The following is a 44717-nucleotide window of genomic DNA, read 5'->3' as shown; positions in this document are numbered from 1 at the left end:
CCCCTCCAGGGGAGGGTAAGGGACCGGGAGCCAACCAGGTCAGCCCGCCTGCGCGGGGTGTGCCTCGAGTTGAACCAACCGCCCCAACCGTGCAAGGTTGCCCGCCATCCTCATCCCACCCGCCCTTCATGACCGCACCCTCCGTCACGCCCTCGCAAGTCCGCCGCGCCCTGTTGCTGCGCGATGAAATCGCGCTGCTCGATCTGCGGCACGAGGCCGCCTTCGCGACCGGCCATCCGCTGTTCGCCGCCAACATGGCGGCCGAGCGGATCGCGCTCGAAGCCGAGATGCGGCTGCCGCGCAAGGATGTGCCCGTCGTCGTCTACGATGCCGGCGAAGGGCTTGTTGCCGCGGCGATCGACCGCTTGGGGGCGCTGGGATACACCGACGTTCGCGCGCTCGACGGCGGGCTCCAGGCCTGGAACAACGCGGGCTTTGAGATTTTCAGGGATGTGAACTCCTATGCCAAGGCGTTTGGCGAGTTGGTGGAGTCGCGCCGGCATACGCCCTCATTATCCGCGGAAGAAGTCGGCTCGCTGATTTCGGGCAAGGCCAATATCGCCATCCTCGATGTCCGGCGGTTCGATGAATATGCGACCATGAACATACCGGGCTCGGTCAGCGTACCCGGCGCCGAACTGGTGCTGCGCGCGGGCCGTGTCGCGCCGGATCCGAAGACCACCATCATCGTCAATTGCGCCGGCCGCACCCGGTCGATCATCGGCACCCAGTCGCTGATCAATGCCGGTGTCGCGAACAGAGTGGTGGCGCTGCGCAACGGAACGATCGGCTGGACTCTCGCCCAACAAGACCTCGAACACGGCGCTGTCAGGCGAGGCGGGATCGGCCTGTTCGAGGGCGCGACGGTCAATGCCCGCGACGTGGCCTATCGTGCCGGCGTCAAGCATGTCGGCGTGGAGGAGACCGTCGCGCTCGCGGCGCAGATCCAGCGTACGCTCTATCGCTTCGACGTGCGCGATGTCGAAGAGTATGCGGCCGGGCATATCGCCGGGTTTCGCCACTATCCGGGTGGGCAGCTGGTGCAGGAGATCGACATGGCGGCGCCGGTACGCGGCGCGCGCATCCTTCTGACCGACAATAGGGCGGTTCGTGCCGACATGACGGCGTCGTGGCTCGCGCAAATGGGATGGGAGACCTACGTGCTCGATGGCGGCTATGATGGCGCGCTGGAAGTGGGACCACCGACGGTTTTGCCGAAGCCCGACCCCTCCCACCGCTACCGGCGTCCCTATGAGGGCACCGATGTCGATGCCGGCGCGATGCAGGCGTATCTGGATTGGGAATATGGCCTGGTCGAACAACTCCGGCGCGACGCCAGCCATGGGTTCTTCGTGATTTGATGCCGGACGAGCGGACCACACTCTGTCGACGCCGCCTAAAACACGTCGTTGAATGCTTCGGAGGTGACGAACTTCAATTCGGAACGCAGTTTCTCCGCGCGCGCGGCGCCGAACGCCTGCTCGAAACGGTCCTGCGCGTTGCGCCAGAGTTTGATGGCTTGCTTGAATTTCGCCACCCCGGCGCGCGTGAGAACCACCCGCTTGACCCGGCGGTCGTGGGCATCGACTTGAAGCAGGACCAGTCCATCGCGGATCAGCGGGCCCAGGGAATGGCGCATGGCGGACAAATCCATCAGCAGAGTCCTGGCGAGGTCAGCCATGGTCGGATGGCCGAGGTCATAAATTTGCGTGAGCAGGACACATTGGGTCGCTTTCAGGCCACTGGGCTCCAGCACGTCGTCGTACAGCTTTCCCAGCCGTCGGGCCGCTTTGCGCAGCGTGGCGTTGTTGCAGTAGCCCAGCATATCGCTTGCTGCCGGGGTCTTTGGCGTCTTGATGTCGTCTTTCACGGCGATCTCCGTTGTCACTCCCATGCATATAGAGCTCCGCGAACGGCGCGGAAGAGGTGGCATATGCCATCACCCGTGCCGGTGCCGGCGCAACCTCGCGGCGGGTCACGCCGCTTCACCTTCCGTTGATCTTGCCGCCGGCGACTTGAAAAGGTGGTATATGCCATCAGTTAATGGTGGCATATACCACTATCATCTTCCAGCAAAAGGAGACTTCAAATGTCCGATCTAAAAGGAACCGCGGTTGTGACCGGCGCCACCGGCGGCGTTGGCGCCCTGTATGCCGCCGGATTGGCCGAGCGGGGATACGATCTCCTTCTGGTCGGCCGTCAACAGTCGAGTCTTGATGCGGTCGCCAAAGCGGTGAAGCAGAAAGCAAATGTCAAAGTGGACATCCTCGTCGCCAACCTCGCCGACACGGCAGATCTGGCGCGGGTTGAGGCGCGGATCTCGAACGATCCGGCGATTACAGCCCTGATCAACAACGCCGGCGCGGCCACCTTCGGCCCGTTGGCCAGGTTGAGCGCCGAGGCGATCGATGAGACGATCGCTGTTAACATCACCGCGCTGACCGGGCTAACCCGCGCCGTGCTCCCCGGCTTTCTGGCGCGGGGCGCCGGCGCCATCGTCAATATCGCATCGGTGCTGGCGTTCCATCCGTGGCCCGAGTTCGGCGTCTATAACGCGTCCAAGGCCTACGTCGTCAGCTTCTCGCAAGCCGTGCAGGGCGAGGTCGCCGGCAAGGGCGTGCTGGTGCAGGTGGTCACCCCGCCAGCGGTCGACACCGGCTTCTGGAACAGCGCCGGACTGCCCGTCGCCAATCTGCCGGCCGGCGCGGTGATGAAGCCGCAGCATCTGGTGGACGCGGCGCTGAAGGGTCTGGATCGGGGCGAGTCGTGGGTATTCCCGTCGCTGCCGGAACAGGCCATTTGGGAGGATCATCAGAAGACCCGTCAAGCGCTGGTCGGAGGTCTGATGAATGGCGCGCTGGCGGCGCGATACGTCGCCTGACCGGAAAGCCGGAGCGCCGTCGGCGCTCCGGCCGATCGGCCTACTCGGCCTTGATCTTGGCGGCCTCGATCACCTTGGCCCATTTCTCCATCTCGAGTTTCATCTGCGTGGTGAATTCCTCCGGCGTGCTGCCGACCGGATCGAGGCCGAGCGTGGACAGGCGCTCCTTGGTATCCGGCAGTGCCAGGATGGTGACGATTTCGCGCTGGAGCAGCGTGATGATTTCCTTGGGCGTGCCGGCGGGAACGAGAGCGCCGATCCAGGCGTCGCCGTCCAGCTCCGGGTAGCCGGCTTCGCCGATGGTGGGCAGGTCAGGGAGCGCCGGCGAGCGGTTCTTGCTCATGACCGCCAGCGCGCGCAGCTTTCCGTCCTGGATCTGCGGCACGGCCGCCGACAATGCGGCGAAGGCGATCGGGGTGTCGCCCGCGACCGCCGACATCATGGCCGGACCGCTGCCGCCATAGGGGACATGGACGAGGTCGAGGCCCAGCACGACGCGGAATTGTTCGCCCAAGAGATGCGACGGCGTGCCAAATCCCGGCGAGGCGAAGCTGTATTTGCTGGGGCTCTGTTTGATGAGCGCGACAAGCTCCCTGACGGTCGTGGCAGGCACCGAAGGATTGACCAGCATGGCCGACGGGAAGCCGATAGCGAGCGTGACGGAATCGAAGTCTTGCAGCACGCGATAGGGAACCTTGGCGTACAAGGTCGGATTGATGACGTAGCTATTCACGGTGATGAGGATCGTATATCCGTCAGCCGCTGCTCTTGCGGCTTGCCCGGTGCCGATGTTGCCGCCCGCGCCCGCTACGTTCTCGATATAAAACTGCTGTCCGAGGCGTTCCGACAATCTTTGTGCGATGAGGCGGGCGCACACATCGGTGGGGCCGCCGGGTGAAAACGGAACGATCACCCGGACCGGCCGCGTCGGATAGGATTGCGCCCTTGCTGCCGTTGAGAGAAGTGGAAGTGCAGCGGCACCCGCTGCCCGATACAGAAATTGACGGCGTGGAAGTCTCATGATGTCCCTTCAAGTCGCACAAACTATCGCAATGCCTGTGCGTCTGAAAGGGTAAGCAAGCGTTATGCCGCGCTCCGCTCGGGTTCATCGTGTCGTTCCAGCGCGAAGGCGACCGCCGCGTCGGCGTGCAGCAGGGTCGAATCAAACGCCGGCAAATCGAGGTGTTGAGGGCCTATCAGCAGACCAATTTCCGTGCAGCCCAGGATTACGCTGTCAGCGCCGGCGGCCTTCGCGGTTGCGATGACATCGAGGTAACGCCGCCGCGAATTTTCGCGGACCATGCCGCAACACAATTCGTTGAAGATGATGTCGTGCACCGCGGTTCGGTCCTCGGCGTCAGGCACTAATGGTGAAAGGCCATGCTGGTCGCGCAATTGCGAGAGGTAGAAGTCCTGCTCCATCGTATAGCGCGTCGCGAGCAGCAGCGGCCGGCGTTTGCCGGCGGCTGCAACCGCCTGCCCGGTGACGTCGGTGATGTGCAGCAGCGGAATCGATACCGCGCGCTGCACGGTGTCGGCCAGCTTGTGCATGGTGTTGGTGCAGATCAGGATGCAATCGGCGCCGGCGGTTTCAAGATTGCGTGCCAGCCTTGCAAGCACGGCCCCGGCCTGGTCCCACGCATCGGCCTTCTGCAGCGCGACGATGCTTTCGAAGTCGACGGAGTGCATGATCACTTGCGCGGAATGCAGACCGCCGAGCCGGTCGCGGACGCTCTCGTTGATGCACCGGTAATAGACCGCGGTGCTTTCCCAGCTCATGCCGCCCAATAGTCCGATCGTCCGCATCTCATTGGTCCTTAGTGCTTCCGGAGAGAATCGGATGATAGCAAATTCCTACAACAAGGCTAGCAAAAATTCCTCGTTTTATCGATTTTTGAGTAATATTTTGCGCACACATAGAATTATTGAGTAAATTACGTCGGAATGATGTTTTATTGGGCAATAAGCATCTAACTTACAGGGTTGAGTAAGAAGGTCCCGCCCTCGGAACCCAACGAACTTGCGGGTCCCGTTTGCGGTGGAATAATCACCACGAGGTCCAGCCGGGCTACCGTTGCGCCGGTCGCGGATCACATGCGCGATGATCGAAGGGGGATGCTTTGTTGCGAACTACCGGCACGCTTTGACATCAATTTTGTGGTACTCAAGCCCAGCGGCATGCGATTAATTACAAGGACTGGATCCTTTCCGATGAATTCATCCCCGCGGCGATTGATCGTCGGAATAACCGGTGCTTCCGGCGCCATCTACGGTGTTCGATTGTTGCGCCTGCTGCATCCGACCGACATCGAAACCCATCTTGTCATCAGCCGGTCGGCACGGATCGCGCTGACACAGGAGCTGGATATCAGTATCGCCGACGTCTCGGGCCTGGCTGACGTCGTACACCAGATCGACAATATCGGTGCCACCATTTCCAGCGGCTCGTTCCGGACGCTCGGCATGGTGGTCGCGCCCTGTTCGATGCGAAGCCTCTCCGAGATTGTGACCGGCGTAACTTCGTCGCTGCTCACACGGGCCGCAGACGTCGTCCTCAAGGAACGGCGGCGGCTGGTCCTGATGGTCCGCGAAGCCCCGCTCCATCTCGGCCATCTGCGCTCGATGACGGCAGCCACCGAAATGGGCGCCATCGTCTATCCGCCGGTGCCGGCATTCTATGCCCGCCCGGAAAGCCTGGAGCAGATGGTTGACCATACGTTGGGGCGAGTCCTCGACCTGTTCGATATCGAGACGACCGCTGTGAGCCGCTGGGGCGGGCTGAATTCCAACAAGAATACGGATTCATGAGTTCGTCCCGGCTCGACCTTGAAGCCGATAGCTGGGCGTTCGCCCTTCGCATCTATGCGGAGCCGGGGGTCGCCGATGCCTGCCTCAGGCTGCAGGACGAGGCCGGCGTCGATGTCATGATGTTGCTCATGATCGTGTTCGCGGCGGCCAGGCATCGGACCTTGCTGACCGCTGCCGAGATCAGGGCACTGGACGATGTGTGCCGGCCATGGCGCGAACAGATCGTTCAGCCGCTCCGTGTCATCCGCGGCCGATTGAAGTCCGGGCCGTCCCCGGCTCCGAACGGTGAGACGGAACCATTCAGGTCGACGATCAAGGCTGCCGAACTGGCGGCCGAACGGTTGCAAAATAGGCTGCTGGCGGAACGCTTGCCGCTCAGGCCGCCGGAGCGGGATCTTCTGGTTCCAGAGGAGCTGCGTTCCGTTCTCCGCAGCGTGGTGACGCTCGCTCTCGAAAAGCGTCCGGGCAAGCCAATTTCAGATCTTCATCCTTCGATCGACGTGGTCGTCGACGCGGTGACGCAAGACACTTGCTAACAACACTTGCTAACAGGACCCGCGCTGAACTGCCGGCGTGCCGGTGTTGCGTTGCCCTCACGATTTGTTTTCCTTGGCGCTTCGTGCAGCCGCCTCGCTGCGCATCGCGAACTGCAGCGGCAACGCGGTGGTGAATTTGATCTGTTCCATCGCGAAGCTCGAGCTCACGTCTCCGAGTTCGATCTTTTCGATCAGTCTTTTGTACACAGCATCGTAACCGGCGATATCAGGGACCACGGCGCGAAGAAGATAATCGACGTCGCCGCTCATCCGGTAGAACTCGACGATTTCCGGAATCGACATCACGATCGCGGAAAACTTCTTAACCCATGCGGCATTGTGCTGATTGGTACGGACGGCAATAAAAACGGTCACGCCGACTTGCAGCTTCACCGGGTCAAGCAGGGCGACGCGTTTGCGAATGACGCCTTCTTCCTCAAGTTTCTGAATGCGTCGCCAGCAGGGCGTCGGAGAAAGCCCCACCTGTTCGGCTATTTCAGCCACTTTCAGCGTCGCATCCTCCTGCAGGATTTGCAGAAGCGTGAAGTCGAGATCATCCATGCGCAATCCCCGTCCCCTAAACCTGGCGCCAGAAGATTTGGTAACACAAATGCGAGGTTTGCCATATCAAGCTCGCCGCGGTCGCCAAGGCAAAACGAGCCGAGCCAGCGGGGCGGCCGTCGCACCTGCGCGGCGCGGGATGACAGAAGACGTCGTCGCTTTGAGACTCTCTTTAACGACCGCGGAAGGCTGGCGGTGATTGCGATAAATCCCTGAACGGTGGCAACGCAAATCGGCCGACGATGTCGCGGGTCGAGTAAACGCCGCGCCAGCCCTTCGGCAGCGTCATGCCGCGGAGCGCCCATATTTTGGACTATAATTGCTGCAATCATTTAAATAATGAGATTTTATACCCTCATATTGGATATTCGAAGAAATAGATCTTGATATGCGGCCCATTTCGGGGAAATATATTTCCATCTGGGAGATTCAGAAAGTCCGCCGGTTCGGAAGGCTTGTTGGTCTGCTACCGGCAATAAACCCAGTTTTGAAGTTTTCGGCAAAGGGAAGAGCACTCGCCGGCTCGACGACGCGTGGTTGCGCTGCTAATTGCCGTCCAACGTAGCGCTTGGGAATCGCCTGCACTCGCGCCTGACAACGCTTGAAGGCATGGTTGCAACTGAACGGGAACATGAAATGTCAGAAACGATGAGAGCGCTGGTTCTGCGCCAGCATGGTGGGCTCGAAAATCTCACTGTGGTGCAGGATCACCCCAAACCGAAAGCCAAGCCCGGGGCGGTCGTCATCCGCGTCCGCGCCTCGTCATTCAATTATCACGATGTGTTCACGGTGCAGGGCATGCCCGGCATCAAGGTGCCGCTGCCGGTTGTTATCGGTCTCGATATGGCCGGCGAGATCGTCGAAATCGGCGACGGGGTTTCCGGCTGGAAAATCGGCAGTCGTGTTCTCGTCAACCCGTTGAACAAGAAAAAAGGCCTGATGGGCGAAATGCTTGACGGCGGCATGGCGGAATATTGCCTGGTCGAGGCCGATCAGCTGATCGCCATGCCCGATGGCATCAGCTTCGAGGAAGCGGCGTCCCTTCCAGTGGCTTATGGGACGGCGCATCGCATGCTGATTACCCACAACACCATCCGCAAGGGTGATCGCGTCCTGATCCTGGGCGCCAGCGGCGGGGTCGGTACCGGCTGCGTGATCCTGAGCAAATTGCTCGGTGCCGAAGTCATCGCCTGCGCCAGCAGCGCCGAGAAGATGGAAAAGCTCAAGGCGATGGGCGCCGACGAGGCGATCAACTACAAGGAAGTCGACTTTTCGAAATGGGCCATTGAGAAATATGGCAAACCGCAACGGCGCAGCTATGAAGGTGGCGTCGATGTCGTGATCAACTTCACCGGCGGCGACACCTGGGTGCCGTCGCTGCGCTGCCTCAAGCGTGGCGGAAGCCTGCTGGTGTGCGGCGCCACCGCGGGACATGATCCGAAGGAGGATCTGCGCTATGTATGGAGCTTCGAGCTGAAGGTGATCGGCTCGAACAGCTTCTATGAGGAAAATCTGATCGATCTCATGAAGATGATCGTCGAGAAGAAGATCAAGCCGGTCATCGACGAGGTCCTGACGCTCGATCAGGCGGCGGAAGGTTTGCGCCTCATCAGGGATCGCGAAGTCATCGGCAAGGTGGTCGTGGTGCCCTGATTTATCCGATCTTCCCGACGCGACTTGGCGCGGGAAGGGCGGCGAAGTGAGTCTCTGATCCCCGGTCCTTGCGAACCTGTTCAACTGCTTCAGGAGACGCGGACCAAGAAAAGGTTTCGTCAGATGAGTGAAATTCCCAGTGTCGACGACGTACAGAAGCTGTTATCGCGCGGTCCGTTTCATCAATGGCTCGGCTTGAAAGTCATCGCGGTCGGCAGCGGCACGATCGAGCTGACGGCGACCTGGCGCGAGGAGTGGGTGGTGAACCCCGATCGCGGCTATACCCATGGCGGCATCCTGGCGACGCTGGTCGATCTCACAGCGGACTGGGCCATGGTTTCCAAGACCGGGCGCGGGGTCCCGACCATCGACCTGCGCGTCGACTATCATCGCGCCGCGATGCCAGGTGTGCTGACGGTCCGCGGCGAGATCGTGCATTTCGGCAAGCAGTTCTCGGTTGCGGAAGCCAAGGTGTTCGATCATGAGGGGCGCCTCTTGGCAAGCGGCCGCGGGACCTACCTGACAACGCCGCCGGCCTGATCGGGGTTTCCGCGGTGCCCAAAGCCTCTGCGTTCACAAATCTGGGATCGCTGACGTCGACGGGCGATCCCGACAAGATCGCCATCATCGATCTGGGCACCGGTCGGGAACGCCGCTTCAGCTACCGGGATTTCGAGGGACAGGCCAATGCGGTTGCCCGGGCTCTCACCACGCGCGGGCTGGCGCGTGGCGATCGGATTGCGATTCTGTCGGCCAATCGTTTCGAATACCTCACGACGGTTCACGGCATCATGCGCGCCGGGTTCGTGGCGGTTCCGGTCAACTTCAAATTTCCGGCAGCCACGATCGATTATATTATCCGGAATTCCGGCGCAAAGCTGGTGTTCTGCGATGCCATACGCTTCGACAGCGCGCCTGAGAATTTGCCGCGCATCAGGTTTGACGGCGACAACAGCGAGTTCGCCGATTTCATCGAACGGGGTCCGTTCACGCCGCTGGTGGCGGAGCGCGGTGAGCCGGCGATGTTTCTCTACACTTCAGGGTCGACGGGACGTCCCAAGGGTGTCGTGCTCTCGCACCAAAGCCATATCTGGGTTGTCGAACAACGAATGGCCGCTCAGGATATGTCGCGCCATCGTTTTCTGGTCGCCGCACCGCTCTATCATATGAACGCGCTCGCCATGAGCCAACTGGCGCATGCCGCCCACGCGACCGTGATTTTACTGCCGCAGTTCACCGCGCAACTCTATCTGCGAGCCATCGAGACCTATCATTGTACGTGGCTCACGGCCGTTCCACCGATGATCGCCATGATGCTGAACGACAAGGAAAGGTTGGCGGCGACGGACCTTTCCAGCGTCGAGTTCCTGCGCATGGGGTCGGCGCCTGTCAGCCACAGCCTGCTGGAGGCGATCCACCGCGCGCTGCCATCCGCGGCGGTGACCAATGCTTACGGGACCACGGAGGCCGGCCCTGTCGTTTTCGGGCCCCATCCCAAAGGATTGCCGCAGCCTGAAATGTCGGTCGGCTATCCGCACCCCAAAGTGCAAATGCGGCTGATCGGCGAGGATGGAACCCCCGCCGACACCGGCGTGCTCGAGATGAAATGCCCGGCGATCATGACCGGTTATCATAACCGCCCGGACCTCGCGCCTCCCATTACCGCCGACGGGTTCTACGTCACCGGCGACGTGTTCCGGCGCGACGAAAACGGCTTCTACTTTTTCGTCGGCCGCACCGATGACATGTTCGTGAGCGGCGGCGAAAATATTTTCCCGGGCGAAGTGGAAAAAATGCTGGAAACACATCCTGACGTGATCCAGGCCTGCGTCGTGCCCGTTCCCGACGACATCAAGGGCACCAAGCCCGTGGCATTCGTGGTGGCGCGAGCAGGGAGCGAGCTCTCGGAGAGCAGCCTGAAGGCCTTTGCCCTGGAAAATGCTCCCGCCTACCAGCACCCGCGCTCGATCTGGTTTGTTGAGAGCCTTCCGCTGGCCTCGACCAACAAGGTCGATCGCAACGCGTTGCGTGATCTCGCTGCCGCAAAGTTGATGCGTGGCACGGCATCGACGGCGCAGTCTTTGAATGGTAGCCAAGACAACACGGCACGGAGATAGCACCGGATGGACGAGACGTTCCGCGGATTCCTCGACCATCTGCGTCAGGCAGACGAGTTGGTCGATTTTCATCAACCGATCGATATCCGCCATATTGCGACCCTGGTCGACCAATCCGACAAGGCGTTGTTCTTTCACAACGTCATTGGCTACGACATCCCGGTGGTGTCGGGGATTATCCGTACCCGCGAACGCGCCATGATGGCGATGGGTGCGACTGAGTATCTGCAGATCGAGGAACGGCTGAAGCAGGGTCTCAACAACCCGATTGCGCCCGAGCGGGTGGCGAGTTCGCCGACGCGCGAGATCGTCATGAAGGGCGATGAGGTCGATCTCTACAAGCTTCCGATCCCGATGTCGTCGATCTATGACGGTGGCCCGATGATCACCGCCGGGGTCGTCATGGCCCGCGATCCCGAATACGGGATCAACACCGGCATCTATCGCTTCATGGTCAAGGAAAAGAACCTGACCGGCATCGACATCGTCACGCCCAACAACATGCGGCTGTTCGTTCAGCGTGCGTTGGAGGCGAACAAGCCTTTGCCGATCTCGATCAGCATCGGAACGCATCCGATCGAATTGCTCGGCGCCGGCTTCAAGGCGCCGCTCGGCACCGACGAAATGGCGATCGCGGGCGGCATTCGCGGCCGGGCGGTCCAGTTGGCGGCCTGCGAGACCGTCGATGTTCCCTATCTTGCCGATGCCGAAATCGTTCTGGAAGCCGAGGTGCTGCCGACAGGCTGGACCCAGCCGGAAGGTCGTTTCGGCGAATTCACCTGGCTGATGGGCGGCCTGCACTGGAACCCGGTCGTCCGGGTGAAAGCAGTCTCGATGCGGCGCGACGCGGTCTATTACTCGCTGCACATGCCCTGGGAAAATACCTGGCTGATGGCGCCGACCCGCTATGCGGCGATCCGGCAGGCGTTGCGCACCGCCGGCGTCGTCGTCAAGGACATCAATATGACGATGGGTGGCGTCACCTTCTGGCACGCCGTGATCTCGATCAAGAAGCAGGCCGGCGACGGCAAGAACGCGTTGCTGGCCGCTCTGTCGGTCATGGATATCAAGCACGTCGTCGTGGTCGATGACGATATCGACGTCTTTAATCCGGTCGAAGTCGAATGGGCGATCGCGACCCGGGTCCAGGGCGACCGCGACATCCTGATCGTCAGCAATGCCCGCGGCAAACCGCTGGATCCCAGTCTCGCGCCGACGCCGCATGGCATCGTGCCGACCACCGCCAAGGTGGGCATCGATGCGACGATCTCCGAGGGCATTCCCAAGGAACGTTACGAGCGCATCACCTACGCTTACGCCGACACTGCCAGGATCACCGACTATATCGGCGGCAAGGCCGACCGTGAGGCCAGGAAGGCATCCGACGAAGTCATCGGCAAGCTCGCGGAAGAGATTGCCGCGGTCCTCGAGAAGACGCCGCTGTACTTTACCGATGTCGCGGAACGCTTCTCGGATTATGAGTTCAACGCGGTGGCGCGGGCGGTCGGTCTTTTGCACGAACAGGAGAGATTATGGCAGGATCCCAAGGGCTGCCTCTGCCTTCGCAATTCGGTCTTCGCCGCCAAGCTGCCGAATTGAGATCGGCGCGCGGGATGAACGGGATCGGGATACTCAACCTGCGAATACCGACACGCTCAATCGTTCGCCTTGCTACTTTGGTGGTTTGTGCCGGGACCATGATCGCGTTGCATACGGGCACGGCACGTGCGGAGACGACACTTCGCATTGGTTCGGCCCAGCTCTCGATTGCGTCGATCCCCGTCGTGGTCGCGATTCAACAAAAGCTGTTCCAGGCTGAGGGGATTACCGCCGAAATCGTCGACTTCGATGGCGGAGGACCCGCCGTGCAGGCCCTGGCGGGGGGCGGAATAGATCTGTGCATCTGTGCCGGCGATCATGCGATGCGGTTGGCCAGCCGTGGACTCGGGGGGACAGTCCTGGTCGCCCTGCTCGACAAGCATCCCTATTCGCTGCTGGCGCCGATCGGATCACCCGCGACCGATCTGAAAAGCCTGCGCGACAAACCGGTTGGGATTACCTCGCCCGGCAGCCTCACCGACAACACGCTCCGCTTCATGATCCGAAAGCTGGGCCTCAATCCGGACAGCGATTACGAGATCATTGCTGCAGGAACCGGAGGTTCGATGCGCGCCGCGCTCGACACCGGGTCGGTCGCCGCCGGCATGTTCACGACACCGGACGTCCAGGCCGACATGGCCACGGGAAAGTACAAGTTCGTCGCTGATTTCCGCGAGCTCGATTATATGGCGCTCGATCTCATCGCCGTCGGCAGCTGGCTGAAGGCTAACGATGCCACCGCGCATGCCGTGGCGCGCGCCGTCGTCAAGGCCGAGCAGATCATCCAGACCGATCAGAAGGCGGTACAGGCCGCCGTTCATGAACGGTTTCCGGCGCTGTCGCCGGACCTCGTCGTTATGGTTGCCAAGGATGCGACTGAGCGCAGCCTGTCGCATGACGGGCACGCGCAGGAGGCCGGATTCAAGACCGCGCTGGAGATGTTGCGCGTGGCCGACCCGACCGTGAAGGAACTGAACTACCAGGACGTCGTCGCGCTTCGCTATCTGCCATGAACTAAATGACCCACCGAATGATCCCATGACCGATCCCGTCATTGCCGAAGAAATCCTCGCGCCAAGCAGGCCGGCACGTGACGGTTTGGATGTTTCTGCCTTTGTCTGGCGTCTGGTGCTGGTCGCCGGATTGCTGCTGATCTGGGAATTTTCCGCCGGGCGTCTGTTCAACGAATTCTGGAGCAGCCGGCCCAGCCTGATCGGCGAGAGACTCGTTGCGTTGGTGAAAAGCGGCGAGGTCTGGCGGCATGTCGACGCCACGGTCTCGGAGGCCCTGCTCGGGCTTTTCCTGGGGGCGGTCGTCGGCACCCCGATCGGCATTGCCCTGGCGCATTACCGGCGCGCCGCCAAGATCATCGATCCCTTCGTGATGGGTCTCTATGGTCTGCCGCGCGTTGCGCTGGCGCCGATGTTCATCCTGTGGTTCGGCATCAGCCTTTTCTCCAAGGTCATGATGTCCTTTTCCATGGTGCTGTTCGTTTTCATTCTCAACGTCACCGAAGGCATTCGCACCGTCGATCCCGATATGATCGATCTGATGCACACGATGCGCGCGCCGCGGTCCTACATCATGCGCAAGGTGACAATCCCCTCGATCGTCCCCTGGCTGATTGCGTCCTTTCGCATCGGCATCGGCCTGTCGCTGGTGGGCGCGGTGGTCGGCGAACTGATCGGCGCCAACCGCGGCCTCGGCTGGTATGTGGTGCGCGCCGGCGGCCAGCTCGATACCACCGGCGTGTTTGCGGGCCTGTTCCTGCTGATGCTGCTGGCGATGATCGCCAACCAGATCATCTTCATGATCGAACAAAGGGCGCTGCATTGGCGCCGTGAAGCAAGATGATCGCCACGGCCGAGGCTCCTCGCATCCTGCTCGATCATGTCTCGGTCTCCTACGAGACCCCGCGCGGCCGCCTGCAGGTCGTCGATCGCGTCAGCCTCGCGGTCGACAAGGCCGAATTCGTCGTCCTGGTCGGACCCAGCGGCTGCGGCAAGTCGACCATCCTGCGCGCGATCGCGGGCCTCAACGCCGCCGAGAGCGGCACCATCACCGTCGACGGCAAAACGGTAAATGGTCCGCCCGAACATATCGGCTTCATGTTTCAAAAGGATACGCTGCTGCCCTGGCAGACGGTGCGCCAGAATATCGAAGTCGGTCTTGCCCTGGCGGGTGTGCCGCCCGCGCTGTGGAAACAACGCATGGCCGATCTGCTGGCGTTGCTGCGCCTGTCCGAATTTCGCGACGCCTATCCCGCGCAGTTGTCCGGCGGCATGCGTCACCGTGTTTCGCTTGGCCGCATGCTGGCCTATGAACCCGCCGTGATGCTGATGGATGAACCATTCGGCGCGCTCGACTTCCAGACCAAGGCGGTGATGGGGCGCGAGTTGTTGCGCATCTGGGAAGCGGAGCGGCGCAGCATCCTGTTCGTCACCCACGACATTGAAGAGGCGGTTGCGCTGGCGGACCGGGTCCTGGTGTTTTCGCCGCGGCCGGCTCGCATCGTCGCAGAGCATCGGATTGATCTGCCGCGGCCCCGGAACCTGCGCGCGCTGCGTGGGAGTCCGGAATTTTCTGCCTATACCCGCGCGATATGGGAAGCGCTCGGCGACAGCGACTGAGTTACCGGTCGCCGCGAAATTCGAACAGCGTATTGAGAAACGGTGCCAGCAAAGCCAGGGAATGTTCGCCGGCCCCCGAACGTAGTTCGGGGAGAGCGGCCGCGAGATCGCGGATGCGATCGATATCAGCGGTCCTGAACACGATCGCGCCAAAGAAACTGTCGCGGCCATTGGCTTCGACACAGAGCTCGCCGTAGCGTTCGCGATAGCGCGCCGGCGAAAGTAGTGTGATGCGAAAGGTGTCAACCAGGTCGATCGTCCAGACGCCGCTTTCTCCTTGTTCCGCCGGAGCCCGGGCCGCCTTGGCATAGCGCGACACGTCGGTTTCGATCGTGCCAGTCACCACCACCAGCTCGCTCAGGCCGCTGCATCTATTGGCGTGAGACATCCATTGGCGATGCCAGACCAGTTCAGGCGTATAGTGCTGGCAGTAATAGACCCGTCCGGCCTCGAAAAGCTCCGGCGCGGTCCGTGCCGTCCGGAATCGTGCAAGTTGCTCGACACCGTCGATGGTCACCGGCCGCGAGAAACTCTGCGGCTCGAGCATGGTGAGGCCGCTTTCCCGTAACTGGCTGATGCAGGCGTCGATGTCGGGAGCCTGGAAAACCAGCCCGTTCAGGCCGAGCGGGCTCTCCAGGACCTCGCGTCGCAGGACTTCCGTCTTCAGCGGCAGGCCGATCAGCTCCAGATAGTGACCCTCGAACACCATCAAATGGTTGATCGAGCCAAGCGAATGAAAGCCTCGCGGCGTCAGCGTGAAGCCGAGTTGCGACATTAGCGCCGCGGCGCGGTCCATGTCGAACAGCGTGTTGATCACCACATGGTCGAGCGAGAATGTCATCGTGATTGGTTCCGGTCTGAGCGCGGCTTTCCAGGATAACCGACTTCGCGCGCCACTTCGATGAAGTTGCGTACCAATGCGGAAGGATTGTCGCGCCGAAACACCAGGTTCAGCGGCATCGGCGGCAGCGCGCCGCGAACCAGCCTGCGGTAGACGACGCTGTCATTATGCAATGTGCGCATGGACTCGGGCACCAGCGAGATTCCCTGTCCGGCGGCAACGAGATTAATCGCGGTGATGATGCGCGGAACCTGCTCCGCCACCTGCGGTTCGAAGCCGGCCCGGCGCAACGCGTTCATCAGCACCTCGAAGATTCCGAAGCCATCGGGACGCCGATAGAGCACCAGCCGTTCCTGCATCAGCACTGAGAGCGCGACCGGCGAGACCGACCGGGCGAGCCTGTGATCGGATGGCAGCGCCGCCACGAACGCTTCTTCATGCAGGACATGGCTCTGCAGGGCGGGCAGGTCCGAGCCGGTGGTGCGGACGAACGCGATGTCGAGGCGCTTTTCATCGACCCCGGACAATAATTCAAATGTCTCGCGCTCTTCGACGTCAAAGGTCGCCAGCGGATAGGCCTCGCGGAACGCCCGGATCAGCCGCGGTGCCAAATGATGCAACGACGCGGAACTGGTGAACCCGCAGGCGATATGGCCCTGTTCCCCGCGGTCGAAGCGCCGCACCCGCATCATCGCGGTCGCGGCGCTGTCGAGCGTGCGACGGGCGTCTTCGAGAAATTGCTTGCCGGCCGCGTTCAGGATGACGCGCTTGGCGACCCGATCAAACAGCCGCACGCCCAGTTCGGTCTCCAGGCTTCGGATTTGCTGGCTCAGCGGCGGTTGCGCCATGTTGAGCCGACGGGCCGCCCGCGTGACCGAGCCGTCCTCGGCGACCGCCACGAAATAGCGCAAATGCCTGAGTTCCAAGCGCTTCTCCCTCCGCGAGAGATATACTTATAAAATATCGATTTGGTATTAAAGATATATTTTACATACCAAAGAACAAAGCCAATGTTGGCGCTGGAGGCAGACGTAGGATGGTCTCCCAACTCTTTCTCGGATCTTTCCCGGATCAAGTCTTTCCAAGGAGCAGCGAGACCATGGCGACCCCCAAAATTGCAATCGTTGGCGCCGGGATGGGCGGCATGGCCGCGGCCGGCACGCTGCGGCAGGCCGGCATCGACGTCCAGGTCTACGAACAGGCGCATCAGTTCGGCCGCATCGGCGCCGGCATTCAGATGCTGCCGAACTCGATGAAGGTGCTGCGCGGCATCGGTGTCGAGGACATGCTGCGCGCGCATGCATTCGCGCCGTACTCCCACCTCAACCGCGTCGGCGACACCGGCGAGCTCAAGCGCGAGCTGCCGATGCCGGAAGATCTCTACGGGGCGCCGTTCCTCTGCATGCATCGCGCCGACCTGCATGAGGCGCTGACCTCGATCGTGCCGAACGAGATCATTCACCTGAACAAGAAACTGGTCGGGCTGGAGCAGAACGGTGGACCGGTGACGCTCGCCTTCGCCGACGGCACGACGGCCACGGCCGACGCCGTGATCGGCGCGGACGGCGTTCACTCGCTGGTGCGCGACATCATCATCGGCCCCGACAAGCCGATTCATCGCGGCCGTATCGCGTACCGCTCGGTATTTAATTCCAACCTGATGCCGAAGGAAATTTCCCGCTCCCGCACCAAATGGTGGGGCGAGGATCGCCACATCGTCATTTACTACACCACCAAGGACCGCAGCCAGCTTTACTTCGTCACCAGCGTGCCGGAGCCGGCGGACTGGGTGACCAAGGAATCATGGTCGGCCAAGGGTGACGTCAATGAGTTGCGCGCGGCCTATGCCGGCTTCCATCCCGAGGTGCGGATGGTGCTCGATGCCTGCCCTGATTGTCACAAATGGGCGATCCTGGAGCGCGAACCGCTGCCGACCTGGAGCCAGGGCAGGGTCGTGCTGATCGGCGACGCCTGCCACCCGATGACACCTTATATGGCGCAGGGTGCGGCGACCTCGATCGAGGACGCCGCGGTGCTGGCGCGCTGTCTGAAGGACGTATCGATCGATGGAATCGAAGCGGCCTTCAAGCGCTTCGAGGCGCATCGAAAGCCGCGCACCTCCAAAATCCAGCAGATTTCCAGCGCCAACACCTGGATGAGTGGCGGCAATGATGATCCGAGCTGGCTCTATGGCTACGACGCCTGGAACATCTCGCTGGACGAGCCCGCGCCCACGCCGGGCACCACCCAGAAATCGGCAGCAGCATGAGCGGGTCCGTGACGTCCTCCAAGGCAAGCTTCACCGCACCGGATGGTGTTTCGATCGCCTACACTTTGCACGCCAAGTCTGGGCACTCGAAATCGGAATCGCCGCTCCGGCCGCGGATCGCGCTGATCCATTCGCTGGCGCTCGACCAGAGCATCTGGGACGGCGTGGTGCCGCTGCTGAGCGAACATGCCGATGTGCTGACCTATGATTGCCGCGGCCACGGCCAATCCGGGCGCGTGAAGATGAAGTTCACGCCCGAACTGTTCGCGGCCGACCTCGCGGGTCTGCTCGACCATGTGAACTGGACGTCGATCACGCTCGCCGGCTGCTCGATGGGCGGGTGCATCGCGCAGGCCTTTGCGGGGATGAATCCCGACCGGGTGCGGGCGCTGGCGCTGATCGACACCACGGCCTGGTACGGACCGACCGCGCCGAAGGACTGGCGCGAACGCGCCGCGACGGCGGCCAGCAAGGGTTTCCAGGGCCTGTCGGCGTTTCAGGCGACACGCTGGGTCAGTGATGCGTTTCGCGAGGCGCATCCGGAGGTGATCCGTCCAAACATGGATGTGTTTCTGGCCAACGATATCGATTGCTACACGGCCACCTGCGAGATGCTGGGCGATGCCGATTTGCGGCACTATCAATCCGCCATGCGGATGCCAACCCGCGTGATCGTCGGCGAAGAAGATTATGCCACGCCGGTCGCGATGTCGGAGCAGATCCAGCAGGCGATGCCGGACGCGACGTTGTCGGTTTTGCGTAACGTTCGCCATCTGACGCCGATGGAATGCCCGGCGGTGATCGCGGATGAAATTCTGGTGCTGATGCGGCGGGCGCGCGCCGTCTGATTCAGCCGCCCGCCATGCACAAGGCCAGCTTGCATAAGACGCGTATTGACCGATAGGGTCGGACCGAAAAATAAAACAACGGGAGAAACCTTTGTCAGTCGCCAACGCGGAGCCATGGTCCGGGGCTCCCGCCGTTCCCCCGTCAGGTCAACCCATCTCGCCTGAGGATGCCGCCACTTCCCTGATCGTTCGCATGGAGCAGGTGCCGACGTCGCGCTGGTACGTCCGCGCCCGCATCGTGATGGGTAGTGCTACGTTCTTCGACGCGTTCAATGCGCTGTCGATCGCCTTCGTGCTGCCGATCCTGGTGCCGCTGTGGCACATCACGGCACCGGAAATCGGCATTATGATCGGCGCCAGCTATGTCGGCCAGGTTATCGGAGCCCTCGCTTTCAGTTCGGCGGCGGAGCGTTACGGCCGGGTTCCCTGCGCCGCGGCAGCGACCGCCATTTACGCGGTGATGAGTCTCGCCTGCGCCGGCGCCTGGAGCTTCAGCGCGCTGCTGGTTTGCCGCTTCATCCAGGGCATCGGCGTCGGAGGCGAGATGCCGGTCGCCGCCGTGTATATCAGCGAGTTGTCCAAAGCCCGCGGTCGCGGCCGGTTTTTCATGCTGTACGAGATGATCTTCCCGATCGGCCTGATGGTGACGGGCCAGGTCGGCGCGGTGCTGGTGCCGCTATGGGGATGGCAGATCATGTTCCTGATCGGCGGCATTCCCGGGCTGGTCATCGCCTTTCTGTTGTTGCGGCTGCCGGAATCCCCGCGCTGGCTGATCGGCAAGGGGCGTCTCGCTGAGGCCGAGGCCGTGGTGATGCGGTTGGAGGCAGCCGCCAGCAACACCGGCGCGGCACCATCAGCCACGCCGCCGGTTGTGACGCTGCCGGCGCAGGTCCCCGTTCCGCCGCGGGCGCGCGGCAGTTGGAGCGAGTTGCTGTCTCCCGCCTATCGTGGCCGCACCTTGATCGTCTGGGTATTGTGGGCCGCGGCATACCTGATCGCCAATAGCCTGAATAACTGGATGCCTACGCTCTACACCACTGTCTATCATCTCGGCCTGCCCCAGGCGCTGCGGGCCGCCTCGATGACCAACGTCGCTCAAGTGGCGTTGGTGCTGCTATGCGCGATGGTGATCGATCGGACCGGCCGCAAATACTGGATGATGGGCGCCTTTGGGCTGGGCGCGGTGCTGCTGAGCGTGTTGGCGTTCGGCGGGACCCAGGATGTCTCCTGGGTCATCGTCTTCAGCACCCTCAGTTATGGGCTGGTTGGGTCCATCGCCGCTGTGGTCTATCTCTACACGCCCGAGATCTATCCGACCCGGATGCGTGCGATCGGAACGGGTGTCGCGACCTCGTGGCTGCGGGTTGCCTCGGCGATCGGACCCACGCTGGTCGGATTCATGCTCGGCAAGGGCGGCGTCGACTCGGTATTCCTGATGTTCGCCGGCGTGGCGGTGTTGGGACTGGTGGCGGCCACCCGGATGATCGAGACGCGCAACCTTCGCCTCGAGGACATTTCCCGCTGATGGCAGGCGGTTCGCCTGCGCTCTACAGCGACAATATCCTTTAAGGCCACGATATCCTTTATGGCCGCGATCCCTTGGGGTCGCGGCCCGCCGTCAGGGTTGATGCCGCCGGGTGATCGCGACCTGTGCGGCCTGGGCGTAGAGACTTGAAATCAAATCGAGATGGACGCTGGTGGTCTCGGTTTTCGCGGCCCAGCCGTCCAGCGCCTCGAGCATCGGCGGCAGCGTCGCGGCGCGCAAGGCGGCGTAAGCCTCAGTGACGGAGCGCCCGGTCGCGGTGGCGCGGTAGCGGGTTTCCTTGCGCGACGAACTGCCTTCGGTCTCGATCAGGCCCGAGCGAACCAGCTTGCGCGTGGCATATTGCAGATTGGGGACGTCGACGCGGTTGAGCAATTGCGCGATCTCGGAAAGCCGCTTCGGCTCGTCGCCCATCCGCACGACATTGAGCACGGCGACGTCGTCACCGGTGAGCGGCACGTCGCAGACGGCGGCAAGACACGCCGCCTTCCAGCGATAATAGGCTTGCGCCAGTCGCTCCAGTCCGAACTCGAAATCGGATAGGCGCCGTTCCGTTTCGGTGCGCGCGAGATGCCAGGTCCCCGGCCGTTCAATCACGGCAGGTTGGACCCTCGGCTTTGCCGTGCTGCTGGTTTTCTTCAGCGCGGTATTGGAAGTCCTCTTCAGAACGGTCCTCAAAATAGTCTCCTGATGTCGCGTGCGCTCAAGGCGTAGGCAACCCTTGCTCAATCTATGCTATTTACAATTGCGAATCTTACATTAAAAATTCAATTAAGAAAGCACGATGAAGTGGCAGCCCCCATGTGAATTGGCGGTGCCAAAACAATCGGTGGTCGCGTCTGGGACGGGGGTCAGTACAATGGCAGGACAATGGATTGATATCGCGGCCGCCGATGGCGGCTCGTTCAAGGGATATCTCGCCGTTCCGGCCTCGGGGTCCGGTCCCGGCATCCTGCTGTTGCAGGAGATTTTCGGCGTCAATGCCTCGATGCGCGAAACCGCCGATTATTATGCCGAAGAAGGTTACGTGGTGCTGGCGCCGGATCTGTTCTGGCGGATGGAGCCCGGCGTCGACCTCGGCTACACCGAAGCCGATTTCAACAAGGCGTTCGGCTATTTTCAGCGCTTCGACGCCAATCAGTCGATCAAGGACTCCGCCGATGCATTGAAGGTGCTGCGCGCGCGTCCGGAATGTGTCGGCAAGGTCGGCGCGCTGGGTTTCTGCCTGGGCGGCAAGCTTGCCTATCTGGTCGCGGCGCGTACCGATGTCGATTGCGCCGTCAGCTATTATGGAGTCGGCATCGAGGCCGATATCGGCGAGGCCGGACAGGTCAAGTGCCCGATGGTGTTTCATTTCGCCGAACTCGATAAATACGCGCCGGCGGAAGCGCGCGAGCAGGTCAAGGCCGCCTTCGCCAAGCGTGCCGACATCGAATTGTATCTGTATCCCGGCTGCGACCACGCTTTCGCGGCGCCCGAGCGCGTCAGCTTCAACAAGCCGGCGACGCTGATGGCGCATTCGCGCTCGATCGCGCTGTTCCGCAAGGTGCTGGGCCCGCATTACGATCTCTCCGCGCTGTGGGACCGTCATACCGAGCTGGAATTCGCGGTGCGTTCGGCGGAAGAGACCATGACGACGATGGTCGCCGAACCCTATGTCAACCACATTCCGACCATGACCGGCGGTGTCGGCTATCGCGATCTGCTGCGCTTCTACAAGAACCATTTCATTCCGAAGACGCCGCAGGACACCAAGCTGGTCCCGATCTCGCGCACCATCGGCGCCGACCGCATCGTCGACGAGATGCTGTTCTGCTTTACCCACGATATCGAGATCGACTGGATGCTGCCCGGCGTGCCGCCGACGGGGAAGTATGTGGAGGTTCCGCTGATCGCCATCGTCCGGTTCCGCGGCGACAAGCTCTACAACGAACACATCTACTGGGATCAGGCTTCGGTGCTGGTGCAGATCGGGCTTCTCGATCCGGCGCTGCTCCCCGTGGCTGGCATCGCGACGGCGAAGAAACTCGTCGACGAGACGCTGCCCTCGAACACGCTGATGGCGCGATGGGCCGAGAGCGCATCGCAGGCCGCTGAATAGGTCACCTTCAACCAACGGCGCCCGTCCCGGGCGCCGTTTCGCTCTGTGGAGTACATGGTCATGAATTCTTCCACGCTTTCTCGTCGTACCATCCTGCAACTGGCCGGCGCGGCCGCGTTGCCGCTCTCTTCCGGACTTCTTTCGGGGTCGGCGCATGCCGCCACTCCGGGCACGCTGACCATCGCCTACAATGTCAATTTGCCTTCGTTCGATCCGACCGTCGGATTGTCCGCGGTCAATCCGACGATCCAGTCGATCTATCAGTCGGTGTTCGATACCTATATCGGTCAGGCGCCTGACCTGTCGTTCAAGCCGGGCTTGCTGACGAAATGGGGCTGGAACGCCGACCGCACCAAGATCACGCTGGAGCTGCGCAAGGGCGCGACCTGGCACGACGGTTCGCCGGTCACCCCCGAAGACGTGGTCTGGTCGCTGACGCGCGCCGCCGATCCCAAGGGCGGCAATCCGATCCAGTTCGTCTGGTCCAAGATCGGCAACTACAAGATCGACGGCAATACCATCACCGGCGATGTGCTGGAATTCGAACCGACCTTGTTCAAGTGGATGGCCTTCCTCACCGGCTATGTGCTGCCGAAGGCCTACTACGAGAAGGTCGGCGCCGAAGGTTTCGAGAAGGCGCCGATCGGCTCCGGCCCGTACAAGGTCGATGCCTTCGAACGCAATGCGTTCCTGCGGCTCAAGGCGCATCCCGGCTATTGGGGTCCCAAGCCCGCATTTGAAACCGTGGTTTTCAAATTCGTCACCGATTCCACCAGCCGCGTCGCCGAAATCGAATCTGGCGGATCGGACGTGACGTTCGAGATTCCCTATGAGGAATTCGACCGCCTGAAATCGAAACCCGGCCTCGCCGGGCAGACCAAGCCGGTGTCGGACATCGCGATGATCTTCATCACCGACATCGACCCGATGCTCGACCGCAACGTTCGCCTCGCGGCCAATCACGCGATCGACAAGAAGGCGATCGTCGACCGGCTTCTGAAGGGTTACGGCGTTCCGATCTCGACCCTGGAAGCGCCCGGCTACGCCGCCTTCGATCCCTCGATCAAGGTGTCCTACGATCCCGATCTGGCGAAAAGCCTGCTCGCCAAGAGCGGCTTCTCGCCGGACAAGCCGGTCAAGTTCACCATCCAGACCACGCGCGGCTTCAAGCCGAAGGATTACGAGATGATCCAGGCGATCGTCGGGATGTGGCGCAAGGTCGGCATCGAGGCCACTATCGAGGTCTATGAGATCGCGAAGCATTTCGAACTGCGCGCGGGCCACAAGCTGGCGCCGGCCGCGTTCTACAATTGGGGCAATGCGATCGGCGATCCCTCGACCTCGACCGGGTTTGCGATGTTTGGCCCATCGCCGCATTGCGCCTGGAAAGGCAAGGATCTGGTCGAGCGGATCGGTCCCTTGTGGGGCGAAAAGGACGAAGCCAAGCGGATCGCCGGCTGGAAGGCTGTCGACAAATACATCGCCGACGAAGGCGAGGTGATCCCGCTGTTCCAGTATGTGCAGCCGATCATCCACAAGAAGGGACTGAAGGTCGTGGCCCAGGCCAACGGCATGATCCTTCCGCAACTGATCACGCCTGCTTAAGGCACAAGGCAGGGCGAGACGCCTATGAGATGGGGCGAGATCATCAGGCGACTCGTCCTCATCCCGCCCACGCTGTTTGGCGTGTGCGTCATCGTGTTCGTCCTGCTGCGCGTGGTTCCCGGCGATCCGATCGCCATGATGATTTCGCCGGGAGCCTCCGCTGCCGACATCGAGCGGCTGCGGGCGTTCTACGGACTTGATCAATCGATCCCGCAGCAATTCATCACCTGGTTCGGCCAGGCGCTATCCGGAAATTTCGGCCGCTCGATCAGCCTGCACCAGAATGTATTCGAACTGGTGCTGGCAAGGTTGCCGGCCACGCTCGAACTGTCGGCCCTGGCGACGCTGATCGCCGTCGCGCTGGGTACGATGGTGGCGCTGACCGGAGTCTATGTGCGCGGCCGTCGCGCCGAATGGGCTATCGATGGCGGCATCGGCGTCTTTCTCGCAATTCCCGACTTCCTGTGGGCGCTGATCCTGCTGCTGCTGTTCGGCGTGCTGATCCCGCTGTTGCCGATCACGGGCCGCATCGATCCGCAACTCGATGTCACCTTCCAAACCAATTTCTACCTGATCGAAAGCCTGCTGACCGGCCGGCTCGATGTAGCCGCAGCCCTGCTGCAGCACATGATTCTTCCCGCGGTGGCGCTGGCGCTGCCGTTCGCAGCGCTGGTGGCGCGCATCCTGAAAACGTCGCTGTCGGAAGCCGAAGATCAGGACTACGCGCAGATCGCCCGGGCCCGCGGCTTTTCGCGGCCGGCCATCCTGCTGCGCGAGGTGTTTCCCAATGCCCTGATTCCGACGGTCGCGCTCGGCGGCGTTCAGATCACATTGCTGCTCGGCGGTACCGTGCTGGTGGAGCGCATCTTCTCCTATGAGGGGATCGGCAACATGGCGATCGACGCGGTGATCAACCGTGATTTTCCATTGATCCAGGGGCTGATCCTGACCTTCGCGGTGCTCTTCATCGCCCTCAATCTCGCGATCGATGTGCTGGTGACGCTGCTGGATCCGAGGTTGCGTCATGGTTGATCTCGCCGTCAGCGGTCCGATTGAACGTCGCTCGCGGTGGCTGGCAGGGTTTATGCGCGGCGGGCAGCGGCTCTGGATCGGCAGCGCGCTGGTAGGTCTGTTTTTTCTGGTCGCGCTATTGGCGCCGCTGCTGGCGCCGCACGATCCGATCGAACAGGATTTGCTGTCGGCGCAATTGCCGCCGGCCTGGATGCAGGGCGGCGAGGCGACGTTCCCGCTCGGTACCGACAGCCTCGGCCGCTGCGTGCTGTCACGCCTGATGTATGCGGCGAGGACCGCGGTGGCGGTGGCGCTGATCGCGGCCTCGCTGGCGGCGATCATCGGGATCGCGTTCGGCCTCATCGCCGGCATGTTCGGTGGCTGGATCGACCAGTTCGTCTCGCGCCTGATCGATGTCTGGATGGCGTTTCCGCCGGTGCTGCTGTCGATCGTGCTGGCGGCGGTGATCGGCGCCGGGCTGACCTCCGTGATCGCCGCCATTGTCGTCGTCGACTGGACGCGGTTCGCGCGGGTGGTGCGCGCCGAGACCATGGTGCAGTTGCAGCGTGACTACGCCTCGGCCGCGCGTGCCCTCGGATTGAGCCGCGGCCAGATCCTGCGGCTTGAAATCCTGCCCAATCTGGTGCCCCTGATCGTTACGCTGTTCGCGGTCGAGATGGGTATTGCGATCCTTGTCGAGGTGATCCTGTCCTTTGTCGGCATCTCGGTTGCCGGCGACGTCGCGACCTGGGGCGGGATGATCGTCGAGGGACGGCAGATCGTCTATCAGGCGCCATGGATCATGGCGCTTCCGATCGGCTGCGTCATTCTCAGCGTGATCGGATTCAATCTTCTCGGTGACGGCCTGCGCGCCGCGCTCGACCCGGTGCAGCGCCGATGACCGCCGTCCTCGCCGTCCACGATCTGCATGTCGCGATCGGACCGCGCGGCAGCGCCGCCAATGTGCTGCGCGGCGCCAGCCTTGAAGTGCAAGCCGGCGAGGTCAGGGGACTGGTCGGCGAATCCGGCGCCGGCAAGTCGATGCTAGGTCGCGCCGTGCTGGGCTTGCTGCCTGCGAATGCCGTCATTGGTGGCGGCACCATTCAATTCGAGGGACGCGATCTCCTGGCGATGCCGGAGCCGGAGCGGCGAAGTCTGCTCGGCCGCCGCATCGCATTGATCCCGCAGGATCCGATGACATCGCTCAATCCGGTCAGGCGCGTCGGGGCGCAGATTTCGATCGTGCTGCGGCATCACCTCGCGCTGTCGAAGCGCGACGCGATGGAGCGCGCGACCGAACTTCTGACGGAGGTCGCGATTCGCGAACCGCGGCGCGTTCTGGAATTATATCCGCACGAAATCTCCGGCGGCATGCGGCAGCGCGTCTTGATCGCGATGGCGTTTGCCTGTGATCCCAGCCTGGTGATCGCGGACGAGCCGACCACCGCCTTGGATGTCACCGTGCAACGCCAGGTGCTGCAGCTGGTCGAACGGCTTCGACAACGTCACGGCGCCGCGATCCTGTTCGTGACCCACGACCTCGGCGTGGTCGCCAAGATCTGCCGGACCATGACCGTGCTGCATGCCGGGCGTGTGCTTGAAGAAGGCGAGACCGCCGATGTGCTGGCGAAGCCGCGTCATCCCTACACGCGCGCGCTGCTGGCGGCGACGCCGCGCGCCGACCGGCCGGCCGAAGCACTGCGCCCGGTGCCGCCGGCCCTGATCGAAAGCCTGTGGTCGGAAGCGCACCGGCTGGACCGCCTCGCCGTCGCGGGGCCGGCATGAGCGAGATCCTGCTGCGAACCGGTCATTTGAGCTTCGCCTATCCGGAGCGTTCGTCGTCGTTGTTCAGGCGGCCGGTGATGCGGGAGGTGGTGAAGCGGGTCGATCTCGCGGTACCGCGCGGCTCCGTGCTCGGCCTTGTCGGCGAGTCCGGTTCGGGCAAGACCACGCTGGGCCGGTTATTGGTGCGGCTGCTGCAGCCGACTTCCGGCGGCATCCAGTTCGACGGCATCGAAATCGGCCGCCTCAGCGAGGCCGAGCTGCGGCCGTTGCGCGCGCGGATCCAGATGATTTTCCAGGATCCGCAGTCGTCGCTCAATCCGCGATTGCGGCTGGGTGTGACATTGACGCGGCCGCTGCAGGTGTATGGACGTTTGAAGGGACGGCAGGACCAGCGCGATCGCGCGGCGGCCTTGCTCGATCTTGTCGGATTACCAAAAGGCTTTGTCGACCGCTATCCGCACGAATTGTCGGGAGGCCAGCGCCAGCGCGCCGGGATCGCCCGGGCTCTGGCGCTGGAGCCGGACTTCATCGTCGCCGACGAGATCGTGTCCGGCCTCGACGTGTCGACGCAGGCGCATATCCTGCTGCTGCTCAGGGAACTGCGCGCCAGGCTCGGTCTCACCATGGTGTTCATCAGCCACGATCTGTCGGTCGTCCGGGTGCTGTGCGACGATGTCGCGATCCTGCAGCATGGCGAGGTGGTCGAATACGGACCGGTCGCCCGGATTTTCAACTCGCCGCAGCATCCCTATACGCGCCAGTTGCTCTCAGCGATTCCCCTACCTGACGTCGAGCCGGGCTGGTTGAACGATACCAGCCCGATTGTACCCTCCCACCAGCAAGGATCAGCCGCATGACCAAGACCATCAAGGGTTCTGTCGTTCTCATTACTGGGGCCAGCGGCGCGATTGCGCAGGCGCTGATCGCCGGGCTCGCGGCACGAGGCGCCGCCAAGATCTACGCCGCGGCGCGGGATATTTCCGGACTGGTCGCGTCCGACCATCTGGTTCCGATCAAGATGGATGTCAGCAGCGACGACGACGTCAAGAAGGCGGCAGCGATGGCGGCCGACGTCACGCTATTGATCAACAATGCCGGCATCAATCACAATACCAGCTTCATGACCGCTCCGGATCTGACGATTGCGAGCCGGGAAATCGAGGCCAATTATATCGGGCCGCTTCGCGTAACGCGGGCCTTCGCACCCGCGCTGATCGCCAATCACGGCGCCGTGCTCAACATCCTGACGATACTGGCGCGCGTGAACCTGCCATTCATGGGATCCTATTGCGCCTCCAAGGCGGCGGCGCTCAGCCTGACGCAGGGATTGCGTGGTGAGCTGGCGCCGCAGGGAGTTCACGTCGCCGCGGCGCTGCCCGGCGCGGTCGATACGCGGATGACGGCCGGGCTGCCGATTCCGAAAATGACGACGGCCGATGCCGCAACCGAGATCCTCGATGGCTTCGAGGCCGGCGAGGAAGACATCTATGTCGGCGAAATGGCGCGCGGCATCGCTCAGGGTCTCGCGCACGATCCGAAGGCGGTTGAACGTCAATTGGCGTCGCCGGGCTAGGCCCACAATCGAGCGCAGCATTCGTAATCCATCCAACGCAAAACAATGAGGAAAATCATGAAGACATCGAGAGTTTTGGTTGCCGCACTTGCCACCCTCGTCATCGGCGCATCGCCGCAGCTGGCGTCGGCGGATTCGATTCCGGGCCTGCGTGGTCACGACCACACCGGCATCACCGTGCCGGACATCAAGGCCGCCACCGCCTTCTTCACCGATGTGATCGGGTGTTCGCACGCGATGTCGTTCGGGCCGTTCTCGGATGACAAGGGGACGTTCATGCAGGATGTCGTCAACGTCAATCCGCGCGCCGTCATCGACGAGATCAGCATGGTCCGCTGCGGCTATGGTTCCAACATCGAGCTGTTTCAGTACCAGTCGCCTGACCAGGCCAAGACGTTGCCGAAGAACAGCGACATTGGCGGGCACCATATTGCGCTCTATGTCGACGACATCGACAAGGCGGCAGAATACCTGAAGGCCAAGAATGTCAAGACGATGCAGGGACCGATCCCGATCAAGGAAGGGCCCGCGGCCGGGCAGTCGATCCTGTATTTCTTCACCCCGTGGGGCCTGCAGATGGAGCTGATCAGCTATCCCAAGGGCATGGCTTACGAGAAGGATGCCAAATCGGTGCTGTGGTCGACGACGGAACCCGCGAAATAGGCCGCGACACCAGCCGGCGGGCGGTGCCAAACCACGTGAAACCGTCCGCCGGCCCGGCTCGTAGATCAGATAGCGGCATCCCATCGCGCGCGGCGGAATAGCCAGTGGGTCGCGAGCCCACGCACTCGACGATAAATTTCCTGTGTTTTGCGGATTCTGTTGTGCGTTGCGATGTTAAACTTCGGGCGCGACGCGTTAATATGCCAGTACAATCATAGTCCACCAAACGACAGGCCGAACCTTCATGACCGCATCCGAACGCAACACTACAGAGCCGATCGATCCCGTCAAACTCGACCGTCTCGCCGAAGTCGCGATCAAGGTCGGGCTGCGGCTCGAGCCCGGACAGGATCTGCTGGTGACGGCGCCGACCGTGGCGCTGCCCTTGGTGCGCAGGATCGCCGAGCATGCCTATAAGGCCGGTGCCGGCCTCGTGACCCCCATCCTGTCCGATGAGGCGGTCACGCTGTCGCGCTATCGGTTCGGACGCGACGATGGTTTCGACCGCGCTGCCAGCTGGCTCTATGAGGGGATGTCGAAAGCCTTCGCTGGCAATACCGCGAGGCTCGCCATTGTCGCCGACAACCCGATGCTGCTGTCCGGCGAGGATCCGTCCAGGGTCGCGCGCGCCAGCAAGGCCAATTCCATTGCCTACAAGCCGGCGCTGGAGCGAATCGTCAACTTCGATATCAACTGGAACATCATCGCCTATCCGTCGGCGTCATGGGCCAGACTGGTCTTTCCCGACGACGAAGAGGATGTCGCTGTCGCAAAGCTGGCGGACGCGATCTTCGCGGCCTCGCGGGTGGATAATGATGATCCGATCACGGCCTGGCAGAAGCACAATGCCGTGCTGCGCAACCGGACCGAATGGCTGAACGGATTGCGATTCGACGCCCTGCATTATTCCGGACCCGGGACCGACCTGACGATCGGGCTTGCCCATGGCCACGAATGGCAAGGCGGTGGCTCCACGGCCAAAAACGGGATCACCTGCAACGCCAATATCCCGACCGAGGAGGTTTTCACCACGCCGCATGCCCGGCGGGTCAGCGGCCATGTCATCAGTTCGAAGCCGCTGTCCTATCAGGGTTCGCTGATCGATAACATCGCGGTGCGTTTCGAAGAGGGGCGCATCGTCGAGGCCAAGGCCACCCGTGGCGAGGAAGTCCTAAACAAGGTGCTTGATACCGATGAGGGCGCGCGCCGGCTCGGCGAAGTGGCACTGGTGCCGCATTCCTCGCCGATCTCGAAAAGCGGGCTGTTGTTCTTCAACACGCTGTTCGACGAAAACGCCGCTTGTCATATCGCGCTCGGCCAATGCTATTCCAAGTGCTTCGTCGACGGCACCAGTCTCTCGCCCGAGCAGATCGCCGCGCAGGGCGGCAACAAGAGCCTGATCCACATCGATTGGATGATCGGTTCGGACCAGCTCGACATCGACGGCCTTTACGCCGATGGCCGGCGGGTGCCGGTCTTCCGCAAGGGCGAGTGGGCCTGACAGATTTCTCGCACGTTCGCGAGGTTGAAGATCGATCAGGCGCGGACTTCTGCGGTCTTAAGTGACGAGCTGTTCGCCGATCAGAAGTCGAGCGGAGCGTTATCGACGACCTCCTTCATGACAAAGAACGTTCGCGTCTGCCGAACGCCGGGCAGCGCGATCAACTGTTCGCCGTGAATCCGGTTGAAATCCGCCATGTCTTCGACCCGGATCTTCAGGAAATAATCGAAGTCGCCGGCGACCAGGTGGCAATCGAGTATGAATTTTAATTTGGCGACGGCTTTTTCGAACGCCGCGAAACTCTCCGGCGTCGAGCGATCGAGAACAACGCCGACCATCACCAGTGCGCCCCTGTCGACCTTCTGTGGCACGATCATCGCGCGTACGCGGCTGATGTAGCCATCCTTGAACAGCGCCTGGGTCCGGCGGTGACACGTCGCGGGACTGACGTCGACCAGTTGCGCCAGTTCGGCGTTGGTGAGCCGCCCGTTGCCCTGAAGCAGGCGCAGCATTTTTAGATCGATCCGATCGATTTGCCGGGGCATGGAAGAATCTTCCATATTTTTACAATAATACCGAATATTACTACACAATTCGTACAAAAGCTATTCATGTGGCGCAACCTTGCGACCGACTTCGAGAGCACCTTCCTCACTGACAATGCTAGGTTTCCGTGCATCTGAGCGGCCGACGGAAGGGCACTTCGCATGCTGGAAAAATTCGAACGCTATCCACTCACCTTCGGGCCCACGCATATCGAGAAACTGGAGCGCCTTGGCGCGCATCTCGGCGGCAAGGTCGAACTCTACGCGAAACGCGAGGACTGCAATTCGGGACTGGCTTTTGGCGGCAATAAGCTGCGCAAGCTCGAATATATCATTCCCGACGCCATCGCATCCAATGCCGATACGCTGGTCTCGATCGGAGGCGTGCAGTCGAACCACACCCGCATGGTCGCCGCCGTCGCGGCGAAAATCGGGATGAAATGCCGGCTGGTTCAGGAAAGCTGGGTGCCGCATGAAGATGCTGTCTACGATCGCGTCGGCAACATCCTGCTGAGCCGGATCATGGGCGCTGATGTCGAAATGGTCGACGAAGGATTCGACATCGGCATCCGCGAGAGTTGGGAAGCGGCCATCGAGGACGTGAAGGCCAAGGGCGGCAAGCCCTACGCGATCCCGGCAGGCGCCTCGGTCCACAAATATGGCGGCCTCGGCTATGTCGGCTTCGCCGAGGAGGTGCGAGCGCAGGAAAAGGAGCTCGGTTTTGCCTTCGACTACATCGTCGTTTGCACTGTCACCGGCTCGACCCACGCCGGCATGCTGGTCGGTTTCGCCAGGGATGGCCGCGAACGCAAGGTGATCGGCATCGACGCATCTTTCACGCCGGCGCAGACCAAGGCGCAGGTGCTTGCGATCGCGAGGAACACCGCTGGTCTCGTCGATCTCGGCAGGGAGATTGTCGAAGAGGACGTCGTTCTGGTGGAGGATTATGCCTACCCGGCCTATGGCGTTCCTTCGCAGGAGACCAAGGAGGCCATCCGCCTGTGCGCGCGCCTCGAAGGCATGATTACCGACCCCGTCTACGAAGGTAAGTCCATGCAAGGCATGATCGACCTCGTGAAGAAGGGCCATTTCCCGGAAGGGTCGAAGGTTCTCTACGCGCATCTTGGCGGCGCACCCGCCATCAACGGCTACGCCTATACGTTCCGCAACGGTTGAGCGGCGCGGGCGATCCCGACTGGTAAAGCCGCAACTTGATTGGCTTTTCGCCGATCCGTTGACGCATTTTGAAGCGATCGCCGTAAGGAATGCTTAAAAGATTATTATTAGCTTGGCGTCGAGCTTCGCCAAGCTACATGCTTCTGGTTCTTAAGCCTTTTTTGAATATTCGTTGAGGTCCCTGATGTCCCGCGCGCTGATTGAAACCACCAATCTCGTCGTGAACCTGACACCGAGACCGATCGATCCGTCCTGGATCATCGAAGGCAATCCGGAAGCGCAATGCTGCGTGCTGTCAAAAAGCGCGGATGGGCTGGCGTCGACCATGGTCTGGCAGTGCAGCGAAGGCAAGTTCGACTGGTATTATGATTTCGACGAGACGATCCTGATTCTTGAGGGCTCGATCGTCCTTGAAAACGATACGATGAACCCAACCCGCTACAGCGCGGGCGATGTCATCTTCTTCAAGGACGGCGCGCATGCCAGATGGCATGTCGAGGGTCACGTCCGCAAACTTGCGTTCTGTCGTACCACCCAGCCGATGTTGCTCGGCTTCGCGCTGCGGGTGTTCAAAAAGCTCAAGCGGATCATGCTGCCGTCCGAGAAGCGCCAGACCGCGAGCCTGGTGGGGTCCGGCTAGACACCAGGCTTCAGCCGGTAAAAATCCGTCGCTGTCTTCGAAAACAATGCGGCCTTCTCGGTCTCGCTGCAGGGCGCGGCGATACGTTTGAAGGCGTTGAAGATCACCTGATAGCTGCACTGGCCTTTATCCGGCGGAAAGTTGCTTTCGAACATGCCGCGCCCAGGGCCAAAGGCTTCGATGCAGGTCTCGATATAAGGGCGCCACGCCGCAGCGAGCTCCTCCGACGAGGGCGGCATCGGGCGTTCGTGAAAATCATGGCCGAGCACGCGCATGGCCAGCCCGCCGAGCTTCACGACCACATTGGGGCAATCAGCTATTTCCCGGATCGACGCCTTCCATGCCGGAAAGATCTCCTCGCGCCGGTTCGCATAACGGCCGATGCCGACCGGACCGCCGCAATGATCGAGCACGATTTGGGTGTCGGGAAAGGCATGGGCAAGATCGGTCAGCTCGCCGATCTGCGGGTGAAACAGCCAGGCATCGAAGCTGAGGCCGAGCGGTGCGAGGCAGGCAAACCCCCTGCGGAATGCGGAATCGAGCAGCAGGCCCTTCGGTCGCGTCGCATACATGCCGGCGACATCGGCATCCGCGTCCCATGCGGAAGAATGCCGGATACCACGCAGACGGCCCTGGCCGGCGACAATTTCCGCTTCGAGCACGGCGCGGGCGCCTTCACCCAGCAACAGATTGGCGTGGCCGACGATGCCGGCGCAGACCGCAGCGGGACCGTATCCGCCGCTCGCGCTCATCGCCGCCACGCCATTGGCAAATTCAATCTCTCCCACGGGGCGGAACGCTTCGGGTCCGCCGGCGCGATACATCGAGCGGGCCTCGACATAGACGGTCGCGACCACGTTATGGCCGGAGGCGATGTCCGCGGTGATTTCCTCGATCAGGTAACGTTGCCCGCCGCGATCCCACAGATGATGATGGGGATCGACGATCGGACGGCTGGGATCGATGATTTCCTCCTGGTGCAAAGCAAGCCAGTCCGGGCGCGGATCGGCGTAGAGGCCGCTCTTTGGGGTGGCGGCACTGCTGGCAACCATGGATCGTCCTTCCCTGTTCTTGCTTTGCGTGGAGACCGAGTTTGGAAGGGGCTTCAAATTCCCTGCAGAATGATCACCGTCGGCGTGCCCGGCAGCGTATCCCGCGAAATCATCAGGGTGCGCTCGGTCCGCTCGTCGATCGCGAATTGCTGGCCGATCCGGCGCATGAATTCGTCGAGCGGGGTCATGAAGCGATGCATCGGCAGCACCACGGAGGCGCGCAGCCGCCGCGTGATATCCGAGATGCCGTCGAGCGACATCGTATAGGTGCCGTCGATCGGCACCATCACGATGTCGAGCCGGCCGATGGCGGCGAAGTGGCTCTCGTCGAGCTGGTGATGCAAGTGCCCGAGATGACCGATGCACAGGCCGGCGACCTCGAAAATGAAGATCGAGTTGCCGTCCTTGATCATCTCGCCGTTGGAATCGTCGCCGAAATATCTGCGGATGTCGGTGGTCACATTGCGGATCAACACATCGCCGATGCGCTCCGAGATTTGCGCAGGCGTTCCGTCATCGTTCCAGCCGTGCAGCACATGTTGAATGCGCTGATCCGGAAACAGCGTGTAGTGCGTGCTGTGTGCGCGGTTCATGGTCACCACATCGGGCAGCCGGCCCACCTTGTAGTAGCCGTTGTAGTCCGTCGCGATCCGCACGCCGCCGGGCGTATCGATATAATAGGTCGAATGCCCGGCATAGGTGATGGCGACCTCGTCCGCCCTGGCGGCGGCCAGCCGAAGACTGACTGGCGTGGCGCGGGGCTGTGCCTGCGACATCGCCAGGCATTCGCTGGAACGGGGAACATCCTGGGCGGCCGCCGGTGCGGCCAGCGGGCCGAGCAAGGCGAAGACAACCGTCAGGAATCGCAACATGGCAGGCCTGCTTCCCAAGATGCCGAGAACGGCACTGTACTGCCGAATTGGGTGTCCGTCATGGCGGCGATGATGCATAGCCGCGTTGAGCGGGCGTGAAATGACTGACGCCCGGCGCTATAATGGCCATGGATCGCTTTCGTGATCTTCGTCTCGCTGTCCGGCGCCATGCAAGGCAGGTGATAAATCCCGGAGAATTGATGCCTGAACCGATCGACCGCCAGCGTCGCCTCATTCTCGGAACCGCCATATCGGGAGTTGCTGCCATGGAGTTCACACCGACGCGAACGGCCTTTGCCGAGGCCGGGCAATCCGTCATGCCCGCGCGTGCCCCCTCGTCGCGCCGGCTGGAACCACTTCGTCACATCGATGCCGGCGTTCTCAATATCGCCTATTACGAGGAAGGGCCGGCGGACGGCCCGGTGGTGATGCTCCTGCACGGCTTCCCGTTCGACATTCATTCCTATGTCGATGTCGTCCCCCGGCTGGCGGCCGGGGGGTGCCGTACCATCGTTCCCTATTTGCGCGGCTATGGTCCGACCCGCTTTCTCGACAAGGCGACGCCGCGCTCGGGCGAGCAGGCCGCGATGGGCGCGGACCTGATCGCGCTGATGGATGCGCTTTCGATTAAACGCGCGGTGTTCGCCGGCTATGACTGGGGCGGCCGCGCCACCTGCGTGGCAGCGGCGTTGTGGCCGGATCGCTGTATCGGTCTGGTGTCGGTCAATAGCTATCTTATTCAGAATATCGCCAAGGCGATGGTCCCGGTGAAGCCGGAGCATGAAGTCCCGCTCTGGTACCAATATTATTTTCAACTGGAGCGCGGGCGGGCCGGTCTTGCTGCCAACCGGCACGAGATCGCGAAAATATTATGGAAGCAGTGGTCGCCGAACTGGCATTTCGACGATGCGACCTTCGAGCGGACGGCGGTGGCGCACGATAATCCGGACTATGTCGATGTCGTGATCCACAGCTATCGCCATCGCTTCGGCCTGGCCGACGGCGATCCGCAATATGCCGATCTGCAACGCCGGCTGGCGGCGCTGCCTGCCATTGCCGTGCCCGCCATCACGCTGGACGGTGACGCGGACGGCGTTGTCCCCGCGACCGACGGTACCGCAAGTGCCTCGAAGTTCACCAGCCGCCGCACCCACCACGTCATCCCGCATGCGGGCCATAATCTTCCCCAGGAAGAGCCGGAGGCGTTCGCGGCGGCGGTGCTGGAGTTGATTAAGGCGTAGGGCGGAATAGCGAAGCGTAACGCGTAGAATGGAATCGCGAAGGTGTATTCAGCCAATGGAGCGTCAGGAAACCATCGATATGCTGTTCACCCCCGCCGCGGGCTGATGGTCCAGGTCGCGGCGACAATGGCTGCGGTCAGCAGGCCACTGACGAGCGCGGCGAGAGGAATTGCCAGCGCCAGTGCCGCGGTCGCGGCCCATCCGATTGACGAAAAGGCTTCCGCGAATGTCGCCAGCCGTGACGACGTCTGGCGGCGGCGAAACTGGCTGCGCCGGGCCTGCACGCGAAACCAGAGTTGAATCGCGGTCGCCGTCGCCGCCGCGGTGATGATTCCGACGGCGGTGATTGCCGCCTGCATTGGCGAGGCAAACATCAGCGCGATCACCAGCGGCGCGAACAGGACGGCGATCGCGATCAATACCACCTCGATCTTGGCGCGAATCACGCGCGAGGATGGCAGCGGCGCGGTTGCCACCAGATCGGCGGCGTCTTCGCCGGAGATGGTCAGCCACGCGAGGCCGCCGGCGAGTTGGCCCGCGGCCATCACGATAACGGGCGTGATCAGCACGATGGCGGCTGAACTGTCGGCAAAGCTTCGCCACAGCATCAGCGCCGGCGGCACCAGATAGAGCAACTGCATCAGGCTCTGCGATACCAGCCAGGGATCGCGCCGCAGCAGCACGAATTCCTTTCGTCGCAGCGCCTGCTGCCGCGAGCCGGCACGGAAGGCTTTTGTGCGCGAGCCTTGATGGGCCGGAATTGCGTTCGCCGAAGCGCTGATGGCGGTATCCGCAAACCGGGCCGAGAAGATCGCCATCACGACGCCGAGCAGCACGAGGCCGCCGGCCAGCAAAAGCAGCAACGCCTCGCTATCGCCAAGCGCGGCGCGCGCCGGCCACCAGACGATGCTACCTGCATCAGGCGCAAAAGCCGCGGCCTTGTCCGATGTCAGAATCGTGAACCGCGACAGCGTGCCATAAGACAGGATGGCGGCGATCTGCAGCGCGATCACGAAACCGGCGCCGATGATGGCGGCCAGAATTTGCGCGACCAGCCGGGTCCGGCTCGGGCCGATCGACCGAAACAGCAGGATGGTCACCGCGATCGCGACCGCCGCGGCGCTCAGGCCGATGGCGATGACGACGCCATAGATCGCGAACCATCTGATGCCACCGCCGATCACGAGAACGTCGACGAACGGTGTCGACAACAACAGCGCCATCGCGGTGACCGACAATGCGATCGCGGCGATGCGCACCGAAAACACGTTGGCCAGCGTGACCGGCGACGACATGATCAGGTCGAGATCGGCGCGGGCGTAGAACACCCGCGTCACGGATTCGATCGCCTGCGACAACATCAGGGCCCACGCCAGGAAGATGGTCGCGGTGATGACGATGAGGCTGGATTTGTCGAGCGGCGCCTGAAGACCGGCAAAGCGGCCGATCACCGCATAGGCCGGCAGATGCAGGAACGCGGCAAGGACAATCAAGCCAATGATGGCGATGCGATCTCGGCCGCGCCGGCCAGCCGTCATCATCGCGAGCCATTCGCGCCATGCCAGTCGGATTTCATGCCGGGCAAACCAGGTCAGCGCTGACGTCGTCATGCCGCGGCGGCCTCGGTGTCGACCAGCGCGATAAACATGTCTTCGAGGCTGGTGTCGTTTTTGCCGTTCTGCTGGCGCAGTTCGGCGAGCGTGCCTTCGGCGACAAGCCGTCCCGAGGCGATGACACCAATACGGTCGGCCATGCGTTCGGCCACTTCCAGAATATGCGTGGTCATGATCACGGTGCAGCCGCCGCGCACCCGTTCTCCAAGCAATCCCTTGACGTGACGTGCGGACACCGCGTCGAGGCCGGTGAGAGGTTCGTCCAGGATAATCAGCCGGGGGTCATGTACCAGAGCGCCCGCGAGCGCGACTTTCTGGCGCATGCCTTTGGAAAACCCCTCGCAGCGTTCATGCAGATGCGGTTCCAGACCGAGTGACGCCAGCAGATCGCGCGCCGATGGCTCGGAGACCGTGGGGTCGATGCCCCAGAGGCCGGCGACGAATTCGAGATATTCCAGCGGGGTCAGCTTGTCGTAGATCATCGGCTCGTCCGACACCCACGCTGTAATCTGCTTGGCGGCGACGGGATCGTTGAGCGCATCGATGCCGAGCACCGAGACCGTACCGGCGTCGGGTCGCAACAGGCCGGCCACCATGCGCAAGGTCGTGGTCTTGCCGGCGCCGTTTGGCCCGAGCAGGGCATAGAATTCACCGGTGCGGATGGTGAGATCGAGCGCGTCGACCGCAAGGCGGTCAAAACGTTTTGTTAACCCTCGCACCTGCAGGGCGGATTGATCTGAATTCATGACGTCGGGACAATCCAGGTTTACAGCCGCCGCGAACCATGGACCCAAGTTATTTCGGCGTGGTGAATCGAGGACTGCAAATCCCGCCAATGCGCACAAATTGTCAGGCAATGTCAGAGCTGGCCGCACCGATGCGCAGGGCTGCTGATCACTTCTGGAGTATCTGCTGCCACACGTCGCCAAGAATCATCGGCTCGCGGGGCGGCAGATAGGTGAGGCCGGCCGCCTGACCGAGCTGAGCGATGGTTCCGGCAGCCTGCAAGTCGGTCAGCGCCTGGTTGACCGCGACCAGGAGGCCCGGGTCGCTGGCGAGGCCGACATAACCGCGATTGGCGCCGATCGGATAAAAGTATCCGGAGCCCGCGAGCTTGGTGTCCGGATGGGTGGCGCGGTAGGCGTCGAGCCGGCGCAGGTCGAGCAGCGTTGCGTCGAGATCGCCGCGATCGAGCGTGCCGAGCAGATCGTCCCGGCCGGGAACCAGATGCGTGATGTCGTCGATCAGCCGCCCGTTGTCGAACCTCATCAGAATCGCGTCGGCCAGGGTTCCGCTTTCGATCCCGATGCGAAGTCCGGCGAGGTCGCCGACACCGGTGATGCGGCGGTCGCGCGCTTTGGGACCAAGCGCGATCGTCAAGGGCGAATAGATATAGGCCTGGCTCGGCACGAGCACGCCGAGCGGCACGCGGCGCCTGCGATCATCGCGCGTGGCGCCCTCGAAATCGGGCGGCTTCGCGGTCTTGACGCCCGGAACAACCAGCGAATCCTTCGTCAGCGCGTAACCGCCGACGAGCGAGCAGCGGCCGTCCGAGAGCAGGGCATTGGCTTCGAGGGCCGGACTCGAATCCTCGTCGAGCTTGCTTTCGAACCATTGAATCTTGAGCGGTCGACCGAGCCGTCCCGCGATAGCCTGGGCCAGCGCGACGTCGAATCCGCTGTCAGGCTTGCCCCGATGATGCACCGAGAGCGGGGGCAGCTCCTCGTCGAGGCAGATTTTCAGAACTTCGTCGGCGCGGGCTGCCGTCATCGCGGCCATCGCCACCAGCAGGGCGGCCGCGCCAGATGCCGCTTGCCAGGGCCTTATTTGCCGAGGCCTTATCTGCCAGCGCCTCCTCGTCTGCCAGATACTCATCGATCTCTCCGGCTCGATATATAGGCCCACAGACCGGCGATCTGATCGTCGCTGAGGACGTCGCCCCAGGGCGGCATCTTGCCGTTCTTGCCCAGTTTCACCGTGGTGAAGAAGCGCTCTTTGTCGTCGGGAAACTTGCGCAGGTCGGGCGTGATGGTGCCGGCATTGACCATGTTGGGTCCGTGGCAATGCGAGCAATTCTGCGCGTAGGTTTTTGGGCCCAGGGCGACGGGTGCCTGATCGTCGCCGCTGGTTGGTTGCTGTGCGGCGGCCGGTATCGTCATGTCAGCGATAGCGGCCGTCACGACGGCGGCGTAAAACGCCGCCGTCCACAAGTGTACTCTCTGCGTCACGTGCGATCCGCGATCAGTTCTTTACCGCAAACACCCACAGTGAGCCGCCGGCCGGCACTTTGGCGAGCCGCTCATCGCCGGAGAAGATCGAGTAGACGCCGCCATAGCCGCTGGTGACAGCGACATACTGGACACCGTCCTGCTGCCAGGTCACCGGCTGTCCCTCGATGCCCGAGCCGGTCTGGAAGCTCCACAGCTTCTTGCCGTCGTTGGCGTCGAAGGCTTCAAACTCGCCGGTCAACTGGCCGGAGAACACGACGCCACCGGCCGTCGACAGCACGCCCGAGAAGCGCGGGATGTCGCTCGGCACTTCCCACTTGGTCTTTCCGCTCAAGGGATCGATCGCCTTGAGGTGGCCACGCGGTCCGTCACCCCAATCCCACACGTCGGTGAGATCCATGCCGACATACCATTCGCCGGCCTTGTAGGTTGCCGGCTCGCTCTTGTAGTGGCCGCCGAAGGCAAGCGTATTGGCATAGGCAAGCCCGGTCTGCGGATTGAACGACATCGGCTCCCAGTTCTTGCCGCCGAGGATCGACGGATAGACGGTGACCTTCTTGCCGTCGCGGGCGTCCTTGACGACGTCCGTCTCGATCGGGCGGCCGGTCTTCATGTCGATGCCGGAAGCCCAGTTGACCTTCACGTAAGGATTGGCCGCGAGCAGTTTCCCGTCGGTCCGGTCGAGGACATAGAAGAAGCCGTTGCGGTTGGCATCCATCAGCACCTTGGTCGGCTTGCCGCCGACATTGAGGTCGGCGAGCACCATCTCGGCGACCGAGTCATAGTCGAACGGATTGTTCGGCGAGAACTGATAGTGCCACTTGATCTTGCCGGTTTTCGGTTCGAGCGCGAGCACGGAACAGGTGTAGAGATTGTCGCCGGGGCGCACCGCCGAGTTGAACGGCCCGGGGTTGCCAATACCCCAATAGACCGTATTCAGTTCGGCATCATACGAGCCGGTGATCCATGTCGATCCGCCACCCAGCTTCCAGGTGTCGCCCTTCCAGGTGTCGCCACCGGGCTCATCCGGACTGGGTATCGTATTGGTCCGCCACAGATGCTTGCCGGTCGCCGGATCCCATCCGTCGATGAAACCGCGGGTGCCGAACTCGGCCCCGGAGATGCCGGTCAAGACGATCCCGTCGGCGACGAGTGGCGCCACCGTCATCGAATAGCCCTCTTTGATGTCGGCCGCCTTCTGACGCCAGAGCTCCTTGCCTGTCACGGCATCGAGCGCGATCACATTGGCGTCGAGCGTGGTCCGGAACAGCTTGCCGTCATAGATCGCGGCACCGCGATTGATGATGCCGCAGCACACGATCCGGGGTGTTTCAGCGGGATACTCGACCTTGGTTTTCCAAATCTGTTTGCCGGTCTTGACGTCGACCGCCATCGTTGCGGCGTGGGTGGTGACATAAATGACGCCCTTGTAGACGAGAGGCTGCGATTCCTCGCTCCGATCATCGGCAAGGCTGTAGTTCCAAACCGGTACCAGGTTTTTGGCGGTGTCCTTGTTGATCTGGGTGAGCGGACTGAACCGCTGCAGGTTATAGCCCATGCCATAATTGAGCACGTTCGATGTGTCGGTCGCACCCTTGACTAGTTGATCGGTCGTCTGAGCATTCGCCCCGAACGGAGCGAGCATAGCAAGGCCTGCGGCAAGCGCGATGCGTATCATGCGGGTCCCTCCCAATGTATGCGCGTCCATTTTTTCTGACGCTGCGTGGCACCGACAATCTTCCCGAAAACCGAAAGCGTCAATACGTAAACAAAAGGGGGCGTGCGTGTGTCCCGACGCCATCGTCAAACGACACGAAAACAAAAGCTGTGCTGTTTTTCCGCCAAGCGAAATACAACGCCCGTCTGACGCGGTGCAACATCAGGGAAGACGATTTGGTGCTCGGATTGCGAAGCCGCGAACGGATCGCTGGTATGCCAGAGCAGTTCAAGCCCGGGAACGTGCCGCATGCCGGCGCAGTCGGGCCCCGCGCTTCCCGCCTCTACGGGCCGCTGGTCGCGACCCCGACTTCTACCGGCTGCAGCGCCGGCGAATTACAGCGCCAGCCGTCATCTGTTTTCTGGAACGCGAACGATTTTTCGATCCTGACGCGGTGCGCCACCGAGAAACTGTCCCGGCTTCCGGGCATCGGCTTCGGCTTGCCCGCTCTGATATCCCAGCAGGTGCCCGTGCAGCTCGAAGCGATCGGACTGCAGACCGCAAATGGCGAGAGCACGACCATTTCGACCGCGGCGGTCACGGTGGCGTTCTGCTCGGTCACCTCACGGCTGATCTGAAAGACGCGGCTCACGGTCAGGAAATCTTCGCAGGCATTGGCCGAATGGATTTGCGCGACACACAAGTCGACGGCGTCGGCATCCGGCGAGGGCGAAAGCGGATGTCGTCCAAAAACCCGCTTGGGGTCTCCCTTGGCGGCAACGACCTCGGCTGATTTGCGGGTGAAATAATCCGCCAGACAGCCCTCGGATGACGACAGCTCCTGCAGCGGGACGTTATCCTTGTCGGCCAGATCGCACTTCCGATCGCGTTCCCTGCTCCATCGATCGAATTCGGCGAACGCGTCTCGCGCTTCGTTCTCCCTCAACCTGGCGATCAGTCCCAAAACATGTTCATTGAGTTCGGTCTTTGCGATGGCCAAGGCGGGATCGGCGCATATCAGCGTTCCAGCGGTGGTATTGGTGGCAAGGCAATCGAAGTTCGGATCGGTCAAGATTGCGATTCTCTCCTCGGTTTCCTTCAACAGGCAATCCCTGACCGGTCTGATATCCCGGCTGGAAACGTTTTGCCGCCCGAAGATGCCGCAGCTTGAATTGCGATCTCTGACCCATTCGGCATTTTCCGCAATCGCGATGCGGCGGTTCGGAATCCTGTTAAGCCGTTCCTGGATCGCGCTGCTCAGTCTGGCGGCTATGCCGTTGAGCTCGGGGTCGCCACAAAACAACTGATCCGCGGGGACTTTCACTTCTTCGCAATGATTCTTGCCAAACAGTGGCAGGATATCGCCGATCGATCGGTCGGAATCCGCCGGGTTTTCCGCCCGCGCGGGGTGTGCCAGCCCAAGCAGGATGGCAACGACAGCCAGCACAATTGCCCGCATCCCAATCTCCGCTCAAGAAAAAAACAGAATATCGTCCGTCATGCTAGCTTCTCAAACGTCGCGGCGAAATGAAATTATTGCCGCGCTTTCAGGTTACCGCGGCTTGCCGGCCGATATTTGATGCCGGCCGCAGGTGTGATACCATGGCGATATTGCAGCGATCGAACCCCGGGTGTCCGTTATGGCGGACTATCCGTCATTAGCGGACTAGATGTGTACCAATGAAGAGAATTTCCGGAACCGCCGTATTTGACCGCAGATGGCCGGTCAGGCCGGCCTTGCCCCTCGGCCTGGTCATGATTTTCGTCCTTGGGTCCGGCGCCGGCTTTGCCGAAAAACTTGTCGATCCGAACGCTGTCGCGCCTGAATACCGTGCCGTCGCCGAACAGCGCCGCGCCGAGCAAATCAAGCTGTTCGAATGCTCGAGGAAGGCCGATGCGGCCAAGGTCTTGCGCAGGGATCGGGCGGCATTCGTCAGCGAATGCCTGGACAAGTGATCGCAGGCCTGGATTGCCGCGATCGTGCCTTGATAATAGCTTGGTACAGAGCCGATGCGCTTTAGGGGCTGCCCCTGCGGCCGCCGGGCCGGAGGGCTAGTTGGACGGTGAGATCAGGCCGGGCTGGGTGGTATCGTTCTGCACCATCGCCGGGGTTCTATCGACATACTTCATGACGTCGTTTTGATCGATGACAAACAACGGCCGGATGTTCCTGACGTCGGTGTCCTCGACCATCGCCATGCGGCGATTGTCCAGCGTGAGCCAGCGGTCGTCCAGCCGCGCCACGGCGACGGCGTGGTCCTCGCCATGGATGGTGTCTCGCATCACGACGATCCGCAGATCGTCGGGGGATACCCCGGCCAGGCGCAGCGCGACGAATTTCGCGATCGCATAGTCCTCGCAGTCCCCGGCGCCGGTGGCGAAGGTGACGAGCGGCGAACTCCACACGTCGACCTGGCCATATTGAGCCAGATCGCTCATCGGCCTGATCGCCAGATTGATCGCGCGGTTGATCTCGCCGAGGCGGGCGCGTCCGTCGCGGGCTCTTGCATTGTCCACGATGGCAAGGAGTTGCAGGGCAGCCGGCGATACGCAGCGCTCACGGTCGCCGTCGCAAAGCGCCAGTTGTACCCTTTCGTCGTCGAGCTTGCGCTCGACGCCCAGCCATTTTTCTCGCAGATCTCCCGCCGACACTTTGGAAACGAACAGCCCGAACGGCTCGGCGGACTTCCGGATCAGATCCATGGCGCCGGGCGAAGTCAGTGTGCCGGCGGAGAGATCGGCCGCCGGACCGAACCAGATCATGCCCCATACCAGTGCGACGACACGCCACGCGCGCGAATGACCGAAAATTCCCATCTGACGCCCCTTTGTCCGGACTTTCGGCGCGGCATGAGCCTGCTCGTGACCGGATCGTTTCGCGGGCGATGATGCGCGGGCGGGCTTTTATTCTGCTTAAAGTCGGCCAGGGTCGGCGGGAAACTGCCAAACAGGCTGAAATCCGCCTCGCGGATTTGCCGACAATTTTATCGATATTGCGTTCCAACGGACGAAATCGCTGCCAAGCTCGTGGCAGGGTTGTATCGGACAGCAATTTCCGCCGGATATGGCTAATTCGTCTAGAATTGTATTTTTTGTCATCTAGATCACAGTCTTAGCTCGGAAATTGGCGCAGTATCCTGCCAGGACGAGTGGGATGAAGATAAACCA

General features: G+C 62.1%; 44 protein-coding genes. 27 read left to right on the top strand and 17 right to left on the bottom strand.

The features are described from left to right. Window positions 1–128: 128 nt before the first annotated feature. Entirely contained in the window at window positions 129–1361 is a 1233-nt protein-coding gene (locus tag ABR948_RS03925; protein WP_428114126.1) for a rhodanese-like domain-containing protein, read from the top strand. Between the two features lie 35 nt (window positions 1362–1396). Here ABR948_RS03925 and ABR948_RS03920 read toward each other — a convergent pair whose 3' ends face one another. Next, window positions 1397–1894, bottom strand: a complete 498-nt coding sequence (locus ABR948_RS03920) for a MarR family winged helix-turn-helix transcriptional regulator (RefSeq protein WP_428114125.1) — start codon at window positions 1892–1894, stop codon at window positions 1397–1399. Between the two features lie 195 nt (window positions 1895–2089). Here ABR948_RS03920 and ABR948_RS03915 point away from each other — a divergent pair, with 195 nt between their 5' ends. Beyond that, window positions 2090–2881, top strand: coding sequence for an SDR family NAD(P)-dependent oxidoreductase (locus tag ABR948_RS03915; protein WP_428114124.1), 792 nt, complete (start codon window positions 2090–2092; stop codon window positions 2879–2881). Window positions 2882–2921: 40 nt separating this feature from the next. Here ABR948_RS03915 and ABR948_RS03910 read toward each other — a convergent pair whose 3' ends face one another. Continuing rightward, entirely contained in the window at window positions 2922–3902 is a 981-nt protein-coding gene (locus ABR948_RS03910; RefSeq protein ID WP_428114123.1) for a Bug family tripartite tricarboxylate transporter substrate binding protein, read from the bottom strand. A gap of 62 nt (window positions 3903–3964) precedes the next feature. Then, window positions 3965–4687 (bottom strand): aspartate/glutamate racemase family protein, encoded by a 723-nt coding sequence (locus ABR948_RS03905; RefSeq protein ID WP_428114122.1) that lies wholly within the window; start codon window positions 4685–4687, stop codon window positions 3965–3967. A 405-nt stretch (window positions 4688–5092) separates the two neighbouring features. Here ABR948_RS03905 and ABR948_RS03900 point away from each other — a divergent pair, with 405 nt between their 5' ends. Together ABR948_RS03900 and ABR948_RS03895 are read left to right on the top strand one after the other, a co-directional pair. Continuing rightward, a complete protein-coding gene (locus tag ABR948_RS03900) occupies window positions 5093–5689 on the top strand; it encodes a UbiX family flavin prenyltransferase (protein WP_428114121.1) in 597 nt (198 codons plus the stop codon). Further along, window positions 5686–6225, top strand: a complete 540-nt coding sequence (locus tag ABR948_RS03895) for a TIGR02444 family protein (RefSeq protein ID WP_428114120.1) — start codon at window positions 5686–5688, stop codon at window positions 6223–6225. Before ABR948_RS03900 ends, ABR948_RS03895 begins: the two co-directional genes overlap by 4 nt. Before the next feature lie 57 nt (window positions 6226–6282). Here ABR948_RS03895 and ABR948_RS03890 read toward each other — a convergent pair whose 3' ends face one another. Continuing rightward, complete coding sequence (locus ABR948_RS03890; RefSeq protein WP_428114119.1) at window positions 6283–6786, bottom strand: Lrp/AsnC family transcriptional regulator; 504 nt, start codon at window positions 6784–6786, stop codon at window positions 6283–6285. Between the two features lie 648 nt (window positions 6787–7434). On the opposite strand from ABR948_RS03890, the gene ABR948_RS03885 reads away from it, so the two are divergent. From ABR948_RS03885 to ABR948_RS03855, 7 genes are all read left to right on the top strand, one after another. Further along, a complete protein-coding gene (locus ABR948_RS03885) occupies window positions 7435–8439 on the top strand; it encodes a zinc-binding dehydrogenase (protein WP_490337835.1) in 1005 nt (334 codons plus the stop codon). A 123-nt stretch (window positions 8440–8562) separates the two neighbouring features. Beyond that, a complete protein-coding gene (locus ABR948_RS03880; protein ID WP_428114117.1) occupies window positions 8563–8979 on the top strand; it encodes a PaaI family thioesterase in 417 nt (138 codons plus the stop codon). A 14-nt stretch (window positions 8980–8993) separates the two neighbouring features. After that, window positions 8994–10556 carry a class I adenylate-forming enzyme family protein gene (locus tag ABR948_RS03875; protein WP_428114116.1) on the top strand — a complete coding sequence of 521 codons (1563 nt, stop codon included), beginning with the start codon at window positions 8994–8996 and terminating at the stop codon, window positions 10554–10556. A gap of 6 nt (window positions 10557–10562) precedes the next feature. Further along, window positions 10563–12155: a UbiD family decarboxylase gene (locus tag ABR948_RS03870; protein ID WP_428114115.1), complete on the top strand. Its 1593-nt coding sequence runs from the start codon at window positions 10563–10565 to the stop codon at window positions 12153–12155. Window positions 12156–12253: 98 nt separating this feature from the next. After that, entirely contained in the window at window positions 12254–13168 is a 915-nt protein-coding gene (locus ABR948_RS03865; RefSeq protein WP_428114114.1) for an ABC transporter substrate-binding protein, read from the top strand. Window positions 13169–13193: 25 nt separating this feature from the next. Beyond that, entirely contained in the window at window positions 13194–14009 is an 816-nt protein-coding gene (locus ABR948_RS03860) for an ABC transporter permease (protein ID WP_428114113.1), read from the top strand. Then, complete coding sequence (locus tag ABR948_RS03855; RefSeq protein WP_428114112.1) at window positions 14006–14785, top strand: ABC transporter ATP-binding protein; 780 nt, start codon at window positions 14006–14008, stop codon at window positions 14783–14785. The genes ABR948_RS03860 and ABR948_RS03855 overlap by 4 nt, the downstream gene beginning before the upstream one ends. A 1-nt stretch (window position 14786) precedes the next feature. Here the strand turns inward: ABR948_RS03855 and ABR948_RS03850 are convergent, their stop codons facing one another. Then, the gene (locus tag ABR948_RS03850; protein ID WP_428114111.1) at window positions 14787–15626 is read right to left on the bottom strand and encodes a VOC family protein; all 840 of its coding nucleotides are present in this window, start codon (window positions 15624–15626) and stop codon (window positions 14787–14789) included. Next, window positions 15623–16552, bottom strand: coding sequence for a LysR family transcriptional regulator (locus ABR948_RS03845; protein WP_428114110.1), 930 nt, complete (start codon window positions 16550–16552; stop codon window positions 15623–15625). Before ABR948_RS03845 ends, ABR948_RS03850 begins: the two co-directional genes overlap by 4 nt. A gap of 173 nt (window positions 16553–16725) precedes the next feature. Here ABR948_RS03845 and ABR948_RS03840 point away from each other — a divergent pair, with 173 nt between their 5' ends. The 3 genes from ABR948_RS03840 (at window position 16726) to ABR948_RS03830 (ending at window position 20268) form a co-directional block, all read left to right on the top strand. Further along, entirely contained in the window at window positions 16726–17895 is a 1170-nt protein-coding gene (locus ABR948_RS03840) for an FAD-dependent monooxygenase (protein WP_428114109.1), read from the top strand. Window positions 17896–17903: 8 nt separating this feature from the next. Then, the gene (locus ABR948_RS03835; protein WP_428114108.1) at window positions 17904–18743 is read left to right on the top strand and encodes an alpha/beta fold hydrolase; all 840 of its coding nucleotides are present in this window, start codon (window positions 17904–17906) and stop codon (window positions 18741–18743) included. 91 nt (window positions 18744–18834) lie between these two features. Beyond that, a complete protein-coding gene (locus ABR948_RS03830) occupies window positions 18835–20268 on the top strand; it encodes an MFS transporter (protein ID WP_428114107.1) in 1434 nt (477 codons plus the stop codon). A gap of 93 nt (window positions 20269–20361) precedes the next feature. On the opposite strand, the gene ABR948_RS03825 is transcribed toward ABR948_RS03830, so the two are convergent. Further along, window positions 20362–20964: a helix-turn-helix domain-containing protein gene (locus tag ABR948_RS03825; protein ID WP_428114106.1), complete on the bottom strand. Its 603-nt coding sequence runs from the start codon at window positions 20962–20964 to the stop codon at window positions 20362–20364. Window positions 20965–21145: 181 nt separating this feature from the next. Here ABR948_RS03825 and ABR948_RS03820 point away from each other — a divergent pair, with 181 nt between their 5' ends. The 9 genes from ABR948_RS03820 (at window position 21146) to ABR948_RS03780 (ending at window position 30525) form a co-directional block, all read left to right on the top strand. Continuing rightward, window positions 21146–22387 (top strand): dienelactone hydrolase family protein, encoded by a 1242-nt coding sequence (locus ABR948_RS03820; RefSeq protein WP_428114105.1) that lies wholly within the window; start codon window positions 21146–21148, stop codon window positions 22385–22387. Between the two features lie 60 nt (window positions 22388–22447). Further along, a complete protein-coding gene (locus ABR948_RS03815; RefSeq protein ID WP_428114104.1) occupies window positions 22448–23992 on the top strand; it encodes an ABC transporter substrate-binding protein in 1545 nt (514 codons plus the stop codon). Window positions 23993–24016: 24 nt separating this feature from the next. Continuing rightward, window positions 24017–25024 (top strand): ABC transporter permease, encoded by a 1008-nt coding sequence (locus ABR948_RS03810; RefSeq protein ID WP_428114103.1) that lies wholly within the window; start codon window positions 24017–24019, stop codon window positions 25022–25024. Further along, the gene (locus tag ABR948_RS03805) at window positions 25017–25904 is read left to right on the top strand and encodes an ABC transporter permease (protein WP_428114102.1); all 888 of its coding nucleotides are present in this window, start codon (window positions 25017–25019) and stop codon (window positions 25902–25904) included. Before ABR948_RS03810 ends, ABR948_RS03805 begins: the two co-directional genes overlap by 8 nt. Beyond that, a complete protein-coding gene (locus tag ABR948_RS03800; RefSeq protein ID WP_428114101.1) occupies window positions 25901–26788 on the top strand; it encodes an ABC transporter ATP-binding protein in 888 nt (295 codons plus the stop codon). Before ABR948_RS03805 ends, ABR948_RS03800 begins: the two co-directional genes overlap by 4 nt. Then, window positions 26785–27645 carry an ATP-binding cassette domain-containing protein gene (locus tag ABR948_RS03795; RefSeq protein WP_428114100.1) on the top strand — a complete coding sequence of 287 codons (861 nt, stop codon included), beginning with the start codon at window positions 26785–26787 and terminating at the stop codon, window positions 27643–27645. The genes ABR948_RS03800 and ABR948_RS03795 overlap by 4 nt, the downstream gene beginning before the upstream one ends. Further along, window positions 27642–28361, top strand: coding sequence for an SDR family oxidoreductase (locus ABR948_RS03790; protein ID WP_423867402.1), 720 nt, complete (start codon window positions 27642–27644; stop codon window positions 28359–28361). The genes ABR948_RS03795 and ABR948_RS03790 overlap by 4 nt, the downstream gene beginning before the upstream one ends. A gap of 57 nt (window positions 28362–28418) precedes the next feature. Next, window positions 28419–29024, top strand: a complete 606-nt coding sequence (locus ABR948_RS03785) for a VOC family protein (protein WP_428114099.1) — start codon at window positions 28419–28421, stop codon at window positions 29022–29024. A gap of 244 nt (window positions 29025–29268) precedes the next feature. After that, the gene (locus ABR948_RS03780; RefSeq protein ID WP_428114098.1) at window positions 29269–30525 is read left to right on the top strand and encodes an aminopeptidase; all 1257 of its coding nucleotides are present in this window, start codon (window positions 29269–29271) and stop codon (window positions 30523–30525) included. A gap of 80 nt (window positions 30526–30605) precedes the next feature. Here ABR948_RS03780 and ABR948_RS03775 read toward each other — a convergent pair whose 3' ends face one another. After that, the gene (locus tag ABR948_RS03775; RefSeq protein ID WP_428114097.1) at window positions 30606–31070 is read right to left on the bottom strand and encodes an Lrp/AsnC family transcriptional regulator; all 465 of its coding nucleotides are present in this window, start codon (window positions 31068–31070) and stop codon (window positions 30606–30608) included. A gap of 162 nt (window positions 31071–31232) precedes the next feature. Between ABR948_RS03775 and ABR948_RS03770 the strand changes: the two genes are divergently transcribed. Then, a complete protein-coding gene (locus ABR948_RS03770) occupies window positions 31233–32246 on the top strand; it encodes a 1-aminocyclopropane-1-carboxylate deaminase (protein ID WP_428114096.1) in 1014 nt (337 codons plus the stop codon). 184 nt (window positions 32247–32430) lie between these two features. Further along, window positions 32431–32886: a cupin domain-containing protein gene (locus tag ABR948_RS03765; protein WP_428114095.1), complete on the top strand. Its 456-nt coding sequence runs from the start codon at window positions 32431–32433 to the stop codon at window positions 32884–32886. On the opposite strand, the gene ABR948_RS03760 is transcribed toward ABR948_RS03765, so the two are convergent. Next, the gene (locus tag ABR948_RS03760) at window positions 32883–33938 is read right to left on the bottom strand and encodes an amidohydrolase family protein (RefSeq protein WP_428114094.1); all 1056 of its coding nucleotides are present in this window, start codon (window positions 33936–33938) and stop codon (window positions 32883–32885) included. The genes ABR948_RS03765 and ABR948_RS03760 overlap by 4 nt on opposite strands. Window positions 33939–33991: 53 nt before the next feature. Beyond that, window positions 33992–34810, bottom strand: a complete 819-nt coding sequence (locus ABR948_RS03755; protein ID WP_428114093.1) for an MBL fold metallo-hydrolase — start codon at window positions 34808–34810, stop codon at window positions 33992–33994. Between the two features lie 200 nt (window positions 34811–35010). Between ABR948_RS03755 and ABR948_RS03750 the strand changes: the two genes are divergently transcribed. Continuing rightward, a complete protein-coding gene (locus tag ABR948_RS03750; protein ID WP_428114092.1) occupies window positions 35011–36051 on the top strand; it encodes an alpha/beta fold hydrolase in 1041 nt (346 codons plus the stop codon). An 86-nt stretch (window positions 36052–36137) separates the two neighbouring features. Here ABR948_RS03750 and ABR948_RS03745 read toward each other — a convergent pair whose 3' ends face one another. From ABR948_RS03745 to ABR948_RS03720, 6 genes are all read right to left on the bottom strand, one after another. Then, a complete protein-coding gene (locus tag ABR948_RS03745) occupies window positions 36138–37661 on the bottom strand; it encodes a permease (protein ID WP_428114091.1) in 1524 nt (507 codons plus the stop codon). Continuing rightward, on the bottom strand, window positions 37658–38410 hold the full coding sequence (locus tag ABR948_RS03740; protein ID WP_428114090.1) for an ABC transporter ATP-binding protein: 753 nt from the start codon (window positions 38408–38410) through the stop codon (window positions 37658–37660). Before ABR948_RS03740 ends, ABR948_RS03745 begins: the two co-directional genes overlap by 4 nt. A 148-nt stretch (window positions 38411–38558) precedes the next feature. Continuing rightward, window positions 38559–39443 carry a substrate-binding periplasmic protein gene (locus tag ABR948_RS03735; RefSeq protein WP_428114128.1) on the bottom strand — a complete coding sequence of 295 codons (885 nt, stop codon included), beginning with the start codon at window positions 39441–39443 and terminating at the stop codon, window positions 38559–38561. Window positions 39444–39535: 92 nt separating this feature from the next. Next, window positions 39536–39823, bottom strand: a complete 288-nt coding sequence (locus tag ABR948_RS03730; protein ID WP_428114127.1) for a c-type cytochrome — start codon at window positions 39821–39823, stop codon at window positions 39536–39538. An 82-nt stretch (window positions 39824–39905) separates the two neighbouring features. Beyond that, window positions 39906–41570, bottom strand: coding sequence for a methanol/ethanol family PQQ-dependent dehydrogenase (locus ABR948_RS03725; RefSeq protein ID WP_428114089.1), 1665 nt, complete (start codon window positions 41568–41570; stop codon window positions 39906–39908). Between the two features lie 322 nt (window positions 41571–41892). After that, a complete protein-coding gene (locus ABR948_RS03720; RefSeq protein ID WP_428114088.1) occupies window positions 41893–43008 on the bottom strand; it encodes a lysozyme inhibitor LprI family protein in 1116 nt (371 codons plus the stop codon). 221 nt (window positions 43009–43229) lie between these two features. On the opposite strand from ABR948_RS03720, the gene ABR948_RS03715 reads away from it, so the two are divergent. Further along, a complete protein-coding gene (locus tag ABR948_RS03715) occupies window positions 43230–43505 on the top strand; it encodes a hypothetical protein (RefSeq protein ID WP_428114087.1) in 276 nt (91 codons plus the stop codon). 96 nt (window positions 43506–43601) lie between these two features. On the opposite strand, the gene ABR948_RS03710 is transcribed toward ABR948_RS03715, so the two are convergent. Continuing rightward, window positions 43602–44366 (bottom strand): transglutaminase-like cysteine peptidase, encoded by a 765-nt coding sequence (locus ABR948_RS03710; RefSeq protein WP_428114086.1) that lies wholly within the window; start codon window positions 44364–44366, stop codon window positions 43602–43604. Window positions 44367–44717: the final 351 nt, after the last annotated feature.

The sequence above is a fragment of the Bradyrhizobium sp. genome (assembly GCF_050014615.1).
Lineage (GTDB): Bacteria > Pseudomonadota > Alphaproteobacteria > Rhizobiales > Xanthobacteraceae > Bradyrhizobium.
Note: the sequence above shows the minus strand (reverse complement) of the source record. Positions and strands in the feature narration are given on the sequence as shown.

What these genes read in the sequence shown, in the direction of transcription:
- ABR948_RS03925 (WP_428114126.1), top strand. Translation starts at nt 129, where the DNA reads ATGACCGCACCCTCCGTCACGCCCTCGCAAGTCCGCCGCGCCCTGTTG.
- ABR948_RS03920 (WP_428114125.1), bottom strand. Translation starts at nt 1,894, where the DNA reads ATGGGAGTGACAACGGAGATCGCCGTGAAAGACGACATCAAGACGCCA.
- ABR948_RS03915 (WP_428114124.1), top strand. Translation starts at nt 2,090, where the DNA reads ATGTCCGATCTAAAAGGAACCGCGGTTGTGACCGGCGCCACCGGCGGC.
- ABR948_RS03910 (WP_428114123.1), bottom strand. Translation starts at nt 3,902, where the DNA reads ATGAGACTTCCACGCCGTCAATTTCTGTATCGGGCAGCGGGTGCCGCT.
- ABR948_RS03905 (WP_428114122.1), bottom strand. Translation starts at nt 4,687, where the DNA reads ATGCGGACGATCGGACTATTGGGCGGCATGAGCTGGGAAAGCACCGCG.
- ABR948_RS03900 (WP_428114121.1), top strand. Translation starts at nt 5,093, where the DNA reads ATGAATTCATCCCCGCGGCGATTGATCGTCGGAATAACCGGTGCTTCC.
- ABR948_RS03895 (WP_428114120.1), top strand. Translation starts at nt 5,686, where the DNA reads ATGAGTTCGTCCCGGCTCGACCTTGAAGCCGATAGCTGGGCGTTCGCC.
- ABR948_RS03890 (WP_428114119.1), bottom strand. Translation starts at nt 6,786, where the DNA reads ATGGATGATCTCGACTTCACGCTTCTGCAAATCCTGCAGGAGGATGCG.
- ABR948_RS03885 (WP_490337835.1), top strand. Translation starts at nt 7,435, where the DNA reads ATGAGAGCGCTGGTTCTGCGCCAGCATGGTGGGCTCGAAAATCTCACT.
- ABR948_RS03880 (WP_428114117.1), top strand. Translation starts at nt 8,563, where the DNA reads ATGAGTGAAATTCCCAGTGTCGACGACGTACAGAAGCTGTTATCGCGC.
- ABR948_RS03870 (WP_428114115.1), top strand. Translation starts at nt 10,563, where the DNA reads ATGGACGAGACGTTCCGCGGATTCCTCGACCATCTGCGTCAGGCAGAC.
- ABR948_RS03865 (WP_428114114.1), top strand. Translation starts at nt 12,254, where the DNA reads ATGATCGCGTTGCATACGGGCACGGCACGTGCGGAGACGACACTTCGC.
- ABR948_RS03860 (WP_428114113.1), top strand. Translation starts at nt 13,194, where the DNA reads ATGACCGATCCCGTCATTGCCGAAGAAATCCTCGCGCCAAGCAGGCCG.
- ABR948_RS03855 (WP_428114112.1), top strand. Translation starts at nt 14,006, where the DNA reads ATGATCGCCACGGCCGAGGCTCCTCGCATCCTGCTCGATCATGTCTCG.
- ABR948_RS03850 (WP_428114111.1), bottom strand. Translation starts at nt 15,626, where the DNA reads ATGACATTCTCGCTCGACCATGTGGTGATCAACACGCTGTTCGACATG.
- ABR948_RS03840 (WP_428114109.1), top strand. Translation starts at nt 16,726, where the DNA reads ATGGCGACCCCCAAAATTGCAATCGTTGGCGCCGGGATGGGCGGCATG.
- ABR948_RS03820 (WP_428114105.1), top strand. Translation starts at nt 21,146, where the DNA reads ATGGCAGGACAATGGATTGATATCGCGGCCGCCGATGGCGGCTCGTTC.
- ABR948_RS03815 (WP_428114104.1), top strand. Translation starts at nt 22,448, where the DNA reads ATGAATTCTTCCACGCTTTCTCGTCGTACCATCCTGCAACTGGCCGGC.
- ABR948_RS03810 (WP_428114103.1), top strand. Translation starts at nt 24,017, where the DNA reads ATGAGATGGGGCGAGATCATCAGGCGACTCGTCCTCATCCCGCCCACG.
- ABR948_RS03805 (WP_428114102.1), top strand. Translation starts at nt 25,017, where the DNA reads ATGGTTGATCTCGCCGTCAGCGGTCCGATTGAACGTCGCTCGCGGTGG.
- ABR948_RS03800 (WP_428114101.1), top strand. Translation starts at nt 25,901, where the DNA reads ATGACCGCCGTCCTCGCCGTCCACGATCTGCATGTCGCGATCGGACCG.
- ABR948_RS03795 (WP_428114100.1), top strand. Translation starts at nt 26,785, where the DNA reads ATGAGCGAGATCCTGCTGCGAACCGGTCATTTGAGCTTCGCCTATCCG.
- ABR948_RS03790 (WP_423867402.1), top strand. Translation starts at nt 27,642, where the DNA reads ATGACCAAGACCATCAAGGGTTCTGTCGTTCTCATTACTGGGGCCAGC.
- ABR948_RS03785 (WP_428114099.1), top strand. Translation starts at nt 28,419, where the DNA reads ATGAAGACATCGAGAGTTTTGGTTGCCGCACTTGCCACCCTCGTCATC.
- ABR948_RS03780 (WP_428114098.1), top strand. Translation starts at nt 29,269, where the DNA reads ATGACCGCATCCGAACGCAACACTACAGAGCCGATCGATCCCGTCAAA.
- ABR948_RS03775 (WP_428114097.1), bottom strand. Translation starts at nt 31,070, where the DNA reads ATGCCCCGGCAAATCGATCGGATCGATCTAAAAATGCTGCGCCTGCTT.
- ABR948_RS03770 (WP_428114096.1), top strand. Translation starts at nt 31,233, where the DNA reads ATGCTGGAAAAATTCGAACGCTATCCACTCACCTTCGGGCCCACGCAT.
- ABR948_RS03765 (WP_428114095.1), top strand. Translation starts at nt 32,431, where the DNA reads ATGTCCCGCGCGCTGATTGAAACCACCAATCTCGTCGTGAACCTGACA.
- ABR948_RS03760 (WP_428114094.1), bottom strand. Translation starts at nt 33,938, where the DNA reads ATGGTTGCCAGCAGTGCCGCCACCCCAAAGAGCGGCCTCTACGCCGAT.
- ABR948_RS03755 (WP_428114093.1), bottom strand. Translation starts at nt 34,810, where the DNA reads ATGTTGCGATTCCTGACGGTTGTCTTCGCCTTGCTCGGCCCGCTGGCC.
- ABR948_RS03750 (WP_428114092.1), top strand. Translation starts at nt 35,011, where the DNA reads ATGCCTGAACCGATCGACCGCCAGCGTCGCCTCATTCTCGGAACCGCC.
- ABR948_RS03745 (WP_428114091.1), bottom strand. Translation starts at nt 37,661, where the DNA reads ATGACGACGTCAGCGCTGACCTGGTTTGCCCGGCATGAAATCCGACTG.
- ABR948_RS03740 (WP_428114090.1), bottom strand. Translation starts at nt 38,410, where the DNA reads ATGAATTCAGATCAATCCGCCCTGCAGGTGCGAGGGTTAACAAAACGT.
- ABR948_RS03735 (WP_428114128.1), bottom strand. Translation starts at nt 39,443, where the DNA reads ATGGCCGCGATGACGGCAGCCCGCGCCGACGAAGTTCTGAAAATCTGC.
- ABR948_RS03730 (WP_428114127.1), bottom strand. Translation starts at nt 39,823, where the DNA reads ATGACGATACCGGCCGCCGCACAGCAACCAACCAGCGGCGACGATCAG.
- ABR948_RS03725 (WP_428114089.1), bottom strand. Translation starts at nt 41,570, where the DNA reads ATGATACGCATCGCGCTTGCCGCAGGCCTTGCTATGCTCGCTCCGTTC.
- ABR948_RS03720 (WP_428114088.1), bottom strand. Translation starts at nt 43,008, where the DNA reads ATGCGGGCAATTGTGCTGGCTGTCGTTGCCATCCTGCTTGGGCTGGCA.
- ABR948_RS03715 (WP_428114087.1), top strand. Translation starts at nt 43,230, where the DNA reads ATGAAGAGAATTTCCGGAACCGCCGTATTTGACCGCAGATGGCCGGTC.
- ABR948_RS03710 (WP_428114086.1), bottom strand. Translation starts at nt 44,366, where the DNA reads ATGGGAATTTTCGGTCATTCGCGCGCGTGGCGTGTCGTCGCACTGGTA.